The sequence below is a fragment of the Flaviramulus sp. genome, assembly GCF_982512915.1.
Map to the genome: position 1 here is coordinate 1 of NZ_CEWOCJ010000016.1, position 57,671 is coordinate 57,671.

General features: G+C 32.2%; 45 protein-coding genes and 2 tRNA genes (1 of these 47 running past the window's edge). 27 read left to right on the top strand and 20 right to left on the bottom strand.

All coding sequences use genetic code 11. From position 1 onward, the window contains the following. Window positions 1-295: 295 nt before the first annotated feature. Window positions 296-368, bottom strand: a tRNA-Phe gene (locus tag AC1XJX_RS10540). Between the two features lie 183 nt (window positions 369-551). On the opposite strand from AC1XJX_RS10540, the gene AC1XJX_RS10545 reads away from it, so the two are divergent. From AC1XJX_RS10545 to AC1XJX_RS10655, 23 genes are all read left to right on the top strand, one after another. Continuing rightward, entirely contained in the window at window positions 552-1,283 is a 732-nt protein-coding gene (locus AC1XJX_RS10545; protein WP_482003946.1) for a type III pantothenate kinase, read from the top strand. After that, window positions 1,280-2,590: a BamG family beta-barrel-assembly machinery protein gene (gene bamG / locus AC1XJX_RS10550; RefSeq protein WP_482003947.1), complete on the top strand. Its 1,311-nt coding sequence runs from the start codon at window positions 1,280-1,282 to the stop codon at window positions 2,588-2,590. The genes AC1XJX_RS10545 and bamG overlap by 4 nt, the downstream gene beginning before the upstream one ends. Before the next feature lie 18 nt (window positions 2,591-2,608). After that, window positions 2,609-3,991 carry a tetratricopeptide repeat protein gene (locus AC1XJX_RS10555; RefSeq protein ID WP_482003948.1) on the top strand — a complete coding sequence of 461 codons (1,383 nt, stop codon included), beginning with the start codon at window positions 2,609-2,611 and terminating at the stop codon, window positions 3,989-3,991. Further along, window positions 3,991-4,545 carry an LPS export ABC transporter periplasmic protein LptC gene (gene lptC / locus AC1XJX_RS10560; RefSeq protein WP_482003949.1) on the top strand — a complete coding sequence of 185 codons (555 nt, stop codon included), beginning with the start codon at window positions 3,991-3,993 and terminating at the stop codon, window positions 4,543-4,545. Before AC1XJX_RS10555 ends, lptC begins: the two co-directional genes overlap by 1 nt. A gap of 61 nt (window positions 4,546-4,606) precedes the next feature. Then, window positions 4,607-4,801, top strand: a complete 195-nt coding sequence (locus tag AC1XJX_RS10565) for a hypothetical protein (RefSeq protein ID WP_482003950.1) — start codon at window positions 4,607-4,609, stop codon at window positions 4,799-4,801. Beyond that, window positions 4,802-6,091, top strand: coding sequence for a hemolysin family protein (locus AC1XJX_RS10570; protein WP_482003951.1), 1,290 nt, complete (start codon window positions 4,802-4,804; stop codon window positions 6,089-6,091). Window positions 6,092-6,218: 127 nt separating this feature from the next. Further along, on the top strand, window positions 6,219-8,348 hold the full coding sequence (locus AC1XJX_RS10575) for a peptidylprolyl isomerase (protein ID WP_482003952.1): 2,130 nt from the start codon (window positions 6,219-6,221) through the stop codon (window positions 8,346-8,348). A 143-nt stretch (window positions 8,349-8,491) separates the two neighbouring features. Further along, the gene (trxB, locus tag AC1XJX_RS10580) at window positions 8,492-9,472 is read left to right on the top strand and encodes a thioredoxin-disulfide reductase (RefSeq protein ID WP_482003953.1); all 981 of its coding nucleotides are present in this window, start codon (window positions 8,492-8,494) and stop codon (window positions 9,470-9,472) included. Between the two features lie 100 nt (window positions 9,473-9,572). Further along, a tRNA-Pro gene (locus tag AC1XJX_RS10585) sits at window positions 9,573-9,646 on the top strand. Between the two features lie 217 nt (window positions 9,647-9,863). Then, complete coding sequence (locus AC1XJX_RS10590; RefSeq protein ID WP_482003954.1) at window positions 9,864-10,037, top strand: Arm DNA-binding domain-containing protein; 174 nt, start codon at window positions 9,864-9,866, stop codon at window positions 10,035-10,037. A 404-nt stretch (window positions 10,038-10,441) separates the two neighbouring features. After that, a complete protein-coding gene (locus AC1XJX_RS10595) occupies window positions 10,442-11,479 on the top strand; it encodes a polysaccharide lyase family 7 protein (RefSeq protein WP_482003955.1) in 1,038 nt (345 codons plus the stop codon). A gap of 24 nt (window positions 11,480-11,503) precedes the next feature. Then, a complete protein-coding gene (locus AC1XJX_RS10600) occupies window positions 11,504-13,264 on the top strand; it encodes a sodium:solute symporter family transporter (RefSeq protein WP_482003956.1) in 1,761 nt (586 codons plus the stop codon). Window position 13,265: 1 nt separating this feature from the next. Further along, window positions 13,266-14,483, top strand: coding sequence for a D-mannonate dehydratase ManD (manD, locus tag AC1XJX_RS10605; protein WP_482003957.1), 1,218 nt, complete (start codon window positions 13,266-13,268; stop codon window positions 14,481-14,483). Window positions 14,484-14,513: 30 nt separating this feature from the next. Then, the gene (locus AC1XJX_RS10610; protein WP_482003958.1) at window positions 14,514-15,653 is read left to right on the top strand and encodes a Gfo/Idh/MocA family protein; all 1,140 of its coding nucleotides are present in this window, start codon (window positions 14,514-14,516) and stop codon (window positions 15,651-15,653) included. Between the two features lie 169 nt (window positions 15,654-15,822). Further along, window positions 15,823-17,517, top strand: coding sequence for a sodium:solute symporter family transporter (locus AC1XJX_RS10615; RefSeq protein WP_482003959.1), 1,695 nt, complete (start codon window positions 15,823-15,825; stop codon window positions 17,515-17,517). Between the two features lie 450 nt (window positions 17,518-17,967). After that, window positions 17,968-18,360 (top strand): hypothetical protein, encoded by a 393-nt coding sequence (locus AC1XJX_RS10620; RefSeq protein ID WP_482003960.1) that lies wholly within the window; start codon window positions 17,968-17,970, stop codon window positions 18,358-18,360. Between the two features lie 114 nt (window positions 18,361-18,474). Next, on the top strand, window positions 18,475-20,358 hold the full coding sequence (gndA, locus tag AC1XJX_RS10625; protein ID WP_482003961.1) for an NADP-dependent phosphogluconate dehydrogenase: 1,884 nt from the start codon (window positions 18,475-18,477) through the stop codon (window positions 20,356-20,358). A gap of 46 nt (window positions 20,359-20,404) precedes the next feature. Further along, window positions 20,405-21,682, top strand: coding sequence for an Nramp family divalent metal transporter (locus AC1XJX_RS10630; RefSeq protein ID WP_482003962.1), 1,278 nt, complete (start codon window positions 20,405-20,407; stop codon window positions 21,680-21,682). Between the two features lie 137 nt (window positions 21,683-21,819). After that, window positions 21,820-22,908 (top strand): polysaccharide lyase family 7 protein, encoded by a 1,089-nt coding sequence (locus AC1XJX_RS10635; protein ID WP_482003992.1) that lies wholly within the window; start codon window positions 21,820-21,822, stop codon window positions 22,906-22,908. 651 nt (window positions 22,909-23,559) lie between these two features. Then, window positions 23,560-26,742 carry a SusC/RagA family TonB-linked outer membrane protein gene (locus AC1XJX_RS10640; RefSeq protein ID WP_482003963.1) on the top strand — a complete coding sequence of 1,061 codons (3,183 nt, stop codon included), beginning with the start codon at window positions 23,560-23,562 and terminating at the stop codon, window positions 26,740-26,742. Between the two features lie 10 nt (window positions 26,743-26,752). Then, on the top strand, window positions 26,753-28,075 hold the full coding sequence (locus AC1XJX_RS10645; protein WP_482003964.1) for a RagB/SusD family nutrient uptake outer membrane protein: 1,323 nt from the start codon (window positions 26,753-26,755) through the stop codon (window positions 28,073-28,075). Between the two features lie 182 nt (window positions 28,076-28,257). After that, the gene (locus AC1XJX_RS10650; protein WP_482003965.1) at window positions 28,258-28,974 is read left to right on the top strand and encodes a FadR/GntR family transcriptional regulator; all 717 of its coding nucleotides are present in this window, start codon (window positions 28,258-28,260) and stop codon (window positions 28,972-28,974) included. 208 nt (window positions 28,975-29,182) lie between these two features. Further along, on the top strand, window positions 29,183-29,953 hold the full coding sequence (locus AC1XJX_RS10655) for an SDR family NAD(P)-dependent oxidoreductase (RefSeq protein WP_482003966.1): 771 nt from the start codon (window positions 29,183-29,185) through the stop codon (window positions 29,951-29,953). Window positions 29,954-30,378: 425 nt separating this feature from the next. On the opposite strand, the gene AC1XJX_RS10660 is transcribed toward AC1XJX_RS10655, so the two are convergent. The 6 genes from AC1XJX_RS10660 to AC1XJX_RS10685 form a co-directional block, all read right to left on the bottom strand. Next, on the bottom strand, window positions 30,379-31,104 hold the full coding sequence (locus tag AC1XJX_RS10660; RefSeq protein ID WP_482003967.1) for a head GIN domain-containing protein: 726 nt from the start codon (window positions 31,102-31,104) through the stop codon (window positions 30,379-30,381). 28 nt (window positions 31,105-31,132) lie between these two features. After that, window positions 31,133-31,648, bottom strand: coding sequence for a nuclear transport factor 2 family protein (locus tag AC1XJX_RS10665; protein ID WP_482003968.1), 516 nt, complete (start codon window positions 31,646-31,648; stop codon window positions 31,133-31,135). 95 nt (window positions 31,649-31,743) lie between these two features. Further along, a complete protein-coding gene (locus AC1XJX_RS10670; RefSeq protein ID WP_482003969.1) occupies window positions 31,744-33,540 on the bottom strand; it encodes a PspC domain-containing protein in 1,797 nt (598 codons plus the stop codon). Beyond that, the gene (locus tag AC1XJX_RS10675; protein ID WP_482003970.1) at window positions 33,537-33,878 is read right to left on the bottom strand and encodes a PadR family transcriptional regulator; all 342 of its coding nucleotides are present in this window, start codon (window positions 33,876-33,878) and stop codon (window positions 33,537-33,539) included. The genes AC1XJX_RS10670 and AC1XJX_RS10675 overlap by 4 nt, the downstream gene beginning before the upstream one ends. Before the next feature lie 181 nt (window positions 33,879-34,059). Beyond that, window positions 34,060-34,506 carry a DUF4870 domain-containing protein gene (locus AC1XJX_RS10680; RefSeq protein WP_482003971.1) on the bottom strand — a complete coding sequence of 149 codons (447 nt, stop codon included), beginning with the start codon at window positions 34,504-34,506 and terminating at the stop codon, window positions 34,060-34,062. Window positions 34,507-34,727: 221 nt separating this feature from the next. Further along, window positions 34,728-35,810 (bottom strand): serine hydrolase domain-containing protein, encoded by a 1,083-nt coding sequence (locus AC1XJX_RS10685; RefSeq protein WP_482003972.1) that lies wholly within the window; start codon window positions 35,808-35,810, stop codon window positions 34,728-34,730. Between the two features lie 115 nt (window positions 35,811-35,925). Between AC1XJX_RS10685 and rimO the strand changes: the two genes are divergently transcribed. After that, a complete protein-coding gene (rimO, locus tag AC1XJX_RS10690) occupies window positions 35,926-37,230 on the top strand; it encodes a 30S ribosomal protein S12 methylthiotransferase RimO (RefSeq protein WP_482003973.1) in 1,305 nt (434 codons plus the stop codon). Window positions 37,231-37,244: 14 nt separating this feature from the next. Next, window positions 37,245-37,925, top strand: coding sequence for a peptidoglycan DD-metalloendopeptidase family protein (locus AC1XJX_RS10695; RefSeq protein ID WP_482003974.1), 681 nt, complete (start codon window positions 37,245-37,247; stop codon window positions 37,923-37,925). A 123-nt stretch (window positions 37,926-38,048) separates the two neighbouring features. Here the strand turns inward: AC1XJX_RS10695 and AC1XJX_RS10700 are convergent, their stop codons facing one another. The 13 genes from AC1XJX_RS10700 to AC1XJX_RS10760 all read right to left on the bottom strand — a co-directional run bounded on the left by AC1XJX_RS10700 (window position 38,049) and on the right by AC1XJX_RS10760 (window position 55,483). Next, window positions 38,049-38,798 carry a hypothetical protein gene (locus AC1XJX_RS10700; RefSeq protein ID WP_482003975.1) on the bottom strand — a complete coding sequence of 250 codons (750 nt, stop codon included), beginning with the start codon at window positions 38,796-38,798 and terminating at the stop codon, window positions 38,049-38,051. A gap of 105 nt (window positions 38,799-38,903) precedes the next feature. Then, window positions 38,904-39,587 carry an N-formylglutamate amidohydrolase gene (locus AC1XJX_RS10705; RefSeq protein ID WP_482003976.1) on the bottom strand — a complete coding sequence of 228 codons (684 nt, stop codon included), beginning with the start codon at window positions 39,585-39,587 and terminating at the stop codon, window positions 38,904-38,906. Beyond that, on the bottom strand, window positions 39,584-40,810 hold the full coding sequence (locus tag AC1XJX_RS10710; protein WP_482003977.1) for a glutamate-cysteine ligase family protein: 1,227 nt from the start codon (window positions 40,808-40,810) through the stop codon (window positions 39,584-39,586). The genes AC1XJX_RS10705 and AC1XJX_RS10710 overlap by 4 nt, the downstream gene beginning before the upstream one ends. A 1-nt stretch (window position 40,811) precedes the next feature. Next, window positions 40,812-42,257 carry a RimK family protein gene (locus AC1XJX_RS10715; RefSeq protein WP_482003978.1) on the bottom strand — a complete coding sequence of 482 codons (1,446 nt, stop codon included), beginning with the start codon at window positions 42,255-42,257 and terminating at the stop codon, window positions 40,812-40,814. Between the two features lie 83 nt (window positions 42,258-42,340). Further along, on the bottom strand, window positions 42,341-43,684 hold the full coding sequence (locus tag AC1XJX_RS10720; RefSeq protein ID WP_482003979.1) for a GntP family permease: 1,344 nt from the start codon (window positions 43,682-43,684) through the stop codon (window positions 42,341-42,343). A 5-nt stretch (window positions 43,685-43,689) separates the two neighbouring features. Further along, a complete protein-coding gene (gene gndA / locus AC1XJX_RS10725; protein ID WP_482003980.1) occupies window positions 43,690-45,084 on the bottom strand; it encodes an NADP-dependent phosphogluconate dehydrogenase in 1,395 nt (464 codons plus the stop codon). After that, entirely contained in the window at window positions 45,077-45,562 is a 486-nt protein-coding gene (locus AC1XJX_RS10730) for a gluconokinase (protein WP_482003981.1), read from the bottom strand. The genes gndA (AC1XJX_RS10725) and AC1XJX_RS10730 overlap by 8 nt, the downstream gene beginning before the upstream one ends. A gap of 49 nt (window positions 45,563-45,611) precedes the next feature. Continuing rightward, on the bottom strand, window positions 45,612-48,101 hold the full coding sequence (locus AC1XJX_RS10735; protein ID WP_482003982.1) for a M14 family metallopeptidase: 2,490 nt from the start codon (window positions 48,099-48,101) through the stop codon (window positions 45,612-45,614). A gap of 124 nt (window positions 48,102-48,225) precedes the next feature. Then, entirely contained in the window at window positions 48,226-51,579 is a 3,354-nt protein-coding gene (secA, locus tag AC1XJX_RS10740) for a preprotein translocase subunit SecA (protein WP_482003983.1), read from the bottom strand. 157 nt (window positions 51,580-51,736) lie between these two features. Beyond that, window positions 51,737-51,958 (bottom strand): DUF2795 domain-containing protein, encoded by a 222-nt coding sequence (locus AC1XJX_RS10745; protein WP_482003984.1) that lies wholly within the window; start codon window positions 51,956-51,958, stop codon window positions 51,737-51,739. Window positions 51,959-52,195: 237 nt separating this feature from the next. After that, entirely contained in the window at window positions 52,196-52,768 is a 573-nt protein-coding gene (locus tag AC1XJX_RS10750) for a cob(I)yrinic acid a,c-diamide adenosyltransferase (protein ID WP_482003985.1), read from the bottom strand. 70 nt (window positions 52,769-52,838) lie between these two features. Next, entirely contained in the window at window positions 52,839-53,612 is a 774-nt protein-coding gene (locus AC1XJX_RS10755) for an O-methyltransferase (RefSeq protein WP_482003986.1), read from the bottom strand. Between the two features lie 8 nt (window positions 53,613-53,620). Beyond that, a complete protein-coding gene (locus AC1XJX_RS10760; RefSeq protein ID WP_482003987.1) occupies window positions 53,621-55,483 on the bottom strand; it encodes an ABC-F family ATP-binding cassette domain-containing protein in 1,863 nt (620 codons plus the stop codon). A gap of 140 nt (window positions 55,484-55,623) precedes the next feature. Between AC1XJX_RS10760 and AC1XJX_RS10765 the strand changes: the two genes are divergently transcribed. Beyond that, on the top strand, window positions 55,624-56,421 hold the full coding sequence (locus AC1XJX_RS10765; RefSeq protein ID WP_482003988.1) for a polysaccharide biosynthesis/export family protein: 798 nt from the start codon (window positions 55,624-55,626) through the stop codon (window positions 56,419-56,421). A 12-nt stretch (window positions 56,422-56,433) separates the two neighbouring features. Next, window positions 56,434-57,671, top strand: partial view of an exopolysaccharide transport family protein gene (locus AC1XJX_RS10770; RefSeq protein WP_482003989.1) — the 5' end (the start) only. It continues 1,273 nt past the right edge of the window; the window shows 1,238 of its 2,511 coding nt (coding positions 1-1,238); it begins with the start codon at window positions 56,434-56,436; the stop codon falls past the right edge of the window.

Below are 57,671 nucleotides of genomic sequence, written 5' to 3' on the forward strand. Positions count from 1 at the left end.
TTTTTTGCTTATTAGTGAAATATTAAGGTTTTTGATAAGTTAAGCTTTTTTGAATTATTCTTTATCTTTTAAAATCTAAACATAAGTATAGGAATAGTACTATATTTATAGTTTCTATTTATGCTTTTATATTTCTGAAACGTTTAGTGATATTTCAATTTTTCTTTAACTTCAAAATTTTTTTTATGAATCATAATTTGTAATAAATAAAATTTTGTAGGATGAATTATCTTCTTGATTTTAAGAAAAATAGTAAAAAAAAATCCCGTAAACAATTAAGTTTCGGGATTTTTTGTGGTACCTCCAGGAATCGAACCAGGGACACAAGGATTTTCAGTCCTTTGCTCTACCAACTGAGCTAAGGTACCTCGCTAAAGAGTTTGCAAATATATATTCATTTTTGCTATTCGCCAAAATAAAATTGGAAAAAATAGTATTTCTTTTTTATTTAATTTGAAAGGGCTTGTATGTGCTTATAAATTAACAAAATATGTTAAATAGGAATATACTTTATATATGGTTTTATAAATTTACATACATTATTTAGATTTATGAACTTAATTATAGACGTTGGAAATTCTTTTGTAAAGATGGCTCTTTTTGAAGAAGATAAGCTTATATTAAAGGAAGTTATATGTGTTAAAGAGATTGTTAAATTTACATTAAAAATAAAAAACAATTATCCGTTAATTAAAAATGGGATAGTTTCATCTGTAGGCAAACTCAAAAAAGAAGATATTGTTACAATAAGCAAATGTTTCTATTTATTTGTTTTAGATTCTCAAACTAATTTACCATTTATAAATTTGTATACTACTCCAAAGACTTTAGGAGTTGATAGAATGGCTTTAGTTTGTGGTTCTATCAAAAAATTCCCAAATCAAAATGTACTAGTTATAGATGCTGGTACTTGTGTAACTTATGACTTTGTAAACTCTAAAAATGAATATTTAGGTGGAGCCATATCTCTGGGTATACAAATGCGTTATAAGTCATTACATACTTTTACTGCAAAATTACCGTTTTTAGAATTGAAAATACCCCTAGATATTATAGGTAAATCTACTCAGGAATCTATACATTCTGGTGTTGTTTTTGGTATTTTAAATGAAATTGATGGAGTTATAGAAACTTATAAACTTAAATATCCAGATTTAACAGTTATTTTAACAGGTGGGGATGCGAAATTCTTGTCTAAACAATTAAAAAGTAGCATATTTGCCCATCCTAATTTTCTTTTAGAAGGATTGAACTATATTTTACAATTTAACACAAACGAATGATAAAAAAACTTGTATTAGTTTTTATTGCATTAATTGCAATTCAGAGTTATGGGCAAGAAGGTACTGCTTCTCCTTACTCATTTTACGGCATTGGAAGCTTGAAATTTAAAGGTACAGTAGAAAATAGAAGCATGGGAGGTTTAAGTATTTATACAGACAGTATTCATGTAAACCTACGAAACCCTGCTTCTTATGCTGGGGATAATTTAGCTATTTGGGGAAACGAAAGTAGGCCAGTTAAATTTGCTGTAGGAGGAAGTTATAATAGTTCTAGTTTAGAAAGTAATTCTGAGAGCGATAGAGCAAATTCAACTACGTTTGATTATTTAGCTTTATCTTTTCCTGTTGGAAAATTTGGATTTGGATTTGGAATATTACCGTTCACCTCAGTTGGCTATAAATTAGAAGGCCTAAATACTGAAGGTGATATTGAAAATAGATTTAGGGGTGAAGGTGGACTAAACAAAGTTTTTTTTGGTTTAGGTTATCAAATATCCAAAGGCTTTAGTGTTGGTTTAGATATTCATTACAATTTCGGTAATGTTCAAAATAGTACTATAGAATATCAATATGATAATGGTATTCCAACTCAATATCAATCTCGTGAAAGTAATAGATCTGATTTAAGTGGATTAAACTTAAATTTAGGTTTTTCCTACAAAACGATTTTAAATAAAAATCTTGAATTAACTTCTGGAATTACTTACAGTCCGCAAAGTAGTTTAACATCAATAAATGAAAGAACTTTTTCAACTATAACTATAAGTTCTAGAACTGGTGAAGAATTTGAATTTAATTCAATTGAGGCAGATTTGGAAGCAAACGGATTATCAGTGACTGATTTAATAATACCTTCCAAATTATCATTTGGAGCTGGTATTGGCAAACCTAGAAGTTGGTTTATTGGTGCAGAATACACAACTCTCAAAACAAGTAATTTTTCAAATGACTTGTATAGTAATTCAGCCACTAGATATGAAGATGGTTCAACTATTTCTTTAGGAGGTTTTTATATTCCAGACTATAGCTCATTTACAAGTTTTTTTAAAAGAGCTGTTTATAGAGCAGGGATTCGTTTTGAAAAAACTGGTTTAAATTTAAATAATCAATCAATTGATGAGTTTGGCATATCTTTTGGTTTAGGATTACCAGTTGGAGACACTAGATTGCTGTCAAATGTAAATTTAGGCTTTGAAATTGGAAAAAGAGGCACTAAAAGTGCTAATTTAATACAAGAGAATTTTATTAATTTTCAAATAAGTTTATCTTTGAACGATAGATGGTTCCAAAAAAGAAAATATGACTAACAGCATAAATTTATTAACATGAAAACGAAGATTACATTATTATTTACATTATTATTTATTGGGTTAAACTTAGGCTTTGCACAACAAGATGAAGAGTGCATGACTAAACTCTCAATATTCCATGAGTATGTTAAGGCAAAAAATTACGATGCTGCATATGAGCCATGGATGGATGTAAGAAAAAAATGTCCAAAATTTAATAATGCCATATATGTAGATGGTGAGAAAATTTTAGAGCACAAAATTGATAATTCAACGGGAGAGGAAAAAGAGGCTTTTGTAAATGATTTGATAAAATTATGGCAAGAGAGAGGTGAACATTTTGCTAGTAAAACTCCAAAAGGAGAATATGCTGCTCAAGCTTGTCAGTTATTGTATGATAATAAATACATTATGCACAAAAGTACTGAAGAACTTTATGCTTGCTTTGATGAAGCATATCAGTTAGATAAAGCAACATTTACAAATCCTAAAAGCCTTTACACTTACTTTTCTTTAATGGTTGATTTGTATGATGCTAAGAAAAAAACGGCTAGTGAGTTATTTAATAAATATGATGATGTAGTAGAAAAGGTTGAAGATGAAGTAAAAAATTACTCTGAAAATTTAAACCAACTGATTGAAAAAGAAGAGGCTGGTACAGCCTTATCAAAGAAGGAAAGTCAATACAAAAGACAATACGAAAGTTATTTAAAAGCTTATGACCAAATATCTGATGGTATTGATAAAAAATTGGGAGATAGAGCTAATTGTGAAAACTTAATTCCGCTTTACGAAAAAGATTTTGAAGAAAACAAAACCAATTCACTTTGGTTGCAAAGAGCAGCTGGAAAAATGTCAGAGAAAGAATGTACTGATGATCCATTGTTCTTTAAATTAGTAAATGCTTATCATGAATTAAGTCCATCGGCTAACTCAGCATATTACTTAGGGATATTAAAAGATAAAGAAGGAAAATCAAATGAAGCTATAGAATTTTATAAACAAGCTATTTCATTAGAAACAGATAATTTCAAAAAATCTAAACTTAACAATAGAATTGGATTGAAATTAAAATCTAAAGGTAGTTATGGACAAGCAAGAACCTTCTTTAGAGAAGCAATTAGATTAAACCCTTCTAATGGTCGTCCTTACTTATCAATAGCTGCAATGTATGCCGCAAGCGCTAATGATTGTGGAGATACAACATTTAATAAAAGAGCTGTTTACTGGTTAGCGGCTGATGAAGCTAAAAAGGCAGCCCGTGTAGATCCAACTTTATCAAGTGCAGCAGGACAATCTGTAGCAAATTATTTAGCTAAAGCGCCTCAAAAATCAGAAATTTTCAGCTGTGGTTGTTCAGGTCAAGTTATAAATATTGGTTGTTGGATTGGAGCTTCTGTTACAGTGCCACAGATTTAATGAAAAAAAATAATATATACTATTTGGTAAACATAGTCACAATAATTATTGTGACTATGTTTTTTTCATGTAATAATAACTTTAAAGAAGTACAGAAAATAGGGATATCTGAAAATGAACCAATCGGTATTGATTATAATATCAATTTAAAATATACAGATTCTGGTAGAGTGACCGCTAATTTAATAAGTGCTAAAACTTTGGATTATTCAAATAGAAATTTTCCATTTAGGGAATTCACAGAAGGTGTCATACTTTATATATATGATAGTGACAACAAAAAAAGTACTATTGTTGCTGATTATGCTATAATTTATACACAAACTGATTTGATTGATTTACAAAACAATGTTTTAATTACAACTCACGATAACCAAGTTTTAAAAACTGAGCAGTTGTTTTATGATCAAAAAAAGGAGTGGTTATATACCAATAAACCTGTATCTTTTAAAACAGACCAAGATATTATTGATGGTAATGGTTTTGACTCTAATTCTAAATTTACAAATGCTGAAGTACTCGAGGTTACAGGAATAATTACTCTTGAAGATTAATCTAAAATTATCTTTATCAAATTTAATTATCTTTACATTTAAAAAAATTAATAAATCACAGATGAAATATTATAAGATTTTTCAATATGCTTATTTAGTCTTTGCTGCATTATTTATTTTCGACGGTTTTTCTAAATTTAATGATGGAACAAATGCATCCTATATTTCCTTATCACTAGCAGCTTTAGCTGTCTTTATGTTTTTCTTCAGAAGAAAATTTAGCAAAAAATTTGAAGATAGAAACAATTCTAAATAGATGGGCATTTATGTAATTATCATAGTTGTATGCCTAGTTCTATCTGCCTTTTTTTCTGGGATGGAGATTGCTTATGTTTCATCAAATAAAATCCATATTGAAATAGAAAAAAAACAAGATGGGATTTTAGCTAAAGTATTAAGTATGTTAACTGCAAAACCATCAAAATTTATTGCAACTATGCTTATTGGTAACAATATAGCATTAGTAGTTTATGGTTTTTTTATGGGTGATTTATTGGTAAATTGGTTTCAATCAATGTTACCATCTTCTAATGAAATTTTAAATTACTTATTAATCGATTTAAGTTTATTAACTCAAACGATTTTATCTACCTTATTGATATTAATAACTGCCGAATTTTTACCCAAAGTATTTTTTCAAATATATTCTAACACCTTGATAAAAGCTTTAGCAATACCAGCTTATTTTTTTTATATTTTATTTACATGGGTTTCTAATTTTGTTATTTGGATTTCAGATTTTGTTCTTAAACATTTGTTTAAAACTGAAGGGGATCAAATTCAATTGGCTTTCACTAAAGTAGAATTAGGTAATTATATTAGCGAGCAAATGGAATCTGTTGAAGCGAATGATGATGTTGATACCGAGATTCAAATTTTTCAAAATGCTCTCGAATTTTCTGAAGTAAAAGCTCGAGAAGTTATGGTTCCAAGAACTGAAATTATCGCGGTTGAAATTAATAATTCTATAAAATCTTTAAATGCTCTTTTTACAGAAACTGGTTGTACTAAAATTTTAGTTTATAAAGAAACTATAGACGATATATTAGGATATGTACATTCATTTGAATTGTTTAAAAAACCAGAGAGTATAAAAGCTATGATGCTTCCTGTAGAGTATGTTCCTGAGACAGTACTTGTAAAAGACGTTTTAAGTGTGCTTACAAAAAAAAGAAAGAGTATAGCTGTAATATTAGATGAATATGGAGGTACATCTGGAATTATGACAGTTGAAGATATTATAGAAGAATTGTTTGGTGAAATTGAAGACGAGCACGATTCTGTCGATTTAATTGAAGAAAAACTGGATGATACAACTTTTAAGTTTTCAGCAAGATTGGAAGTCGATTATGTAAATGAAGCTTTTAAAATAAATCTTCCAGAAAGTGAAAATTATGAAACCCTTGGAGGACTTATTGTTCATTACACAGAAGAGATTCCAAGTAAACATGAAATTGTTAAAATTGATAACTTTCAATTCACTATTTTAGAAGTATCAAATACTAAAATTGATATGGTCGAACTTAAAGTTTTATTAGAAGATTAAAATACCTATAACTTCTTTTATTATTGAAGAGAAAATGGTATTTTCGCGCACGATATTTTTCATCAAAAAATAATAGATACCAACTTAACAAATAACCCCGATAGGGTTTATAAAAAATAATTTACAAATGGCAGTTTTAAATAAGATAAGACAACGTTCACTATTCTTAATATTAATCATCGCATTAGCATTATTCTCATTCGTTTTGGCAGATTTGTTTAAAAACAGTGATGCGTTAACAGCTAAATCTCAAAATATTGTAGCAACCATAAATGGTAAAGACTTATCTCGTGAAGATTTCTTGCAAAAAGTAGAGGTGGCTCAAAGACAAATGGGACCAAATGCAACCAATACTCAAGTTATGAATAGAGTTTGGGATCAAGAAGTTAGACAGGCAGTAATGGAAACTCAATATGAGGAATTATCAATTTCAGTAGAAAAAGATCAAATGAGAGATCTTTTAAAAACGGCTTTAGCTACGAGTCCTGAGTTTTTAAATGAAGCAGGTATTTTTGATGAAAACAAACTTAATGAGTATATAGCTAACTTAAAAGAAACATCTACAGTTGGTTATGAGAGTTGGATTAATTATGAGAAACAAGTTGCTTCAAATGCATTACAACAAAATTACTTTAATTTAGTGAAGGCAGGTTTAACAGGCACATTAGCAGAAGGTGAATTAGATCATAAATTAGAAGGGAATAAAGTCGATATTAAGTATGTTCAAGTTGCCTATTCTTCAATTCCAGATAGTACAGTAACAGTTTCTAAATCTGATATTTCAAATTATATTAAATCAAATAAAAAGAAGTATGAAGTTGATGCTTCTAGAGATATTAGGTTTGTTGAGTTTAAAGAAGTAGCCTCAATTGAAGACGAAAATAATATAAAAGCAGAATTAGAAACTTACGTTAATGGAAGATTTGTTGATCAAACTGGCAGAAAAGATACTATCGTTGCTTTTTCGCAAGTTAAAAATAATGAAGAGTATATAAATGCTATTGCTTCCTCCGATATTAAGTTTAATAATCGTTATGTTTTTAAATCTGGATTACCAATACCTTTTGCAGATAGTATTTATAAATTAAATGAAGGAGAGGTTTTTGGACCATACAAAGACAACGGATATTTTAAAATCTCTAAAGTAATAGCTGTAAAACAAATCCCGGATTCAGCTAAAGTAAGACACATTTTATTGCCTTTTATAGGTGCACAAAGTGCTGGTCCAGACGTTACTCAAACAGAAGCCGAAGCAAAAAAAACAGCTGATAGTTTATTAACAATATTAAAATCAAATAAATCTAAATTCACAGAATTTGTAACTGCGTTCTCATCAGATCAAGGAAGTGTTGCTAATGAAGGTCGTTACGATTGGCATCCTTATAACACGATGGTTCCAGAATTCAATGATTTTGAATTTGAAGGCAAAGTAGGTGATTTAGATGTTGTTAAAACTGTTTTTGGATTTCATATTATAGAAATTGAAGGACAAAAAGATAAAAACAAAGCAGTTCAAGTTGGTACAATTGCAAGAGTTATAGAGCCATCTGAAACTACAAGTGATAAAGTCTTTAGAGATGCCTCTAACTTTGAGATAAATGCTAGTAAAAGTGATTTTGATGCATTAGCACAAGAATCTAATTATGTAGTTAGACCTGTAAATGGTATTAAAGTTTTAGATGAATCTATTCCCGGTGTTGGAAATCAAAGACCAATTGTACGTTGGGCTTTTGAAGAAGAAACTAATGTTGGAGATTTAAAACGTTTTAATGTATTAGGGGGTTATGTTATAGCTCAATTAGTGGCTAAACATGAAGAAGGATTAATGTCTGTTGAAGATGCTACTGCTTCAGTTTTGCCAATTATAAGAAACGAGAAAAAAGCTAAAATTATAAGAGATAGAGTTTCGGTATCAACTTTAGAAGATTTAGCTGCTGCTGAAAGTACGTCTGTTAAGACAGCAACAGGTATCAACATGAAAAATCCAACCATTTCAGGTGCTGGGAGAGAACCTATAATAGTTGGTTCAGCTTTTGGTTTAAATGAAGGAGAAACTTCAAAATTAATTGATGGTACTAATGGTGTATATATGTTGCTAGTTACTAAAGTTATTCCTGCTGTAGCTTTAGATAATTATCAAGCTGCCGCCAATAGAGTAGAACAGCAAAAAGCAAGTGCAGTTAATACTAAGTTATATAATGCGCTTAAAGATGCTGCGAAAATTGAAGATAATAGAGCCAAAACACAAGTTCAATAAAACTACTTAATTATTTAAGAAGCCTCGTTTAGCGAGGCTTTTTTTATTGTTTTTGGTTATTATTTAATAAAAACTGTTGATAACTTAACTGTAAGTTTTCTGTCAAAAATCCTACTTTTGTTAAGATTAAAAGAGAATAGATTATGTCTGAAATTATTGAAAAAGTAAAATGTTTAATAATAGGTTCTGGTCCTGCAGGTTACACTGCAGCTATTTATGCGGCAAGAGCAAATATGAAACCTGTTTTATATCAAGGAATGCAACCAGGGGGACAATTAACAACAACTAATGAGGTTGAAAATTTCCCAGGTTATCCAGATGGTGTTACTGGGCCAGAAATGATGGTGCAATTGCAAAAACAAGCACAACGTTTTGAAGCTGATATTCGTGATGGTTGGGTAACAAAGGTTGATTTTTCTGGAGACATTCATAAAGTATGGGTTAATGAAATTAAAGAAATTCATTGTAACACTATTATTATTTCAACAGGTGCATCCGCCAAATATCTAGGATTAGAATCTGAGCAAAAATATTTAAGTTTAGGAGGAGGTGTTTCTGCATGTGCGGTTTGTGATGGATTCTTTTATAGAAATCAAGAAGTAGTAATAGTTGGAGCAGGAGATTCAGCTTGTGAAGAAGCACATTATTTATCTAAACTTTGTAAAAAGGTTACTATGTTAGTAAGAAGAGATGAATTTAGAGCTTCTAAAATTATGGCAGACAGAGTTAAAAAAACAGAAAACATAGAAATTTTATTTAATACTGAAACAGATGAAGTATTAGGTGATGGACAAGTAGTCACAGGAGTTAGGGCTATTAATAATTTAACCAAAGTTAAACACGAAATACCAGTAACAGGATTTTTTGTCGCTATTGGTCATAAACCTAATACTGATATTTTTAAAGGCTTTTTAGAATTAGACGAAACGGGTTATATAATTAACAAACCTGGAACCTCAAAAACCAACATTGAAGGTGTTTTTGTTTCTGGTGATGCAGCAGATCATGTCTATAGACAAGCTATTACAGCTGCTGGAACAGGGTGTATGGCAGCTTTAGATGCAGAGCGTTATTTAGCGGCAAAAGATTCCACTTTTGAGGTGTCAACTTCAACATATAATTGAAAAACAATAAAATATCAAAAGAGTCAAAGCTATTTCCTTTGGCTCTTTTTATTTTGTAATATTTATGAAAAATGTTTTCTTTGAAAATTATTTTTCAAATCGGGATGTGGCGCAGTCCGGTAGCGTACACGGCTGGGGGCCGTGTGGTCGCAGGTTCAAATCCTGTCATCCCGACGAACCTAGTTTCAGGATATATCAAAACACTGTTAATTGTATGATTATCAGTGTTTTTCATTTTATATGATATCAAATAAATTCATATAAAATCATCTAAAAGGTGTACTATTCGGTGAGTCATTTCTTTATAGAATTGTCGTAAATTTAAAGAGCTTTTTAAAAACAATTTGACTTTTGTTTTATAAATAAAATTGTTTAACTAAAAACTCGTAAAATGAAGACTAGCAGTACATTTTCAGTCATTCTATTCACAAGAAAATCATCAGCTAGGATAGATAAATTATCAATTTATACTCGTATAACTGTTAACGGAAAACGTTCAGAAATTAGTTTAAAAAGAAGTGTTCTGGTGAACGATTGGGATAATAATAAAGGTAGATGTAGGTGAAATACAACAAAAATAAGATTTTTAAATGCTTATTTGGATGAAGTGTATAATCAATTGCTTGATTGCCACAAACAATTATTTGAAGAGGGCAAAATGGTATCTGCTAATGCAATTAAAAGACGATATTTAGGCGAGGATGATAATCATAAAACATTAAAAGAACTTATAACGTATCATAATACCAATATGATCAGTCCACTTTTTGCTGACGATATACATTTTATACGAAAGCATATTAACCAAAAGGCGCTCAACTAGGTTTTACTTTCCACACTTAATTGTTGTAATTTAAAAGCACGTTTTCATTTGAAGTATAATAATTTCTTAATAAGAACTATTATAATTATATTTGGTGCACCAGTTTGGTACACCAAGTATTAATTTTATTATAAAACATAATTAAAATGAATATAACAGCCGTTAAATTATTAAAACCTATTTTAATTTTAGGTCTTGTATTATCACTAAATAGTTGCTTAAATGCACCTAAAAAGTCTAACAATAACAATGAGCAAACAACAATTTATCCAAGCAAGGTAATTCCTTTTATGGATGAATGGCGAATTCTTTGTGGAGACGGTACAAGAAATGACAGTTTAGTAAATTTTGAACATAAAAATTTCTTCTATGTTGCAAATGATGGAAAAACAAATTGGGTGGTTTATAAAACACCTAATTCTGGTATTACTTCCAGAACGTCAAGTAATACAAGAACGGAATTAGGACAAATAGAACATTGGATACCAGAAACTGGTGGGAAATTAACAGGTACTTTAAAAGTTATGAATGTATCAACAACAGGGGATGCAAGTGTTTCCTCATCATTTTCGGTGGTAGTTGGGCAAATTCATAGTGATGAAGGCCATGAAAATGAACCTTTAAAAATATTTTACAAGAAATTCCCTGGGCATGAAAAAGGATCTGTTTTTTGGAATTATGAAATAAATACAAATGGAGATGACAATTCTGGAAGGTTTGATTTTTCAACAGCCGTTTGGGGTTATGATTTTTCAGTAGTTGGACCAGATGCAATTACAGCTCCCGATGAGCCAAAAGATGGTATTGCCTTAGGTGAAGTATTTAGTTATGAAATAAATGTTCATAAAGGCATCATGTATCTCACTTTTACTAGTAAAAATCATGAAACCATAAAATTTACAAAAAGCTTAGTGCAATCTGATTTTTCAAAAAAGTCAGACATTCCACAACAGGTTATAAATGTGTATTCCTCAAGACGAGCCGTAAGTGTAGAGAGAGATACTGCGTATGCTGGTGAAATAAATTATTTCAAACAGGGAGCTTATAATCAAGCTAACGGGAAATCTACAAAATCAGAAATTTATGGTGGCGATATAGATAAACAGTACGCGAATGGAAGCTATGCAGAAGTATGGTTTAAAGAAGCAAATGTAGGTTCAAGTACTGCACCAAATGAAGAGTAATTTTTATGAAACTCAAGATTTAAAATGATATCTAATTATGATTATTTAGTGGTCATCGCATATTTCATTTTAATGATTGTGGTTGGAATAGTGTTCAAAAGAATGAACAAAAATACCAGTGACTATTTTCGAGGTGGTGGTAGTATGTTGTGGTGGTTAGTAGGGGCGACAACCTTTATGTCATTCATTAGTGCGGTTACATATACAGGAGCAGCAGGAAAGGCATACGAAACAGGTACATTTGTTTTTGTTGTATATATGGCAAATGGTGTTGGTTTTTTTATTAGCTACCTCTATTTTTCAAAACGATTTCGACAGACTAGGGTAGTTACGGCAATTGAAGTAGTTCGAGAACGTTTTGGTAAGGCCAATGAACAGTTCTTTACTTGGATGGTGGTTCCTTTTGGAGTAATTCATGGAGGAGTATGGTTGTATAGTTTAGGAATCATTGTTTCCACAGTATTTGGCGTCAGTATGGAAATGACCGTGTTATCCGTAGGCATTACGGTTTTGGTCATATCGCTGTTAGGTGGCTCGTGGGCTGTGGTTGCAAGTGATTTTATGCAATTGATGATTATGGTGCCAGTTGCCATTGTAATGGCATTTTTATCCCTGCGAGAATTGGGTGGTGTTGGTAGTTTTATTGAGCAGTTGCCCACTTCGCAATACAACTGGTCAGAATTGGCCGATAGCAAAGTCGTTTGGCTTTGGTTTATCGCATCGTTCTGTAAACAATTTTTTTCAGTTAATAATACGAATGATGGGTATCGGTTTTTGGCTGTCAAGGATTCAGACCAGGCACGAAAAGCTTCTTTAATGGCATCAATTCTGTTTTTTACGGTGACCATCATTTGGTTCATTCCCCCGATGGCGGCATCAATTCTATTTCCAGATTTATCCGCAGTAGAATCGCTAAAACCTTTGGGTGAAAAAGCGGTTGATGGCATCTATTTGGCCATGGGTATTGAACTGCTTCCGGTAGGTATGATCGGCGTGATGATATGTGCCATATTTGCGGCCACCATGTCTTCCATGGATAGTACCCTAAACCGAAACGCAGGCATTTTTGTCCGGAACTTCTACAAGCCCATCCTTAGAAAATCCGCTGATGAAAAAGAGTTGTTTCGCGTTTCGCTCATTACAACGGTGGTACTTGGTGCTTTTGTTATACTTTTTGCAATTTTCTTTAGCGAATTGGAAGGAATAAATCTTTTCGATATCAATATGCGACTTGGCGCAATGATTTCACTCCCTTTTATGATTCCACTAACCTGGGGAATCATTTTTCAGGACACCCCTCGATGGGCCGGATGGTCGACGGTACTTTTGGGGATGCTGATTTCGTATATCATTCAAACGCACATAGGTCCTGAAGCATTATTGCAGTTTATCGGGGTCGATACGCCGTGGTCAAGCCGCGAATTGATCGATGTGATGTTCTTTTCCAATGTGTTTGCCGTAATCGTTTTTTGTAGTGCATGGTTCTTGGGTTCACGACTATTTAGAAATACTTCTCCAGAAATTTATCATGAACAGGTCGAACAGTTTTTCGTCAAAATCAATACACCCATAGACTTTGAAAAAGAAAATGGTCACAAGGGTAACGATGCACAACAGTTTAAGATTTTAGGCAATATGTGTCTAGTTTATGGTACTTTTCTAACAGCGTTGGTATTAATCCCCAACGACCTAACGGGAAGACTTTGTTTTGTCTTCATAGGGGGAATAATGCTTACCGTTGGATTTATTTTAAGAAGAAATACAAAAAGAGTAAAATTGGTATAGGATGAAAATAAAAGATATAAAAGTTTTTGTTTGTCGACCGGGACGCAATTTCGTCACTGTTAAGATTACCACGGAAGATGGCACTTATGGACTTGGAGATGCAACTTTGAACGGAAGAGAATTAGCTGTAGTTGCGTATTTAGAAGAACACGTAATTCCTTGTCTTATCGGTAGAGATGCTCATCAAATTGAAGATATATGGCAGTATCTTTATAAAGGGGCTTATTGGCAAAATGGTGCCGTGAGTATTGCTGCAATCGGAGCTATAGATATGGCCCTTTGGGATATTAAAGGGAAGCTTACCAATATGCCTGTTTACCAACTTTTAGGCGGAAAAAGTAGAAAAGGTGTTAAAGTTTACGGTCATGCCAATGGCGAAACTATTGAAGAAGTTCTAAAAAACTTGGATGCTTTTATTGAAGAAGGCTATAAAGCAGTCCGTTTACAAGCTACCATACCAAATACCAAGGGTTCGTACGGTACTATGGAAGGTAAAAAGAACTATTATGAGTTACAGGGCAATCGACCTTTACCGCCAGAACAAGAATGGTCAACAAATAAATACTTGAATTTTATTCCCGAACTCTTTAAACAGGCGCGAGAAAAGTATGGTTATGAAATAGAACTTTGTCACGATGTACATAGTCGATTGACACCAATAGAGGCATCTCGCTTGTGCAAAATTTTAGAACCGTATAATCTACTTTTTATCGAGGATGCAGTAACTACTGAAAATCCTGAAGGATATAAAATTATTCGAGAGCATACCGACACTCCATTGGCTACAGGTGAAAAATTCAATACGATTTGGGATGCCAAAGAGATGATTCAACACCAATGGATAGACTATGTGCGAACTGCTATGTCTCACGGTGGCGGACTAACTCCCCTAAAAAAATTAGCTGACTTCGCTGCATTATTTCATGTGCGTACGGCGCCACATGGAGCACCCGACCTTTCGCCTATTAGTTTTATGGGGCATATGCATTTCAATCTTTGGGCACCTAATTTTGGAATTCAAGAATTTGTTGGCTTTGGCACCCCTGAAATAAACCAGGTGTTTAAGTATAAAGTTGAGTTAAAAGAGGGCTTACTTTATATGGATGACAAACCCGGTTGGGGCATTGAGTTCGATGAAGAAGCAGCAAAGAAATACCCTTATAAGCGTTCTTATCTTCCTGTTAACAGATTGGAAGATGGTACCTTATGGAATTGGTAAAGTGTAGAAATTAGAAGAAAGATTAAATTGATGGATAAAAAATTAAAAGTGCTAATATCAGGAACCGGCTTCGCTGGTCAAGGTCATACAGATGCTTTTCGTGCTGTAGACGTTGAGGTTGTTGGCATTGTAGGAAGAACGCCAAACGTTGTAAAAGAACTGGCGGAGAAAATGAATATTCCTTATTCAGGTACAGATTGGCAACAGGCATTGAAGGAATGTCAACCGGATATAGTTTCTATCGCAACTCCTGGTGGTGCACACTATGAATCGATTAAACAAGCTATCGAGTTTGGATGTCATGTTTACAGCGATAAGCCGTTGACAGATGGAGGAGCGTCGGCTTTGGAATTATACGAACTTGCCAAAGAAAAGGAAGTAAAAACAGCATTTGCTTCTAGCTTCCGTTATATGCCATGTGTCATTCATGCTAAACAATTGGTAGCAAATGGTGTAATTGGGGAACCTGTAGAAGCGGAGTTTATATCGCACTTTAATCTAGAACGTGATATCCCATTCGGATGGTCGCATAGGAAGGAAGATGGTGGTGGTCGTTTGAACAATAACTTTACCCATATGATGTCCATTGCAACATCAGTAATCGGTGAAAAAATCTTATCAATAATTGGTGAAGTGCGAGACGATTTGGGAAAGGCTCCTATTGTTGAAGGTGTACATAATTTTAAGACACGAAGAGAGCATATTCCTAAAGATCTTAACGACCCCTCGCTTAAATGGGGAGAAAGCAATGTTGAATGGACTTATACCGTAATGGCACAACTGGAAAGTTCAATGGCATCTAAACCAGTTTCTATACTATTCAAACATGGAGGCCTCAATCCCAGGTTTAATGAAGACCATATTGTGTTTTATGGTACTAAGGGGGCTATATATATTAAAGGTCATTATGGCATGGGGCCGTTATATGTTTGGGGTAAAAATAAAACTTGGCTTGAGTTACCTTTACCTCAGGACATTGTTGAGGATCAACCAAAAGTAGCTGGTGATACGGAACGAAACTGGCAATACTTGGCTCGGGAATTTGTAAAAGATATTAAAGGAGAAAGTTTTGCTCCTTATCAATCCTTTAAAGAAGGTAGCCTGTACCAGCAACTCATTGATTTAATCAGAAAGAATGACAACTGGACTGATGTTCGTCATTTGCAGTAAACTACCATGGGGGAAAGCCCCGAGAAATTTGAAAGAGAAGAAAACTTTTGATTTTGAGGCAAGCCTCGCAACATTATTAATCTCGATTATCGAGTAAAAACACAAAACTATGTTTTACGACTATATCGTAATTGCGATCTATTTTGTTTTAATCCTAACAATAGGTGTAGTGTTTTCACGAATGGCAAGTAAATCTACCAGTGATTATTTTCGTGGTGGTGGAAGAATGTTATGGTGGATGGTGGGTTCAACTGCTTTTATGGCACAATTTTCAGCAGTTACGTTCACAGGAGCAGCAGGTAAAGCCTTCAATGATGGTTTTGCCATTTGTGCTGTATATATTGGCAATACTTTTGCTTTTTATTGTGGATATTTGTTTTTCGCTCATCGATTTAGACAAATGCGTGTAGATACACCAACTGAAGGAATAAAAAGGCGATTCGGTTCTCAAAATGAGCTGTTTTTTTCCTGGATGTTAATTGTGTTTTCCTTCATAAATGCAGGTGTTTGGTTAAACGCTTTAGGAGTTTTTACTAGTGCTGTTTTTGATGCGGATATTTTTGTAACCATCATAGGAATTGGTTTGACAGTAGTTTTTGTATCAGTACTTTCAGGAGCCTGGGGTGTTGTTGCATCAGACTTTGTACAAACTTTGGTAGTGGCAGTTGTTTCAGTAGCTACAGCTATAGTGGCATTGATAATGGTTGATGGTCCAGTTAACTTGGTTAAAAATTTTCCTGGAGGTTTTCTCATAGGCCCTAATATGAACTACCCTTTAATATTATTTGGAACTTTCATCTTCTTTCTACCAAAACAGATTATAACCATGATGAATCTTCATGATTCATTTCGATTTCTTGGTGCAAAAGACACCATTAACGCCCGTAAAGCAGCTTTATTAGCCATGATTCTAATGGGAGTGGGAACTATTATTTGGTTTATACCTCCGTGGGCAGCTGCTACTTTATACCCGGATGCCGCAGCAGACTATTCGCAACTAGGCAACAAGGCAACAGATGCGGTATATTTAGTGTTTGCTCGTAATGCTATGCCTATAGGGACTGTCGGGTTACTAATGGCTGGCCTTTTTGCTGCTTCTATGTCTTCAATGGACTCGGCACTTAATAAAAACGCCGGAATTTTTGTTCGAAGTATCTATCAACCTTTTCTCGTTAAAAGAAATAGATATAGAAGCGATAAAAAATTGTTACGAATCAGTCAATTAGTGAGCTTAATTAGTGGAATGGGAGTTATTGCTGTTGCGTTTTATTTCGCAACGCTTAAAGAACTCAGTTTATATGAACTTATGATGCGAGTTTCAACTATGGTACAGCTGCCAATGATGGTGCCGCTAGTAGTTGGTATAGTTGTGAAAAAGACACCTAAATGGGCGCCTTGGGTAACTATTGCGCTAGGATTAGGAGTTTCTTGGATGGTTGATAGTGTTATTACTCCAGATGTTTTTGTTTCATGGTTCGGTGTTGATTCTCTTACTAGTCGTGAAATTGTTGATATGAATATAATTTTAACTATTGCTGGTCATGTGTTTATCACAGGAGGATTTTTCTGGGCAACTTCTTTATTCTATAATGAAGCCAAGGACGAACACAAACTCGAAACTGATCGCTTTTTCGAAGATCTTGTAACACCTGTTATTGCAGATGATAAACAAGAGGAAGTTGACAAGCAACAAAGAAATAAATTGGGTAATATGGTAATGACTATGAGTATAGGTATTTTACTTATGGTTCTAATTCCTAACCCATTTTGGGGAAGAGTTATGTTTGTGATTTGTGCATTGCTTATTGCTGGAATTGGCTATTTGTTAAAACGAAGTGCTAAAAATAAAATCCCTTCAACCTAATATTAGCATATTATTATGTATAAAAAATTGGTGTTATTACTTCTGCTTATATTCGTGCTAGGTTCTTGCAAAGAAGAAATAGTTCAACTTAAGCACGGTATAGATGAATCTGCAGGTGGTGGGTCTGCATACATTATTACAACACCTTTAGCGACATATTATCTTGAAAAGGAAGGCGGCGGCTTGTCGAGTATGATTGACAATGATGGTGTTGATTGGATAGGCTTTCACAATAAAGAAGGGTCAGGTCATAAAGGTGAATACCGAGGGTTTCCGAATGCTATTCACCGTCAGGACGGCAGTTACTTTCACCCTATGAACGCGGGAACCGACCTTTCAAGCTCAGAAGTAGATATTGAGACTGAACAACATGTTCGTATTACTTTTTCTACCAAAAATAAAAAATGGCAGGGGCAATGGGACTTTTATCCTCACCGCTGTGACTTTACAATGAATAAAATTAGCCAAGGGTATAAATATTGGGTGCAATATGAAGGTGTGCCAGGTGGAAAAATGGATAGTACAGATTTTTGGTTTACATCAGGCGATAAAAAAAGGCATCCAATTGTAGAATCTCATGACGGTGATTTACCTGCTCCAGAATGGATGGTATTCGGAGATAAGAATTCGCCTCGTGTCTTGTATATGCTGCATCATGAAGATGATGATTTCCCAGATGATTATGTTTATAGACCTTATATGACAGTATTAGGTTTTGGTAGAGAAAACGGTTCAGAAAAAACTGAAAAGTGGTTAAATACTGTTCAAACATTTTCTATTGGCTTTGTTGAATCGACTGAGTATTCGACCATTGACAAGGCAATTAGGCGGGTACTTAAATAGATTGGTTAGTTAGTGTTATTTTGAGACTTTATATCTAAATAATGACATATTATGGTATAATATTAAAAGTATATAAAGTCAAATAAATTAAATAATTAGTATCATTTTTAGACAATGAAAAATAGAGTTATATTCATAATGGGAGTTTCTGGTTGCGGAAAGAGCACCATTGGTCAATTGTTATCTCAGCAATTAAAAATTCCATTTTTTGATGGTGATGATTTTCATCCGAAATCTAATGTGGACAAAATGAGCCAAGGTATTCCACTTAATGATGACGACCGTTATGGGTGGTTGGTTATGCTTAATCAATTAGCTAAAAAGGGGTTGCAAAATAACAGTTGTGTTATTGTATGTTCTGCATTAAAGGAATCTTATAGAGATATTCTAAGTACAGATATTCAAAATCAAGTTAAATGGATTCATTTAGTAGGGAGTTTTGATCAAATTTTAGAACGAATAAATAAGAGAGCAAATCATTTTATGCCTCCAGATTTACTGCAATCGCAGTTTAATACTTTAGAAGCGCCGGAGAATGCTCTTGAAGTGAATATTGGTTTAAAACCAGAAGACATTGTTGAAAAAATTATAGAAGAATTAAAAATGAAATCAGAATTCGGATTATTTGGCTTAGGTGTTATGGGAAAGAGTTTAAGTAGAAACTTAGCTCAAAAAGGATTTAATATTTCCATATTTAACAGAGAGGTAAAAGGAACAGAGGAAGACATTGCTTTAAATTTCAAGAAGAGCCATAAAGAACTTGAAACGGCACAAGCATTTTCTAATATTAAAGCCTTTGTGAATTCGTTGCAAACACCAAGAAGAATCATGCTCATGGTAAATGCAGGTAAGATTACAGACATGGTTATAGAAGATTTGATTCCTTTTTTATCAGATGGCGATGTGTTGATTGATGGTGGTAATTCAAATTATTTGGATACTAAAACTCGCTACGATTATCTAAAAGCAAAAAACATCCATTTTATTGGTGTTGGCGTTTCAGGAGGTGAAGAAGGAGCGCTTAAAGGCCCTTCTATTATGCCGGGCGGAAATAAAGAAATTTACAATTTGGTAAAACCTTATTTAGAAAAAATTGCAGCTAAAGATGCTAATAATAAACCTTGCTGCACCTATGTAGGAGAAGAAGGTAGTGGGCACTTTGTAAAGATGGTGCACAATGGCATTGAATATGTAGAAATGCAATTATTGGCTGAGGTATATACCATTTTTAAGATGATGGAAAAAACTCCAGATGTTATTGCAGACATATTAGAATCGTGGAAACCCATTGCCAATAGTTATTTAATGGAAATTACTATTGATATTCTAATAAAGAAAGATGGCGATGATTGGCTGGTAAATAAAATAGTGGATAAAGCAGGGAACAAAGGAACTGGAAATTGGACCACTATTGCCACCGCACAATTAGGTGCACCTAGCACCTTAATAGCTTCCGCATTATTTGCTCGTTTTACATCCTTTTATAAAGAAGAAAGAATTCAAGCAAGCAAAAATTTTAGCAAAGAATCATCGGGTTTGAATTTAAACAATGAGGATGTTTTAAATGCCTATCAGTTTGCTAGAATAATAAATCATTATCAAGGTCTTAAATTAATTTCTGAAGCCGGTAAAGCTTACGGATGGCATTTAAATTTAAGTGAAATTGCAAGGATTTGGACTAACGGCTGTATTATTAGGTCTGATTTTATGGTAGAATTGATTTCCGTATTAAAAGAAGATGACAATATTTTAAAGCATCAAACAATAATTAATCAAGTTAAGTCTTTAAAACCATCAATTAAAAAAATAGTTGCAGGTTGTGTTTTAAATGAATTAGCAATTCCATGTTTAAGCGATTCTGTTAACTTTTTTAATGCCTATACAACGGCAAATTCATCAGCCAACATCATTCAAGCGCAACGTGATTATTTTGGTGCACATACTTACCAACGTACCGATGATTCTTCGGGTAAGTTTCATCATACCAACTGGAATTAACCAATCTAGATTTAACTAATTTACAAAGACAACTAAACTAAATATTATGTCAGAATCAAAAGAAAAGAAATCAATACTTAAAAAAATAATAGCCATAGTTTTAGGTTTTGGCCCGGGTATTTTTGCTATTGGATATACTATTGGTACAGGTAGTGTAACATCTATGATTGTTGCAGGAAGTCAGTTTAATATGCAATTATTATGGGTATTATTATTAAGCTGTCTTTTCTCAGGAATTTTAATGTTTGTTTATGGTAATTATGCATTAATTACAGGCGAAACAGCGCTTTATGGTTTTAAAAAACATTTAAAGTACGGTAAAGCGTTAGCCATTTTAATCATAATTGGAATTACGTTTGGGCAATGGAATTCCTTAATGGGTATTTTAGGTATTTCTTCCAATATCATTTATGAAATATTAGCAGTTAATTTTGATGGATTAAGTGGTGCTAAATATGAAACTGTTTTAATAACAGCTATTATAATAATGGTTGTTTTTTACTTATTAATGTTGGTTGGTAAATATACTTTTTTTGAGAAAGTCCTAGTCATATTTGTAACATTAATGGGGCTTTCATTTGTGTTATCGTTGTGTTTTGTGCAGCCACTTTCTATAGATGTTGTTAAAGGATTATTACCATCTATTCCAGATGTGCCGGACGGTAAAATGTTGGTTGCTGCATTTGTTGGTACCACTATGGCAGCGGCAACGTTTCTATCACGCCCATTATTTGTAAAAGGTAAAGGTTGGACAATCAAAAATTTAGACCAGCAAAAGAAAGATTCAATAACAGCTGCCATATTAATATTTGTTATTAGTGGAACTATAATGGCTGTTGCTGCAGGTGCTTTATTTTATGAAGGTAAAGTTGTTACACAGGTATTAGATATGGCAAATACTTTAGAACCAGTTGCAGGTAAATGGGCAGTTACAATTTTCTTTTTTGGAGCTTTAAGTGCAGGTTTATCTTCTATTTTTCCGTGTTTGTTGATAGCGCCATTATTGGTAGCCGATTATCAATCTGGGGAATTAGATACCAATTCAAAACAATTTAGAATCATCACTTTTGTAGCCTGTTTAGTAGCTTTAATTGGGCCAGCATTTGGTGGAAACCCAATAGAAATACAGATTTTATCTCAAGTTTTTAATGTCTTTATTTTACCTCTTGTAGTGTTAGGTATCATTTTAATGATAAATAATAAAAAAATTATGAAAGATTACAAAACCAGTATTTGGGTGAATGTTGGATTATTTGCGGCCTTATTTTTCTCTTGTGTAGTTTCTTACACTGGAGTTTTAGGCATAATGACAAAATATTTTTAATATTTAGTTAATATAAATAAAGTAATTATATACAAACTGGAATTCAATATATAGGCTTTCAAAAAAGTTAAAAAAATGATGAAGGCATATTTTAAATAATTAATATGAACACAAAAATGAAACTTAATAACTTAGGAATGAATAAAATAAATTTTAAATCAATTGTACTGCTTTTAGTTCTTAGTTTTTTCATTACGCTAAATAGCTGTAAAAATGAAACTAAAGAATCAAACAAAAAAGAATTAGAAGAAACCGTCTACGCAAGTGATATTATTCCATTTTTTGATCATTGGAAATTAATTTTAGGTGATGGTTCAAATGCTGGTATTGCAAATAATTTTGAGAACAAAGATTTCTTTTATACCGCAAATGATGGTAATAGCGATTGGATCGTTTTTAAGGCTCCTAATGGTGGAGACACTCATGGAACTTCAAATAATACAAGAACTGAATTAGCGCAAATAAAAAAATGGTATCCAAAAACTGCTGATGATAAATTGACAGCGACACTTAAAGTAATGAATGTGTCAGCTACTGGTGATGCTCGGGTAGCTGCTTCGTACGCAGTTGTGGTAGGTCAAATTCATAGTGCAGATAAACATGAAAACGAACCGCTTAAAATATTTTACAAAAAATTTCCTGGTCATACCAAAGGTTCAGTTTTTTGGCATTATGAAATCAATACAGCAGGCGATGACAATTCTGGAAGATGGGATTATTCCTCGGCTGTTTGGGGTAATGACTTTTCTGTTGTTGGAACTGAAGTAAACACCTATCCCAAAGAACCTGAAGACGGTATTGCATTAGGTGAAGAATTTAGTTATGAAATCGAAGTTAAGGATGGTATTATGAGCTTAAAATTTACTAGCAAAGGTCATGAAGCCAAAACGTTTACAAAAAACTTAATCGAATCAGAATACACAACATCTACAGATATACCGGAACAAACGCAAAAATTATTTGTACCAATTGGTCAAGACGGAGTAGAACGAACAAATGCTTACGCTGGGGAAGGTTGTTTTTTTAAACTTGGTGCTTACAATCAAACCAATGGAAAGTCTCCAGAAATAAATAAAAACTGGTGCTCAGGTGCTGAAACGCATGGAGGTGATATAAAAAAACAATATGAAGACGGAAACTATGCTGAAGTGTGGTTTAAAGCCGCAAGTATATCTGTAAGTACTGATGCCGTGTCCAATGAGGGCTATTTTACCAAAAATGATTAAAGCAATTATTCTGAAATAGCTTTTGAATGAACTACGGATTCTTCATTAAAAGTGAATAAATAAACCACTTAAATTAAGTTATTATAAAACAAAAGAGATATTAATCTTTGTGCGCTTTATTAGTTGTAATTTCTTTTTGGTTAAAAATTAAAACTGACACAGGTGTTTCCGCTTTTGGAGTAGTCACATTAAATGGACAAGAATTAGTTATCGTTTCTTATTTATAAGAATATGTTATTTCATGCATTATGAATTGATATTTTTTTTTAATATTTCAACGCTCAGAATTTTATCTTTTCAATAAAAAGTCTTTTTTAAAGGATATCCAATCAAGTTTCTTTCTTTCTAATAATATATCATACTAAAAAAAAAGATAGTTATAATAAGTTTTTGATTTGTTATGTAAAAAGATCTTTTCCATCAATATAATTTATTTCTTTCATAAGCTAACGTAAAAAATTTTTGTTATAACATTTTTTTAACATATATTTGGTGTACCAATCTGGATAACCAATCTGGAATACCAATAAAAAAACTAATTAAACTAAATATTTATGATTTTAAACTACTTATCTAGCAACTAATTATTAACTCCTCGAAAACAAGATGTTTTCAAAATAAATTAAAGCAATTAACTAAATAAAATGACAAATGAATTTAAAAACTAAACTAACTTTAGTGCTATTATTGATATTTAATATATCATTATTTGCACAAGATGGATATCAATTATCCGGTACGGTATCAGATGAGGCTAATGTGCCTATACCTGGTGTCAACGTAATTATTGCTAATACCTCAACAGGTACGGCAACAGATTTCGATGGAAATTTCCAAATCAATGTAAAAAGTGGAGATGTACTTAAATTTTCATTTTTAGGTTATGTTTCTAAATCTGTTACAATAACTGGTCAAACAACACTTGATGTTGTTTTGGTAGAAGATGCAGCCAAACTTGACGAAGTTGTAGTAGTTGGTTATGGTACGCGTAAAAAATCACACTTAACTGGAGCCATAGCTCAAATTGGTGGTGGAGAAGTAGCAGCTATACAAGCGGCTCGTGTTGACGATGCATTAGCAGGTAAGTTGCCAGGTGTTTTAATTCAAAATCAAAGTGGAGAGCCTGGAGCAGATCCAAAAATTCAAATTAGAGCAGCTTCATCACTTTCGGGTGATTCAAGTCCACTAATTGTTGTTGATGGTTACCCTATTTCAGGAAGTTTAGCTACAGTTAATCCAAACGATATAGAAAGCTTAGAAGTATTAAAAGATGCAGCTTCCGCCGCTATTTATGGTTCTAGAGGAGCAAATGGTGTTATTTTGGTAACCACTAAAAAAGGAAAATCAGGTAAGGTTTCATTTAGCTATAATGCCTACACAAGTACTTCTAGTAAATATATTAAAGATATTGAAATGCTTAAAACTGCTGGAGAATGGGCAGCGGAGTTACAGACAGATGCTTATGATCTTTCTGAGATTAACCCAGGTTTATTAAATTATAGACTAGATGCCTATGCAAATGCTCCAGATGTAGTGAGTATGGAAGATTTTCTTTTCCGAAATGGTAATACGCAGAGTCATGATTTTAGTGTGGCTGGAGGTAGTGATGATGTAAAAATCTTTGCTTCAATTGGTTATTTAAGTACCGATGGTATTGCAATTAAGCAAGATTTTGAAAGATATAATGCACGTTTGAATGTTGATGCAAATTTGAATGACAAGTTTAAGGCTGGATTGAGTTTGAATGCTAACTATAGTCTTCAGAATAGTATCCCTCATGATTTGAGAGACCTTTTGAGAGCATACAGCATAAGTCCTATTTATCATACTCAAGCCTCAATTGATTTTGTTCAGCAATTGGATGCAAACAGACAAGCATTATTTAATTCAGGATTTACAGGAAATAATATTGGTAGAACATTTGACCGAGATTATAGAGGTAATGGTCTCGACCCAACAAGTATATACGATTTACAACCAGGTGATGTTGTTCACGATTGGCAATATGGTAGAAATCAAAATGGTATTGGTGGAACCGGAGATGCTGGTGTAGCATCTAAAATTGACAATGCAGAATTATGGCAAAAAACATATTTTGGCAATATGAACTCTTATTTACAATATAGCATCATAGATGGGTTAGATATAAAAACCGTTTTTGGAGCAGATATGAGAGATACTCAAGATTACTATTATCAAGGTGTTTTGGCAGATGGTCAACAACGTTCTAATCAATCCGATTTAAATATATCAAATATAAAGGTATCTACTGTACTAAGTGAAACCACTTTAAATTATGCAAAAGTATTTGCTGATAAACATGATGTATCTGCTGTAGTTGGAATGGAATTTCAAAATACTTATATAAAGGGACTTCAATCAAGTGGAACAAATGTACCATTTGGATTGCCTATAAACTATAATCAATTTAGTCCTGCTGATGTAATATCTCAAGAGATAGATGAAACTCAATCAAGACGAAGTGTTTTTGGTAGAGTAAACTATGCTTTTGATGATAAATATTTGATATCCTTGTCAGTTAGAAGAGATGGTGATTCTCGTTTCGGGGCTAATCAGAGATATGCAACATTTCCAGCACTTTCGGTAGGTTGGAATGTACATAAAGAATCGTTTTTAGCAGACAGTGATGCATTGAGTTTATTAAAACTAAGGTTTAGTACAGGTTCTTTAGGAACAACTTCTTTCTTAGGGTCTTATCAAGCATTAAGTATTTTAGGTACAACACCAACTGCTTTCGGTAATGGATTTCTTATTCCGCAAGATGTAGCAAATCCAGACTTAACTTGGCAAACTAATACAGAGACAAACTTTGGTGCAGATTTTGGTATAAAAAATAACCGTTTTAGATTAAGTGTAGACTATTACACATCTGATATTGAAGATATGTTAATTAATCAAAGTGTTCCTGAGGTTATTGGTACACCTTCAATAATACTTAATCGTGGTAATATTACGAGTTCTGGTTTAGAATTAGAATTAAACGCAAACATTATACAAAAGGATGATTTTTCTTGGAGTATGAGTGCCAACTTATCTACAGTTAATCAAGAAATTACTAGCTTAGGTGCTCTTGATGAACTTCCTCGTACAGTTTACGGTGGACCGAGTGGTAGAGGTCCGGAATTTAGAAATTATGTAGGTGGAGAACTTGGTGAAATGTGGGGTTATGCAGTTACTGGAGAGGTTGAAACAATCCACATAGCAGATCCATCAAGAAATATTGGATTTGGCAGTTCAGAATGGTATGTTGTAGATCAAAACGGTGATGGTCAAATTACTTATGAAGGTGATTATGTGAAGCTAGGGTCAGCTACTCCAGATTTTTATTGGGGAATGTCAAGTAATATGAATTATAAGAATTTTGATTTCTCGTTCCAGTTTCAAGGGTCTCAAGGTGCCGAAGTTTACAATATCGATCCAATTTATTGGAAATCACAATTTGGAGGTAGGTTAAGATCTAGTTTTGATGCTAATGATGATGGTATAGCCGATGCTACTGGAAGGTTTTACGAAGAAACTAGAAATGCACATGGTTCAGGTATTCAAGACGCATCTTATATAGCTTTAAGAAACTTAACTTTAGGTTATACCCTTAAGCCAGAATGGGTTAGTAAAGCAGGTATTGGCTCTCTGAGGGTTTATTTAGCAGCTACCAATTTGTTGTATATCATGGGAGACAATTATACTTCATTTAACCCTGAAGGTGTAGAGACTACAAATGGAGGTTATTTAGGACCTACAACTTACGGTTACCAAGAAGGTGCAAGCCCGATTGTTAGAAGTTTTACGTTCGGTTTAAATGTTAATTTTTAATTAAGAAATAATGAAAAATATATTTATAGTATTAGTATCTATGTTGCTGATAACAGCGTGTGATAACGATTTGGATCAATCACCACCAAAAGAGATTGAAGCTAGTAATTTGTCGGATTTTACAGGTGTTTTAAATGCAGCATATCAATACCAAACTGGTACCCCAACACCTTTAGCAGTAATGGGCGATTTTAGGGCTGACAATATGCTTATGGATGAAGAACCATACCCAGCTTTTGATAGATTTAATTCAGATTTAGCAGGTGGAGATTTAGTAGAGCAATTTTTTCGTCCGTTTTATAGTAATTTGTACAAATCTATATTAAGTGCAAATAATATAATTAATAATTCAGATGATGCTACTGAAGTCGCAGAAGCACAATTTTTAAGAGCACTGTCTTACTTTAAACTTGTTATGGTTTTTGGTGATGTGCCAGTAAATTTAGTTGCTGCACCTAGCACAGAAGATTTGTCTATTTTTACCAAACAACCAGCTGCTGATGTTTACAATAACATAATAATTCCAGACTTGCAAGCGGCAATAGCAGGTTTAGATAATTCTGGATTAGCAAGTAGACGTGCAACTAAAATTGCAGCTCAAGGATTTCTTGGAAAAGTTTACATGCACAGGGGTAATTTTCCTAATGCTGTAACACAACTAGGTGCCGTTGTTAGCGGAGCCGCAGCGGCTGGAGTTAGTTTAGAAAGTGACTTTGCTAATGTTGTGAATGATGGAAGTTCAGAAATTATTTTTTCAACCCAAATGTCAACTTCTATTCCAGATGAATATGACCCAGCAACTGAATTTGTAGGATGGTTTGTTGGAAATGACACAAAATCTCGTACGCCTTTAGATCCAAGATTAACGGCTGCTTTTGATGCTAGTTCAGCCATGGGTGGAGGTACAGATTTAAGGAAAGCGTTGACTATTGACGTGGTAAATATTAGAGGTGTAAAATATACTGGAGGTCTTGAACAAGACTGGATAGAAATGAGATTATCGGATGTTATTCTGTTGTATGCTGAAGCATTGAATGAAACTAGTGCTCCAGCAGCCACAGTACTTCCTTTATTAGATCCTATAAGAACTAGAGCTGGTTTAAATAGCTTAAGTGGTACAATAAGTTCACAAGCTGAGATTAGAACAGCGATTGCTAATGAAAGACGAGTAGAATTGGCTTTAGAAGGTCATAGATGGTTTGATTTAGTAAGAACAGGAACCGTTGATGCTGAAATGGGACAAACAATTAACCCTAATTATTATGTGTTTCCAATTCCAAACTCAGAAATTCTAGCATCTAATGGGGTGATTACTCAAAATCCTGGTTACTAAAATTTAATAAGAATAGTAATAAATTTAGAGTTAGTTTTGTTTTTTAGGTTAACCGACTTGAGTACTATAGTCGGTTAACCTTTTTTAATTTTATATTATTACTAAAGTTTGTTTTTTAAGTGATTTAATTTTAATAATTTCGTGAACCAATCTGGTGCGCCAATTAAATTTTGCTTATTTATATGAATTTAGATATTCTCTCAAAAAATGAAAGTCAAGAAATTACCAGCCGAGTTAAAAAACTAATCTCTCAAATAAGCGAATTAATAAGTCAAAAACATTTACAACCAGGAGATAAATTACCGGCAGAACGCATACTAGCAGAAAAGTTTAATGTAAGTAGAAGAAGTGTTAGAGTAGCAATTCTAAAACTAGAATCTTATGGTATTTTAATATCTAAGCCACAAAGCGGAACATTTGTCGCAAACATAGGAACTGTTGCTATGCATGGAATGGTTGAAGATATATTGAGTCTTGGAATGCCTAATTTCAAATCTTTGGTTGAAACAAGAATTTTATTAGAATTGAAAGCTGTAAGATTAGCAGCATTAAGACGAACCGAAGAAGATTTAGTTAGGATTAAAAAAGCATTAGATGCTCATGAGACTAAATTATTATCAGGTAAAGATGCCGTGCAAGAAGATTTGTTATTTCACTTAGCAATTGCTAAAGCTAGTGGTAACGTGACTATGAATCAGATTATGATTGGTATTACACCTCAAATCATTGTCGATTTCAAAAAGTACCATACTGATTATGATAGATTAGATGAATTAAGAATAAAAGAACACGCAGATATTTTTAAAGCCATTAAAGATGAAAATCCGCAATTAGCAAAAAGTAAAATGAAAGAGCATTTTAAATTGTTGTACGAGTATTGCGGTGATATTAAACAATAAAAATTTTAATTTGTCAGTATTTAATTTCATAGTTTTAGTATGAAATCATGCAAATTAGAATAGACAAGATGATAATTCTCAAATTAAAATAATCTGAACCCAATTAGTATAAAATAATACGAAATTTCAATAAATAATAGTCGGTACACCTATGTATAAAGGTTATACGCTAATAGTATGCGACCATTGAAAAAAATAGATATATACCATGAAAAATAATAATAAATTAATAGGAAAAAACATTCTCATTACAGCAGGTGCGCAAGGTATTGGTGAATCAATTACCCGCCATTTTATTGACAATGGAGCCAACGTGGCAATACATTATTTTTCTAGTGCCGATACTGCGAACCAATTAGTAGATTACGCTACAAGCAAAGGACAAAAAGCAGTTGCAATAAGTGGAGACCTAACAAAGGAAGCTGATGCAAATGTAATGGTCAAAAAAACAGTAGAAACTTTGGGTAGTCTGGATATACTAATAAACAATGCAGGTTCACTTGTTGCTCGTAAAATGCTTAGCGAAATGGAAGCCGAGTTTTGGCACAAAGTAATGGATATTAACCTAACATCCATGATGTATGTGACAAGAGCGGCAGCTCCTTATCTCGCAGAAAATGACAACAGCAGTATAGTTAATTTGGCTTCACTTGCTGGTCGTAAAGGCGGTCATCCTGGGTCATTGGTTTATTCTACCAGTAAAGGTGCCATACTAACATTTACAAGAGCACTCTCTACAGAATTGGGAGCACAAGGTACTCGTGTTAATGCCGTTGCTCCAGGTTTAATCCTAGGAACTTCATTTCACAATACACATACTACTAAAGAATCAGCAGCTGCAACAACCGCTGGGATTCCAATACAACGAGCAGGTAATGCAAATGATGTTGCTAGAGCTGTATTATATCTAGCTTCAGAATATGATGGCTTTATTACTGGTGCTACCCTTGACATCAATGGCGGTGTTTACAATATGTAATTATTCTTTAAATTGTTTGCTATTAAGCGATATAATATTAAACATTTAGTGCTATTTATCTTCTTGTGTTTAATTTCACTTATTATCCTAAGATGAATTTATTCTAAAAAACTTCGGTAATAGTAACAACAATTATCGAAGCGCTTGACCGTTCAGGCCATTTTTAGCAAATTGTAACGGCTAATGAATAACAAGGTGAGTTGAGCGTTAGCAAAGAAATAAACTTGGTAATATGGCAATTGCTATAAGTCCAGGAATCTTGCTTTTACTTTAATTCTGAACTGCTTTTGGGCTGAATTATTTTTGTTGTTTTTTAGTAATTATTTCTGGTATTATTTTTTTTTAAATGAAGTGAGAAAAACAAAACGATTTCAAACTAATATAAAACATAATAAGTTTACCTTTAATTTAATTAATAGTTTGTTTTATTGTTGTCTAATACTTCCAGATACGCCATCACTTTTATTTATCTTTTCTGGATTTCCGTAATACTTTATTTCCCCACCACTAGTTGCGTTTGCAGTTAATTCTTTATAGGTGTTTATTGTGATGTTTGCTCCACTTGTTGCTCTAACATCACTGGATTCTGATATTAAATCTGCAGCTTTTATATCACTACCACTTGTTGCTTGTGCAATTAATTTTGTCGTTTTTCCTGATAATGTTATATCACTTCCGCTAGTCGAACTGCAATCTACAAAAGAGGTGTTTATATCTAATGTCATATCACTTCCGCTAGTTGATTTCAAAGTTAAAGATTTAGTAGTAATAGTATTTGTGGCATACAAATCACTTCCGCTTGTAGTTATTATACTTGAAATGTTTTTAAAAATTATATGAACTTTTTTTGCTGAAGCGTACCCGATATTTTCTTTTGTGTGAATTCTTAAAACACCATCTTCTATGTCAGTCATTATTAATTCTTGTATGTTTTCATCTGCCTCAACAGTAATACTTTCAGTACTTCCTTGTGTTATATACACATCTAAACCTTCAGTGGCTTTAATAGCCGAAAATTGTTTAGTAGCTCTATCTACTGTAATAACTTCGCCATTGCCTCTCACACCATGATTTAGGTTAAGATCAAAATTACATGAAAACAAGGTTAAGGTTAATACAGCTGTTATAACAATTTTAATTAGTGTTGTCATAATTATTTTTTTTGATTGATTTAAAGGTTTAATTTAGTTTAGGCATTTGATGATCAAAACTCAGAACTCTTTTAAGTTTCCACCGGTTATCTTCAATAAGCCACAAACTTGAGAATTTTGCATAACTACCAGCTGTTTCACTCCCTTCAAAAGTTTCAAAAAATCTGTGTTTTCCGTTTTGTATAGCTCCGTAAAGTTTGCCATTATCATAAAGAGGATAAACTTCTAAACTACCTTTTATTAGTTCTCTTCTGGCTTTATATGGGTTTGTTTTTCCACATAAACCATTATTCATAGATTCAATAAAGCTTTCTTTAGAATTTGTTAAACCAGAAATATCATGATAAAACTCAAAATCTTCAGAAATTAAATTGTCTAAGTGTTCTGTTTTACATTCATTAAAGGCTTCATCAAACAGCAAACTATCTTTTACTTTAAGGGCTCTAAATAATTCTGAATCCTCATTTATTTGAGCTAGTAATGGATTTGTTACTCCAAAACAAATAATTAAAAATAGTATTATTTTATTTTTAAACTGATACATTTTTTGATTGATTTAATTATTGGTTCAAATATCCATATTCTAGTTATTGATGAGTAACTTAAATACCTGAACTGTTATTTGTTTATGATGAATTGTTAATTATCTGTTTTAATTTCAATACCATTCGAGTCAATATTAACCTTCACATCCTCAGATTCAGCTTTAATACCTTGGTTATCAATTTTTAAGTTACCATCTTCAGATTTAATTTCTATACCTTTACTGTTTATTTTTAAGCCTTCAGTTTTTATATCAACTTTAAAATCTTCTTCAGGACAATCCAAACATTCCGATTCATCAAAAAGGATTTTCATAAAATGGTTTGTATTTTCATTTGAAACAATGTTGCCATAATAATTTTGATAGGTTAAGTAAGATTTTGCACTATTATTGAAATATACTATAGAGTTTTCAGGTAAATATAAGATGATGTTTATTTGTTGATTACTAAACTTATTTTCGGTACTAGTTGTTAAATAAGAGTTTAGTAATAAAGTGTTTTCTCTAAAATCAAAGTTATAATTTATGTTTTTTGCACGTTCAATTGCTGCTTCGTAACTTCTTCCATCGGCACTTTTTTCAATAGCTATTTTAGCTAGAGAATCAGTAGTGGATTTTACAATAATATCAATATCTGATGCATATATTATTTTAGTACCGTTTTCATCATGTGCAAGTTTAAAACCATTATGTCTGTAAAAGTTTTGACTAAAATTATCGTTACTAACCATTTTTACCATTAAAGTATCAGAAGCTCTTATTGGTAATTCTGTTTTTACAATATGTTTTTCATCAAAAGCATGTTCGCTAGCTTGTCTTATTCCCACTACGATTAATGAAATTATTGAGATTAACCATAACCCTAATAGGGTGAATTTTGCAATATTACCAATAGATTTTAAGTTGTTAATTAGAATTTTTAATCCTAAATAGAACAAGAAAAAGAATGGAATACCAAGTGCAAAAAATGTTAAAAGAGATACAAGCCATATTGGCGTATTGCCAGCATTAACTATATCTAACAAGTCTAATCCTGGGATATGAATAATATCTACAACACCCACTGATAGTAGCCCTATAATTAATCCTAACAAAGTAGATGCTCCTACTATTATCAGTATTATTCCTACAAACTTCGCAAATACTTTAAAGAAAAACATAATAACATCAGCTATGGTATCAAAAAAGGTTTTTGATGATGATTTTATGGTATTGCTTTGTTTCTTAAAATCCACATTTTTTGCAGCATTTGATACAGAATCCGTTACATTTTTAGCAACGTTACTAACGGTTTCTGATACATTTTCAAAACCATCTTTAATCTTTTTTTCTATGTTGCTAATGTTAACAGGTTCTCCTGTCATCATTATTTTTTCGGCAGTAGTTTTAGCTTCAGGTACTAAAATCCAAAGTAAGATGTATAGTAAAATACCTGTTCCAGCTCCAAAAATTAATAAAACCCAAGCTAAACGAATCCATAAAGCATCAACACCAAAATAATGTGCTAATCCAGATGAAACACCACCAACGTATGAGTTGTCCGTATCTCTAAATAATTTTCTAGACGATTGTGTTGATGTTGATTTTTTTGAATAAGACGTATAAGTTTCATCTTCAAAAATTTCGTCATCAACCAAATAATCTTCAGGTTGACCCATTATAGATATTACTTCATCTACTTCTTTAATTCGTATAACTTGTTTATGGTTTTGTACGCGCTCTGTAAAAAGTTCTGCTATACGCGCTTCTATATCTGCAATAATTTCAGATTGACCTTGAGAGTCAGTGAATGAACGTTTTATAGCCTCAAGATAGCGTTGCAATTTTAGGTAAGCATCTTCATCAATATGAAAAAATATACCTGCTAAATTTATGTTGACTGTTTTATTCATTGTTTTGTTGTTTTTTGGCTTGTTACTATGGTTACTGCGTTGTGTAATTCACTCCAAGTGGTGTTTAATTCTTTTAAAAACAGTTTTCCTGTCTCCGTTAAACCGTAATATTTTCTTGGCGGTCCAGAGGTCGATTCTTCCCATCTGTAATTTAAAAGTCCAGCATTTTTAAGTCGTGTAAGTAGCGGATAAATAGTTCCCTCTACTACAAGCAACTTCGCGTCTTTTAGGGTGTCTAAAATTTCTGCTACATAGGCATCTTCATCTTTTAAGACGGATAATATGCAGAACTCTAATACCCCTTTACGCATTTGTGCTTTTGTGTTTTCTATCTTCATGTTCTAAAGCGTTTTAATTTTGTGAAACTGTTCATTTTTTGATTGATTTGATTATTGATGAAATTTTATTTTTTTTGGGTGTTACCCTTTCGGGTCGGGCTTTTCGCTATATCTTTTTTTCGTCCCTCAAAAAAGGATGCAGCAGCAATCCCTAACGCAACCTGTGCTACTTTTTAAGTTGTCATTTTAGAAAATTGATAGTAAATGGATACTTGTAAACCTCGCCATCTCTCGCTTTTAAACTCGCTATAACTATAAAAACTAGCTCAAGAATAAATGCCATAACAGCCAAAACTCCTAAAAAGCCACCTATATATAATAAAGGTGATGGTTTGCCAATATTAATATGAACATCATTAAAACCATTAAAATCAATAAAATCAAAACCATTTAATATTTTAAAAATGAAAAACGGGATGGTTAAAGTTCCTAAAATGATGGCATAAAGCATAATGCTTATCTGGAAATTGATGATTTGTTTACCGTTTGCATCTATAAATTCTGATTTATCTTTATTGGCTATCCATAAAATAACCGGACCAATAAAGTTTCCAAAAGGTATTATAAACCTACTAAAAGTTGATAAATGAATAAAAGTTGCAATGTTTTTTTGATGATTGTTTAGCATAATTTTGAACCGTATAATAATATCCTATACAAATATATGTCTAAAAGAAGGTATTATGTTACACATAGTACTTAAAATTAACATAATTTTAACATTTATAATTTATTTACTCATAAATATTAATCTAAAATCAATAAGGAAGTATGCTTTTAAATGTAAGTATTAGTTTTCCAAATCTTTAAAGTAAATTAAAAAACAAGCCTAGTTTCAGTAAATTAGGATTAGTTTATAAAAGCATTAATTTTTCCCCATAAATCGTTATCAAAACTAGAAAGTGCGAAGTTCTCACCATCGCCTGTATCTCCCATTCTAATAATAACCAATTTTTTACTAGGTACTACATATAATTTTTGATCATCTTTACCTAAAGCGGCATACATGTCATTAGGCGCATTTGGTATTAATTTACCATCAAACTGAAATTGACTTTGTGGTAAACGGTAAGAAGATTTTCCGTTAAGCCACCATAAGTACCCATAAGATTGATTTATGTTTTGGGAGGTATTTGTAGCGTCATTCAAAAAGCTTTCTGGTACAATTTGTGTATTTTCCCACTTACCTTTTGCGAAAATCATCAGTCCAAAACGCGCCATACTTCTAGTGTCACTTCTATAAACGCTTAATCCACCCAAAGAAAACCATGTGCTAGGAAATCCGGACATACCAATTTTATCTCTAAGCTTAGTGTTGAAATAGTTATTCCAAGTTTGGTTACTAGCCTCCGCAATCACATCTTGCATTTTTACATATACATTATGGTACGCCCAACGGGTTCCTGCATCAGATACATATTGAAGATTTGCTGGAGATACATCATCACCTAAAGTGTCGTCTAATCCAGAATTCATCGATAGTAAATTTTTACATGTAATTAAGTCCTCTTTTTCTAACGAGGCACTTGTCCAACCTGTACCTAAATAGTCTGATACTTTATTATTAAGATGTATTAAACCTTCTTCTTGTGCAATGCCAGACATAGCTGTAGTTAGAGTTTTTCCAGCACTTGCCCAGTACCAAGGTAGATTATTAGCATGCCCGTTCATGTAACTTTCGGTTCCTTCAACAATTTTACCATTATAAAGGATTATAAAACTTTTAGTATTTTTTTCTTCAAGAAAATCTAACAGTGGTTGCAATTGGTTTTCATTCCATCCAAGTTCAGATGGTAAAACGGTTTCCCAAGTATCAGAATTTATGGGCGGAAAATAGATAGTATCAGAAATAGGTTCTATTATCGGTTCATTTGATGAACAATTAAAAAGCACTAATACCACAGAAATTGCAATGTAGATTTTAGATTTCATAACTTAGGTTTTCATATTGAGACACAAAAATATAGTAAAGGTTTAATAAAGTCGATCATTTCAAACTCAAAATACTGAATCATTATGTATCTTTGCGCCCTGATTTATATATATTATGCGCACAAAAACTCTTAAAAAGAATAAGATAAATGTTGTAACACTTGGTTGTAGTAAAAATGTTTACGATAGCGAGGTATTGATGGGACAATTGAAAGCCAGTGGTAAAGATGTGGTGCATGAAGAAGAAGGTAATATTGTAGTTATTAATACTTGCGGTTTTATTAATAATGCTAAAGAAGAAAGTGTTAATACTATTCTAGAATATGTGCAAAAAAAGGAAGATGGCGAAGTTGATAAAGTTTTTGTTACAGGCTGTTTAAGTGAACGTTATAAACCAGACTTATTAAAAGAAATCCCTAACGTAGATGAGTATTTTGGTACAACAGAATTACCCGGATTATTAAAAGCTTTAGGTGCCGATTATAAACATGAGCTCATAGGTGAGCGATTAACTACTACACCAAAAAATTATGCATATTTAAAAATTGCTGAAGGGTGCGATAGGCCTTGTTCTTTTTGTGCGATTCCTATCATGAGAGGTAAACACAGAAGCACACCTATTGAGGAACTTGTTACAGAAGCTGAAAAACTAGCCGCTAAAGGTGTAAAAGAATTGGTTTTAATTGCACAAGATTTAACTTATTACGGACTCGATTTATACAAAAAACGAAATCTCGCAGAATTACTTGAAGCTTTAGTTAAAGTAGAAGGTGTTGAGTGGATACGTTTACATTATGCGTTTCCAACAGGATTCCCATTGGATGTTTTAGATGTTATGAAACGCGAACCTAAAATTTGTAATTATTTAGATATTCCATTACAACATATTTCGGATGATCTTTTAAAAAGCATGCGTCGTGGAACTAATAAAGAGAAAACTACTAATTTAATTTATAAATTTAGAGAACTTGTGCCTGAAATGACTATCAGAACCACTTTAATTGTTGGTTATCCTGGTGAAACAGAAGCACATTTTCAAGAGTTAAAAGCTTGGGTTAAAGCGATGCGTTTTGAGCGTCTAGGTTGTTTTACCTATTCTCATGAAGAAAATACGCATGCCTATAATTTAGAAGATGATGTACCTGAAGATGTTAAATTAGAAAGAGCAAATCAAATCATGGAAATTCAATCCCAAATCTCATGGGAATTGAATCAACAAAAAATAGGGAAAGAGTTTAAAGTGGTAATTGATAGAAAAGAAGGTAACTATTTTGTTGGAAGAACAGAGTTTGATTCTCCAGATGTTGATAACGAAGTACTTATTGATGCCACTAAAACCTATTTAAAAACTGGCGAGTTTGCTAAAGTTAAAATAATTGAAGCAGAAGATTTTGATTTATATGCCGATGTTGTAAATTAAAAAATTGGAATGTGATGAGTTTTTTAGATTTTTTAAATAACATCAGTTCCAAACCACTTCGGGTTATAAATGACGCTATTAATAATTCTGATTATGTCCCTTTAGATTTGTCTGAAAACAATTTAGAACTTAATGAAATTGATGTCTTTTCATCCTTTAAATTAGAAAATTATATTACCAATCATATCAAAAATAATAACGGACTTGTTGCTTTTGGAGGTTATTTAGAGACTAGAAATATTTACCGTAGAAGTAACCATTTTAATAATCAAAATCAAGATACCGAGCGTAATATTCATTTAGGAATAGATATTTGGTGGGATGCAGAAACTCCAATTTTTACGCCGCTAGATGCTACCTTACATAGTTTTAAAAATAATACTAATTTTGGAGATTACGGTCCAACAATTATTTTGAAACATCACATTGAGAATCATTTTTTTTATACACTATATGGGCATTTAAGTTTAATGTCTTTAGAAGGATTAGAAATTGGGAAATCTTTTAAAAAAGGAGATCAAATAGCTACTTTGGGTGATGCTAAAATAAATGGAGATTATCCTCCGCACTTACATTTTCAACTTATAAAAGATATTCAAGATTATATTGGAGATTATCCAGGGGTTTGTAGTAAATCTGATTTAGAATTTTATAAAAGTAATTCCCCAGATCCTAATTTGTTATTGAAATTGTAAATTAATAGGGTTCGTTTAACGGTCAAGCATAAACGCAGTTGCCAGCTTTTGCTGGCAATTGCCGTTTTATGCAATGTTATGGACAGATTTCTTTTTTCTCCAATCCATCAAGTAGTATCAATTTCATTTGTTGTCTTTAAAATATAATTCAATTTCCTCAAGTAATTTATCAGGTTCCAAAGTATTGTCATTGATGATACCCAAAATATCCAATCCTTTTTCATCTATTAAATATTCCACAATAATTCTATCTCTTAGATATATTCTGGGAGTCATTGATTTAAATTCCGTTTCAACCCAAAAGTCGGAAGTGCTTTCGTATTCTTGAAATAGTTTCGACAGTTCATAATTCATATCATTTCTTACTCGACGATACGAAACATACTCCGAATAACCCTCATTTATCCAACTTGGTGTTTTCATAAATCCAAGAATTGAATGGTCTTTATACATTTGACTGTGTACACCTTCGTGGCTAATTATTTGTACTAAATTTAACCATTCAAAGTCACTTTTCCCTTTCTTTAAAATATTTTCTTTGAAATTTGGTATCCCAATGTAAATGTGTTTGTTGAATTTTGATGAAGCAATATTTTTCATTCCAAACAGTCCTATTAACCTCTCGTACAACGTGCCTTTCACAAAATACAGTTCCAACTCTAAACCTTCTTGATAAAATTGACTTTCTTTTAAATTCATTTGAACTGAATCTAATATATTTTTCACATCTTCATTAAAATTTATTTCATCATTGCTATAAATAATAAATGAGCCATATTCGATTTTCTTTCCAATAAACAGTTCTGGGAATTGCACAATAATAATTACTGATAACAATAAAATTATTAGGAGTATAAGTGATTTCTTAATCAAATTAATTTTTTGTTTTTTTTTATTTGTCCATAACGTCAGGACATGAAATCGTTTTAATGATTCATATTCGATGTTAAACGAATTTAGTTGAAATTTTTTACAAAATCAAGACTTAGTATTTTTCAAAGCCAAAAAAAGAACTGTTTTTATTTCGGGATTCATCAGATTATTCTCAGTATATTTTTGATTCACCTCAATCTCAATGCCCATATAATTAGATTTAAACTGTTTACGTAAATAGGTGGTAAAACCATCTGCTTTTCCTAAATATGGGTAGTTGTAGCGTACATTTAAATGGTTTTTTAAACCATTAAGTTTACTTTTTAATTTTTTACAAAATACTTTTTCTTTGTCTCTTTTAGAATCATAAAGCAAACCAATATCGCAGTTCCTTTTTTTATTATTTAAAATAGGAGTAAAGGAGTGAACAGAAATATGTAAAACTTCTTCTCCGTTTTCAATCCAATTATTAATGGTGTTTTCTACCTGATTTCGATAGCATAAATAATAAGATGTAATTAATGCTTCTTTGTCTTTTTTAGAAATATTTTTCGTGAATTCTGAGAATAAATTTTTATGATGTAAAGACCTATTGAGTTCAATAAGTAATCGGGTAGTTTCAGAATATTTCGAATAATCAGCAAGTGGTTTTAAAATTTTAAAAATATCTAAGGCACCTATATCAAAGCCTCGATGGGAGTTTAAAGCAGTTTCATTTGAAATGAAAAGTGGTTTGAAAATTTCAGGAATAATGTTGCCACCATGCTCGCATGTTAATATGAGTTTCATGAGATAAACATTTTGTTTTCTTCTAAACAATTTGCTAATTGAGCATAAACTTTTTTAATGTTATTTTCAGAAAAATCATCCGCTATAGCGTTTAATATTCTAGTAGAAAGTGTTCCATTTGTTATAATAGTTTCAATAGCTTGATAATGGGTTTCATTAATGTCGTTTTTAACATAACCATAAAGTGTTTTCCATATTTCTTGAACAGTTAATATTTTATTGATTCTGAAAAGATTCAAATATTCTAAGTTTTTAACAATGTAGTTTTCTCCGTCTTTAATACAGGGATTTAAAATATTATAAAGCGCTTCTTTTGTAAATGTTTTTTGTGATTTTAAAGGCTCTAATTTTTCAGAAACTAAAAGTTTTAAAACTTCAATAATTAAAACACAAATGGCAATATCTGCCTTTGGGCATTCTTGTATATCTACCAATCTAATTTCAATAGCATTTCTATCAAAACGAGCAATTGCACCTCGAGAGTTTAAAAAATAATGATCTAAAATATGTTCTGTATCATGTGGTTTTATGGCTTTATTTATTGGCTCAAATATTTGAGTTTGATACCTTTTTTTTGAAAACACTTGCTCAGGAATAACCAATCCTGTCATTTCAGGAATTTCTTTTTGATTGGTTTTGTAATACTCTAATCTGGTGTCTTTAAAGCCTGTATTTTTACCTTCTAAAATTGGTGAGCTTGCACATAAACCAGGAATTAAAGGTAAAATTAAACGAATCGCAGCATGTAATTTTTCAAACTCGTTATCATCATAAAATGGTAAATTTATATGAGTGCTTTGAACATTGCTCCAACCATGACCCTTACAATTAAATATTCTATTATATAAAGCATAAACCTCACTATAACTGTGCTTCCAAAGTTGCGTATCTGTTAAAGGATTCATTAACGGATGTGCCGCTGTTGGCAATAAATATGTGTTTAATGACTTTAATAAAGAATTTATTTCGATAATATTTTTATGAAATGCCTCTGAAAGATTATCTAAGTCTGCAGTAGGACCATTTGTTTTTAATTCAATAACATGGGCCACTAACTCATTACTCCATGCGATAGCGCCATTTTCAATATCCGAGGTTAATTCACCGTTTTTTAAGGTAAGTAGAGTGTCAGCCACTGGGGCTACTTTAAAATTTTGATTATTAACAAGCATGTATTCTAGTTCGATGCCAAAAACCTCAAATAGATGATATTTTTTACCCATTTTAATCGAGTCTGTTTTTTAATGCTGTTAAAACTTTTGTGTATACCAAATCACCATAAAAACCATCTTCAACTCCAAAATCAATATTGGGATTGTCGTTAATTTCTATTACCATAGGTATGTTATTCACTACTTTTATATCAATACCCAATAGGCCATCTCCAATAAGTTTAGCAGATTTTAAAGCCATTTTTAGTACCTTTCTAGGCACATCCTCTATTGGTAAACAGTCTGCCTCACCATCTTGATCATTTTTATTTTCTGCTTTCCAGTTATAAATTTGCCAATGTCCTTTAGCCATATAATATTTACAGGCAAAAAAGGCTTCTCCATCTATAATACCTATGCGCCAATCATAATCTGACGGACAAAACTCTTGAGCTATGATGAGATCGGATTCTTTTAGCATGCTGCTTGCTAAATCGTAAAATTCCTCTGAAGTTTTAGCTTTTTTAACGCCAAAAGAAAATGTGGAATCTGGCGCTTTTAATACACATGGTAAACCAGTGAATGCTATAACTTCTTTTAGATTTTCTTTGTGAACAATAATAGTTTTAGGTGTATTTATGTTGGCATTTTGTAACGCCTCTGCCATATAAACTTTATTGCAGCATTTTAAAATAGCATCAGGGTAATCTACAATCGCAATGCCTTCTTGTTGTGCTTTTCTGGCAAAGGCATAGGCTTCATTGTTAACTTCGGTGCTTTGTCTAATTAATAAAGCATCAAAAGAAGATAAACGCGATAAATCTTTAGGCTCTATGATTTCAGCATAAATATTCATTTTTTCGGCAATTTCAATAAATTTTTTTAATGCTTTTGGATTGCTTGGTGGCGCAGGATCGTTTGGGTTTACTAATATGGCTAAATCAAAATCACTTTGAGTAAGTTTAGGTGTGTCGTAACGCTTTTTTGCAAAATACTCATTAGCAAATTGATGCACACTTTCTAGGTGCTCTAAAGGAATCTCTGATTCTGAAATTACTTTTATACTTTGAATGTTCCATTTAGTGCTAAAATTAAATTTAACACGTAAAAAAGGTACTTGAAAATGCTTATAAAAAAGAGTACTAACTTCTTTATATTTTTGAGCCACATTTTGACCAAAATAAATGCTTAAAATAAATTCTTGAGATTTGATATTTTTTAAACTTTTTTGAATGATATCATCAAATTCATCGGATACAATTCTGACTAATTTTAGAGTTTTTAAATCAACTATATTCCTTACAGTTGGAATTGCTAAATGTCCTCTAGCTTCTGCCAGAAGTGAAACATAATAACCTTTAGATTGATAATTATAATCTTTACAAAGGTTAAATATTCTTGCTTTTTTTAAAAGTGAAAACTTTGGGTTTGTTAGGTAATCTTGTGAGGAAATTACATTAATATTCTCAATCGAAAAATTCCATTTTTCTGGTTGATTGACAATAATATATTTTTGCATTATACGAGCATGATGCCTTTTAAGTTTTAAACAAAATTAGTGTTTTTTTGTGTTGAAAATATTTTTTCAACCTAATTTAATAATCAAAAAAATAAAGATAAAATATAAACAGAACAGAAACCCACTAAGGCTAAAATTGTAGTCATTGTAGTCCAACTTTTAAATGTTTGTTTTTCGGTAAGTCCTAAATATTTGCTCACTAGCCAAAAGCCACTATCATTAACATGAGACATGATGGAAGCTCCAGAGGCTATGGCAATTACTATGAGGGCTTTGTTTATATCAGAAATGCTATCTAAAAGTAAAGGCGCTGTTATTCCAGCAGCGGTAATCATAGCAACAGTTGCTGATCCTTGTAAAATTCTCACCAATACAGCTGCTAAAAAAGCAAACAGTAAAATGCTTATACCTTTATCTGCAAAATAATTGGCTAACATCTCACCAGTTTTTGTGTTTACTAGCATTTGTTTAAAAACACCACCTGCACCAGTTAATAAAATGATGATCCCTGCTGGAGCCATGGATGCAGTTGTTATTTTTAATAAAACATCTTTTGTGGTTTTTCTTCTAATTCCTAAAACATACCAAGCTACTATATTTGCTAGAATTAAAGCTGTAAATGGATGTCCTATCATTTTCAACCAAGACTTAACAGTTTCTGAGATTTTAAAACTTTCTAATAATGGACTGTTTAATAAGGTATTACCGACTATTAGTATTATAGGAATACCAATAATAAACAATATTAATCCAACACTAGGGTAATTTCCAGAGTCAATAGATTCTGTATTTTTTAATGGAGCTTCAATATGTATTTTTCCTGAAATGTATTTTGCAAATAGTGGTCCGCTTACAATAGCCGTAGGAATACCAACTATAAAACCAAACAAAATAACCCATCCTAAGTCTGCCTTTAAAATATCAGCTACTGCTACAGGTCCTGGTGTTGGTGGAATAAAAGCATGCGTTATGGCTAACCCTGCTAGTAATGGCATACCATAAAGTAAAAGTGATTTTTTTGTTTTACGTTGTAAGGAATAAATTAGTGGGACTAATATGATGAATGCCACATCAAAAAATACAGGAATAGCAACAAAAAAACCTGTAAGCATTAAAGCCCAAGAAGCACGTTTTTCACCAAACTTATCTAATAAATAATTTGCCAATGCCTCAGCACCTCCAGAGTGTTCTAAAACAGCACCAAACATAGCGCCAAGGCCAACTACCATTGCAACAAATCCTAATGTATTTCCCATACCTTCTTGCATGGTAGATATTATAATTTCAGGTGGCATTCCAGCAATAATCCCAACAAAAATACTAGCAATTAATAAAGCAATAAACGCTTGTATTTTTAATTTGAGTATGAGTATAAGTAATATGGCTATACCAAAAAAAACAGCAGTAATGAGTGTAAAGTCGATCATGATTTTTACCAGTTTGTATGAAAATATTGTGACGGATTTTCATCAATTTTTTGGTAAGTGTGTGCTCCAAAAAAATCGCGTTGTGCTTGTATCAAATTAGCAGGAAGCCTCTTTGTGGTCATGGAAACCCAATAATTATAAGCTGCATAAAACGCATCTAAAGATATTCTATTATCGATTCCAGATTTAAGAAGTTTTGAAACCGCATTTTCTGAAATTTTTAAAGTTTCGAAAATTGAAGTATCATCAATTAATTCAGGATTATTTTTAAATATTTCAGAAACATCATTCATAAGGTTTGATCTAATGATACAGCCGTTAGTCCAAATTCTTGATAGCTCAGAAAGATTAATGTCCCAGTTTTGTTCTGAAGAACAAACTGAAATTATCTCAAATCCTTGTTGGTGATTTATAATTCTTGCAAAGCGATAAGCTTTTTCTAAAATCTTTGTTCTTGGAATTTCAAACGTAGCTTTTTCACGTGAAATACGTACTGAAAGCTTTTTTCTTTTTTCTTTAAAAGCGGAAAGGTAGCGGGCAAAAACTGCTGAAGTCATTATGGTAGCAGGTATACCAATATCTAATGCTAATTTACTAGACCAACTTCCGGTGCCTTTATTTCCTGCTTTATCTAAAATGGTGTCAATAATATAGTTTCCTGCTTCTTTTTTGATTAGAATTTTAGATGTGATTTCAAGTAAATAGCTAGATAAATCACTTTTATTCCAACTAGAAAATATTGCAGAAATGGATTCGTTTGTCATTGAAATAGACATCATTGCATACATTTCAGCTAATAGTTGCATTTCGGCATATTCAATACCATTATGAATCATTTTAACAAAATGACCAGCACCATCTTTCCCTACAAACGTACAGCAAGGTTTGTTGTTAGCATCTTTTGCGGCTATAGTTTCTAGAACTGGAGCTACTAATTTATAACTAGAATTATTCCCTCCTGGCATCATTGATGGGCCTTTTCTGACACCTTCTTCGCCTCCTGAAATACCACACCCAATGAATTGTATATTCTTTTTTTGAAGTGCATCATATCTTTTTTTTGTGTCTAAAAAATATGAATTTCCACCATCAATAATAATATCTTCACTATCTAGAAAATCGGTAAGTTGATTAATAACATAATCAACAACACTTCCAGCCTTTACCATCATCAAGATTTTTCTTGGCTTTTCAAGTGAAGCTACAAATTTTTCAATCGAATGATATCCTAAAATATTTTTAAAGCTTGAATTCTCATTTAAAAAATTGGTTACAAAATTAGCTTCATCACCCTCATTTCTATTGTATACTGAAACTTTGAAGCCTTTTTCAGCAATATTTAAGCTGAGGTTTTTTCCCATGACACCTAAACCAATAACTCCAAATTCAGATTTACGCATTTAAATTTAATTTTGAAGTAATAATTGAAACGATTTCTTTTGCGGGTTTTTCAACTGAAATATGCAAACCGTATTGAGGAATTTCTAGGGCTTCAAATTGAGATTTTAATAAGGCAGCCTTCATAAAATGAGAATTTCTTTTTTCTAGTCGATCAGTTATAATTTCAAATGAACCATATAAATATACCCAGTTTATTTTGTCAACTTTAGAACTTAAAATTTCCCTATGTTTTTCACTCAAAGCAGAGCAAGCTAAAATAGCGCCGCCTTCAGATTGCCATTCTTTAATATAATTTGATAAAGATTTTAACCAAGGTAATCTGTCTGTGTCATTTAAAGCCTTATTGTTTTTCATTTTTTCAATATTGATTTCTGAATGAAATTCATCAGCATCATAAAAGGGTAAGTTTAGTTTCTTTGATAATAATTTACCAATAGTCGTTTTTCCACAGCCACTTATACCCATTATTATAATCATTATTGACTAATTTAGTAGCATTTGAATTGGTATAAAATAAGATGAATTCCTACAACTCAAAATCATTATTATTAACTAAGAAGATGGCGTTAACCAAGAATAGTTTTCCGTTTTCCCAAAAACTTCTGTACATGACATCATCAACCATATAAATTATACTTCCATTACCTAAGCGCTCTTCTCCAAAAACCAATGTATTTTTTAGTTCTTTTAAAGCTTCACTTCCAGCAAATCCAGATGCTTTTATTGGATTGTTATTTAAATAAGAAATATTATAATTATTACCATCTAATAACTTATAAGCACTACTTCCTAATTTAAAAGTAAAATAGGTTTCTGAGTATCCAAATGCCATAGGATGCGTAGCATCAACTTTAGTTTTGAAAATAGCTCCTGATATTTGTGATTTAATTGATTCACGCTCTCTATCAGCATATGAAATTAGATTTGCTGAATCTTTTTCTTTTTCATCTACTACTTTGGCAGTTTTTAATTGAAACCCTTTTTTGTTTGCAAATGCTCTTATGGCATTACCAATAGCTATAACTTTACCCCCTTTTTTAACCCACTCTTGAATTTTTTCTAAACTTTTTTCATTTAAAATCGAATAGTAGCCATTAGGCAGTATGAGTACACTGTATTTATTTAAATCTAAATAACTGAAATTTTCGGTGTTAATAGAGGTTACTGGATAATGTAGCTGTTCTTCGAAAAAATGCCACAATGCACCATAGCTTCCAGAAGATGTGCCTTCGCCAGATAGCATGGCTATTTTTTGTTTATTAACTAGCTTAATATCTGGTGAACCAAAATCTGGTCCGGTTGTTGAAAAACCAGATTGAATGGGGTTTAATAAACGATTAAATTTATTGGCAGTATCAGATATTAACTTGTCAAAATCAACAATTTTTTTATTATCACCTCTAACTATAATTAAAGAACCTCTATCAAATGATTTACCTTCTGTTTTTAAAGGTTTTTCAGTAAAACGAACTTTTATATTTTGTTTTAATAAGTCTGCCAAAAATTCTGCATCTTTTAAATGGTTCCATTTCACTATATAACCAGTAGCTGTTTTGCTTATTTCGTTATTTAAGCGAGGTTCTTTAGCTTTGCTTGAGGGTACTAACTTTTCACTAGCTATAGTTTTTAAACCATAAGCATAAGGAATGCTCCACGCGGTATTATCATAGGTAACAGAATCGGCTAACTTAGTTTGTGGTTCAAAAAGTGCTTTTACCATTTTCCCTTTAGGTTGATTAGTGCTTACTACAATATCTGAATTTGTAGTTTTCATAATTCCATTAGCCATGTTTGTATATTCATAGCCATTAATACTTCCTGATGATGGATTCCCGTATTTTATGTCGTGTTTATCTAAAAAACGTTTTAAAGCTTCAATTTTATCAGGGTTTCCTTGCATCACATAGCTCTTATATTTTAGGTTTGAATTATTAAAGAATTTTTTAAATTCACTATTAATTTTTTCAGCATTTTTTGAGGCCATTTCAATAGTAGATATACCTGTAGTAGTATGATGTGCTATTCTGTCAACTAAAGTCAATTCGTTGCCTTCATCATTTAAAACTCCTAATCCACCTCTCCCATGTCCTGCTTGTTCATAGGTCATTCCAATTGCTCCTAAGTATGTTGGATAGGTATCTCCATAACTTGGATAAAGTAAATCAAAACGTTCTCTGGTAAAATAAAGCCAACCTGCTTCATCAAAATATTTTGAATGATTTTTACCAATTTGAGTTTGAAAATCGCGCTGCCAATCTGAAATTATTTCATGAAAAGGTTCAGCTGCAGGGGCAAAATAATAAGGCTCATTAATGCCTTGTTCATGGAAATCTACATGAATATGTGGTAACCATTTATTATATATTTTTAAACGTGAAACTGTTTCTATTTGAGTGCCCCAAGCCCAATCTCTATTTAAATCAAATAAATAATGATTAGGTCTTCCTCCTGGCCAAGGTTCATTATGCTCACTTGATTGTGGATCAATATCATAAGGTTTGCTAGCGGTTTCATTAAACCAGTTTGCATAGCGATCGCGCCCATCTGGGTTAATACAAGGGTCCAATATTATTAATGTGTTACTTAACCAAGCCTGTTTTTCAGTTAAAACTCTATAAAGGGTATTCATGGAAGCTTCAGTACTAGAGGCTTCGTTACCATGTACATTATAACTTAGCCATACAATTGCCGTATTGTTATTGGCAGATTCACCATTTAAAATCCCCGTATTTTTTAAATTATTTTCTCTTATAGTTTCAAGATTTGCTATGTTTTCTTTTGAACTTATGTAAGCGACATAAAGAGGTCTTCTTTCATTAGTCTCACCATATTTTTCTAATTTGATTTGATCAGGCAGTTGTTCAGATACATATTTGAAATAATCTACTACTTGATGGTGTCTCGAAAATTGAGTACCTAAATCATATCCCAAAAATTCTGATGGGGATTTAATACTTTGCGAATGCATGCTTATAGAAGCAAAAAAAATAGTTATTAAAAATAAATGTAGTTTCATATAAAGTTTTTATTGATTAGCTAAGTTAATTAATTTATAAAACAATAAATAAAAAAAATCCCGATAGGTTTCTATTGGGATTTTTTTTATTTTCTATGTTGTTTGTAATAATATAAAATTCAATTTATTCCACCAAAACCCAATCACCTTTAGCTAATAATGGCTCAGCTTGTTTGTATTTTAAAGTTTTATTTTCACCATTTATCACATGTTTAATAGTAACATGATCGTTACGCCCAATTTTTGGTCGGTCTCTAACAATGGTTTCAATAACTTCTTGTTGACGTTGTGTGTTTCCAGCGGCTCTATTTTGAGCAGAACGTTCATCTAAATTTGGAATTTCGTCTTTTTGTATTTTCAGATTTTCTTTTCTTCGTACCTGTTTCGCTTCTTGAATTGTGTCTTGAGTTTCTTGTGGTAATTCTCCTTTAAATAAGAAAGAAATAACCTCTTTATTCACTTGATCAATCATAGATTTAAACAACTCAAAAGCCTCAAATTTATAAATTAATAAAGGGTCTTTTTGTTCATGAACAGCTAGTTGTACAGATTGTTTTAACTCATCCATTTTACGTAAATGCGTTTTCCACGCATCGTCAATAATAGCTAAAGTGATATTCTTTTCGAAATCTGTAACGAGTTGTTTTCCTTTGGTTTCATAAGCTTTTTCAAGATCTGTAACAACGTTTAAGCTTTTTACGCCGTCTGTAAAAGGAACAACAATACGTTTAAATTTATCACGTTGTGTTTCATAAACATTTTTAATAACAGGAAAAGCAATATCAGCATTACGTTCCATTTTTGCTCTGTAGTGATCAAACGTAGCTTTATATATTTTTGATGTAATTTCTTGAGCTGAAAGTTTTCCAAATTCATCTTCAGTAATTGGAGAGCTCATTGAGAAATAACGAATTAATTCGAACTCGAAATTTTTGTAATCGTTTGCTCCTTTATTAGTTTCACAAATACCTTCAGTAGTATCAAAAATCATATTAGCCAAATCGACACGTAAACGTTCTCCGTGTAAAGCATGACGACGACGTTTGTAAACTACCTCACGCTGAGCATTCATTACATCATCATATTCTAACAAACGCTTTCTGACTCCAAAGTTATTTTCTTCAACTTTTTTCTGAGCACGTTCAATAGATTTAGATATCATAGAATGTTGAATTACTTCACCTTCCTTTAATCCCATTCTATCCATCATTTTAGCGATGCGTTCACTACCAAATAAACGCATTAAATTATCTTCGAGGGATACGTAGAATTGCGAACTTCCAGGATCTCCCTGACGACCAGCACGACCACGTAACTGTCTGTCTACACGACGAGAGTCGTGACGCTCTGTACCTACGATGGCTAAACCGCCAGCTTTTTTAACTTCATCTGATAATTTAATGTCTGTACCACGACCTGCCATGTTGGTAGCTATGGTAACCTGTCCAGACTTACCCGCTTGATCAACAATTTCAGCTTCTTTTTTATGTTGTTTGGCATTTAAAACATTATGAGGTATCTTTCTGATACTTAACATTTTACCAAGTAACTCAGAAATTTCAACCGATGTTGTACCTATTAAAACGGGTCTGCCTGCTTCAGCTAGTTGTGTTACATCGTCAATAACTGCATTGTATTTTTCTCTTTTAGTTTTGTAAACTAAATCTTCTTTGTCTTGACGTGCAATGGGTCTGTTTGTTGGAATTTCTACAACATCTAATTTATAGATTTCCCAAAACTCACCAGCTTCTGTTACAGCAGTACCAGTCATACCAGAAAGTTTACGGTACATTCTAAAATAATTTTGAAGTGTTACTGTTGCAAAAGTTTGGGTAGCATCTTCAATTTTTACATTCTCTTTAGCTTCAATGGCTTGATGCAAACCGTCAGAATATCTTCGGCCTTCCATGATACGACCAGTTTGTTCATCAACTATCATTACTTTGTTTTCCATCACCACATATTGTGTGTCTTTTTCAAATAAAGCATAAGCTTTTAAAAGTTGATTTAGCGTATGGATACGTTCAGATTTTACTCCAAATTCTTTAAATAAATTTTCTTTAAGATTTGCTTCTTTTTCAGGTGATAAATTTTGCTCCTCGATTTTAGCAATTTCAATGCCTATTTCAGGTAGGATGAAAAAGTCAGGATTGTCTTTACCAGAGATATATTCTACACCTTTATCTGTAAGTTCTATTTGATTGTTTTTCTCTTCAATAACATAATATAATTCCTCGTCAACCTTAGGCATTTCGCGGTTGTTGTCTTGCATATAAAAGTTTTCAGTTTTTTGAAGTAATTGTTTTACACCCTCTTCACTTAAAAACTTAATTAATGCTTTATTTTTTGGCATACCACGATACACACGCAGTAATTGGAAACCACCTTCTTTGCTATCACCAGCAGTAATTAATTTTTTAGCTTCAGCTAAAACGCCAGTTAAATATTTACGCTGTACGGCTACAATATCATCAACTTTAGGTTTTAACTCGGTAAACTCGTGTCTGTCTCCTTGCGGGATGGGACCAGAAATGATTAAAGGCGTACGCGCATCATCCACTAAAACCGAATCTACTTCATCCACAATCGCATAATGATGAGGTCGTTGTACTAAATCATCAGGTGCATGTGACATGTTATCGCGCAAATAATCAAAACCAAATTCATTATTCGTTCCATAAGTAATGTCAGCATTGTATGCTTTTTTACGAGCAGCAGAGTTTGGTTGATGGTAATCAATACAATCCACACTCAAACCATGAAATTCAAAAATAGGTGCCATCCACGCGCTATCACGTTTTGCAAGATAATCGTTAACGGTAACTAAATGTACACCTTTACCAGCTAAAGCATTTAAATAAACAGGTAATGTAGCTACAAGCGTTTTACCTTCACCAGTTTGCATTTCGGCAATTTTACCCTGATGCATGGCAATACCACCAATAAGTTGTACATCATAGTGCACCATATCCCACGTAATTGGTTTTCCAGCAGCATCCCAAGAGTTTGCCCAAATAGCTTTATCGCCTTCTAATGCTATGTAATCTTTATCACCAGATAAACTTCTGTCAAATTCGTTAGCAGTAACAGTTATAGTTGTATTTTTTACAAATCGTTTTGCAGTTTCTTTAACCACAGCGAAGGCTTCTGGTAAAATATCGTTTAAAACATCTTCTGTAATTTTATAAGCATCATCTTTTAATTTATCAACTTGCTCATAGATATCTTCTCGTTTATCAATATCTTCCGTATTTTCAGCCTCTTCTAATAATTCAATCATTTGTGCATTTACAGAAGCATTCGCTTCAGCAATTTTAGCTTTAAACTCAGCAGTTTTAGCTCTAAGTTCATCGTGCGATAAAGCTTCTAAGCCTTTTTCAAATGTTTTAATTTTATCTACTAAGGGCGTAATGGCTTTTACATCTTGTTTAGATTTATCGCCAACAAATATTTTTAGTACAGAATTTAAAAAACTCATGTTTATATGTTTTATGGTTGCCCTATTTTTTATAATGAGCAACACGTGTTTGTGTATTATGTTTTTATTGTATCTAGAATAGCATTCAAAGATACATTTTAGAACAAAAAAAAAGCCTCAAATCGAGACTTTTTTAACTATTCTTTATGCAATATTATTAATATTCATCTTCATTCCAAAGATAATCTTCATCTGTTGGGTAATCCGACCAGATTTCCTCAATCGAATCATACGAATCACCTTCGTCTTCTATCGATTGTAAATTTTCAACAACCTCCAAAGGTGCTCCCGTTCTAATAGCGTAATCTATTAATTCGTCTTTTGATGCAGGCCATGGCGCATCGCTTAAATATGATGCTAATTCTAAAGTCCAATACATTTCTTGTGCGTTATTTTTTTTGCAAAAATAAATTTTTAGTTTAAACAAACAAGGAAAAAATGAAATATTTAATCATTAATTTTAAGAACGTATTCTTTTGTGTTTTAAACAGTTGAAATTTATTATAGCTTAGGTTAATATTTATGCAATTATTATTTGGGCGTTTCCTTTCAGGTCGGGCTTTTCGCGCTACACGGTAGCTCGCTTCAATCCCTAACGCGTAAATGTTTATAAAACCTACTTTTTCTCAGGAATCCACTTAATTTCATTTGCTTGCAATTCAACAGACAACTTTCGTGCCAACACAAAAAGATAGTCCGAAAGCCGATTTAAATACGTTAAAGCATGTGCTTCAAAAGGTTCTAAATCATTGAGTGCAGAAGCTAAACGTTCCGCTCTGCGGCATACACAACGCGCAATATGACAGAATGACACCGATTGATGACCGCCAGGTAACACAAAATGTGTCATAGGCGGTAAGGCTTCATTCATCAAATCCATTTCATTTTCTAGAAGTTCGATATCTGCAGCTGAAATTTTTTCAATATTCAAACGCTCCTTACCATTTTTTAAAACAGCCTTTTCAGGATCGGTAGCTAAAATAGCACCTACAATAAAGAGTTTGTTTTGAATATCAATAATGACATCTTTGTATTTCTGATTAATATCTTGGTCGCGAATTAAACCCATATGCGAGTTTAACTCATCAACGGTACCATAACTTTCTATTCGAATGTGGTGTTTAGGTACACGTGTGCCACCAAATAATGCTGTGGTGCCTTTATCTCCTGTTTTAGTGTAAATCTTCATACTGTAAATTTAAAAAACTTAAAATTAAAACTTAAATCTTTTTACTACGAATCGCATTCCAGATAAATAATTAAACTCGAACCTTAAAATGCTCTTTAGCTTGTTCTTTTCTAAAAAACACAAATCCCCAAAAAAAGGTATCAATGGTAACCATTACTTTAGGATGTTGTTTGATAGTTTCCCAAGCTTCTGTCATGCCTTTACTCCAATAAATGTCATCAAAAATAAATACAGAATCGTTGTGTGTGCTTTTTAAAAGTGTCTCAAAATAATTTAGTGTAGCTTCTTTTTGGTGATTTCCATCAAAAAAAATAAAGTCATAACTTTCTGTATTAAGCTTTTCAATTTCATTATTAAAATTGCCTGCTATGAGTTTGATGTTTTTTAAGTTGTATTTTTTTAATTTTTCAGATGTAAATTCAGAAATATTTTGGCAGCCTTCTACAGTAGTTATTTTAGATTTTGGATTTCCTAAACTTATTGCTTGTGTTGCAATACCTAGGGAAGTGCCTAATTCTAAAACAGTTTCAGGTTTAAAATAATTTGAAAGGCGGTATATAAGTTTAGCTCTTTTAATGGTAGTCCCAGCATTTTTTGCGATTCCAGAAATTGTTCTGGTTGCCTGTTTCATTATTTGGGAGCCTACGCCTAAATCTGTTATTTTTATTTTATCTTTATTTTTTAGAAGTGATTTTTTGTAATCTGTTATTGATAAATATGCTTGGTATTTTGTTTTATCATAAAAACATTTAGTAATCAAATCAAATACAAAAGGGGAATGCACACCATGCTGATTTGTAGATTTAATTAAGAATTTTACGTAACAAATTAACTGATACCACATAATCTTATTTAATCAATCAATTTTTCTTGTAATTCCATCCAGCGAAATTCTTTTGTTTCAATATCATTAATAATTTTTTGCAACGCATCTGAAAGTTTATTTATTTCTTCAGTTGATAAATCTGGATTGTTAAACTTAGCTTCCAACTCTTTTTTGTCAAAAGTTAAGGAATTGAGTTTGCTTTCAATATTTTTAAGTTCTTTCTCTTCATTAAAAGAAAGCTTGTTTATTGCTTTTTGTTTCCAAGATTTTGTGTCTTTTTTATCTTCAGAAGTATTTGAAATTACAGGTTGGCTATCTTCATAAACTCTGTAATCAGTATAATTACCTGGAAAATCTTCAATGACTCCATCTCCTTTAAAAACTAAAAGATGGTCTACTACTTTATCCATAAAATAGCGGTCGTGTGAGACTACTATGATACAACCAGGAAAATCTAATAAGAAACTTTCAAGTACATTAAGCGTTACAATATCCAGATCGTTTGTTGGCTCATCTAGAATTAAAAAATTAGGATTCTGAATTAAAACGGTGCACAAATATAAACGCTTACGCTCACCACCACTCAGTTTTTCAACAAAATCATATTGCTTTTTTCTGCTAAACAAAAAGCGTTCTAATAGTTGTTGAGCACTTATTTGACGTCCTTTTTTAAGTGGAATGTAATCACCAAATTCTCGAATAACATCAATAACTTTTTGTTCTGGTTTTATAGTGATTCCGTTTTGAGTATAATAGCCAAATTTAATAGTGTCTCCTTTTATAACTTTCCCAGAATCAGGTTTAGATGTTTCTGTAAGGATGTTTAAAAACGTAGTTTTTCCCGTGCCATTTTTTCCAATAATACCTACACGTTCACCTTTCTGAAACATATAATTAAAGCCATCTAATATGGTTTTTTCTTTAAAAGATTTAGATACTTTATGAAACTCTAAAATTTTACTACCTAAACGTTCCATATTAAGTTCTAACTGAACTTCATGGTCGTTTCTGCGTTGGTGCGCCCTATGTTTTATATCAGCAAAATCATCAATTCTAGATTTCGATTTAGTGGTTCTTGCTTTAGGTTGCCTGCGCATCCAATCAAGTTCCTTTTTAAAAAGTTGTTTGGCTTTACCAGTTTCAACAGCTTCTTGTTCAATACGTGCTTCGCGTTTTTCAAGATAATAAGAGTAGTTGCCTTTGTAGCTATAAAGTTGTCCCTCGTCAAGTTCTATAATTTCATTACAAACTCGTTCTAAAAAATAGCGGTCGTGAGTAACCATAAATAAGGTTATATTTTCTTTTGCAAAAAAGGCTTCTAACCATTCAATCATTTCTAAATCTAAATGGTTGGTTGGCTCATCTAAAATTAGTAAATCTGGTTTATTAATTAAGGCATTTGCTAGGGCTAAACGCTTTTTTTGTCCGCCAGAAAGGACACTTATTTTTTGGTTTAAATCTTCAAGTTTTAATTTGAAAAGTATTTGTTTGTAAAGTGTTTCAAAATCCCAAGCTTGATAACGCTCCATAGCTTCGAAAGCTTTTTGGTAAGCATCAGAATCATCTGGATTTAAAAGCGCTTTTTCATAATTAGAAATTACTTTTAAAATGGGGTTATCACTTGCAAATATGGTTTGCTCAATGGTTAGTTCCTTATCAAATTTAGGGTCTTGTGATAAAAAAGAAACCTTCACGTCTTTTCTGTAAATTACATTTCCAGAGTCTGCTTGGTCATCACCCGAAAGTATATTTAAAATGGACGTTTTTCCTGTGCCATTTTTGGCAACAAAAGCTATTTTTTGATCTTTATGGACGCTAAAAGATAAATTCTCAAAAAGGGTTAATTCTCCGTAAGATTTTGATATGTTTTCTACTGTTAAGTAATTCAAAGTATATTTTTTGTGCAAATAACGGATAAAAAACTAAAAATCCAGTGATATGTTTTATTGTTCAAGGTGAAAACTTATATTTGTAATGAAAGTATATTAATGCGTTTAAATGATTATAATTAAGCTATAAATGTTATTAAATGATTGAAAAAAAAATATTATTTGGTTGTTTAATTTTATTTGTTCTGTTTTCTTCATGTATAACCAATAAAGACTTGGTTTATCTTCAAGATAAAGAGGGGCATACTGATGAGGCTCTTATAGTTAATCAATTACCAAAACCTTATAGGGTTCAAGTAAACGATATATTGAGTATTAATGTTAAGGCTTTAGATGAAGAATTAGTAGGGATGTTTAACCCAGTTGGAGGTGCTAATGGTGGTGCTCAAAATCAAGCGGGAGGATTGTATTTTAGTGGATTTACAGTAGATTTACATGGTAATATTGAGTTTCCTATTTTAGGAAAAATTAATGTCTTAGGCTTTACAATTGCTGAAATTAAGGATAAAGTAGAAAGTGCGCTTTTAAAACAGTACTTTAAAGAAACTGCAGAGATTTTTGTCACAGTAAAATTGTCTGGATTACGATATACGGTTACTGGAGAAGCTGGTGCAGGTGTTTATACCTTATTACAAGATCGGGTTAATATTATTGAGGCTTTAGCAAATGCAGGTGATTTACCTACCACTGCTGACAGGAGAGATATCTTAATAATCAGACAATATCCAGACGGACAAAAAATCCATCATATTGATTTAACAGATATCAAAGCTATGCAATCGCCTTTTTATTTCATACAACCAAATGATATCATTTTAGTAAAACCTTTAAAACGTAAAGCTATTGGTGCAGGACAAACATGGCTTTCTAATTTAACAACAGTAGCTTCAATTATGTCTGTGTTAGTATCAATGTATTTTTTAACAAGAAACTTATAATACGCACAAAGTATGGAAGAGGAATTTGATGTTTCAGAATCAACATCAGTATCAGCATTTGATATCAAAGCTTTTATTATTAGAGTTTTAAGTTATTGGAAAATTTTTATCTTATTTATTGGGTTGGGCATATTTATAGTTTACCAGCAAAATATTAGGAAACAACAATCATACAGGTTAGGTACTCAAATTTCTATTGAAGAAGCTTCAAATCCTTTATTTACATCAACAACCAGTTTAACATTTAATTGGGGTGGTGTATCTGGTAAAGTACAAACAATTATCAATTCGTTAAGGTCACGTTCCATTCATGAGGAAGTTGTTGATAATTTAGAGTTTTATATAACTTATTTAAAGCAAGCTCGATTTAGAAAAGATGATGTATATGGTTATGTGCCTTTTAACGTTGTTTTAGAATCGAATACAAGTCAGTTGTTAAACATACCCATACGTATTACGTTTCTTGAAAATAATACATTTGAGATTTATATTAATTTTGAAACAAATACGGTTACAACTCAAAATTACGATGATAAAAGTAAGGCTTTTTTAGATGTGCCAACAGGAGAGTTTAAGCAACAGTTTGCTATTGGAGCACCTGTAAATCTACCTTATATTAATGGGGTTTTATCTATAAAAGAAGATAGAAAAGTGCTTCCTGGCGAAACGTTTTTTATAGAGTTTCTAGACTTTGATGCTGTAGTTGCATCATACAGAAGTAAATTAAGTATAGATAATCCAAAAAACTCCGCCATATTAAATCTCAATATGGTGGATGTTAATAAGGCTAAAATAGTTGACTATTTAAATGAAACGGTAGCTGTTTTAAGTAAAGATCAATTAGATAGAAAAAATCAATTTGTCACCAATACCATTAAATTTATTGATGAGCAATTAGATCGTGTAAAATCTCAATTAACTCTCAATGCAGATTCTTTAAATCGTTATAAGCAGAAGAATAGGATATTTAATTTGAATGATGAAAGCGCTGCAATAAACACGAAACTCATTTCTTTAGAATTAGAAAAAGATACCAACAACAAAAAACTAGCCTATTATGCAAGTTTAAAAAAGTATTTAGAAACTAGTGATAGCTTTACAGAAGTTCCTGCGCCTGCAGTTGTTGGTATTGAAGATGGTAATATCGTATCCAACATTGGTAAAATAAATAGTTTATCTGTTCAGAAATCAAAATATGGTTCTACAGTCCGAAAGGATGCTACTATTTTTGCAGATTTAGACAGACAGAT

What these genes read in the sequence shown, in the direction of transcription:
- lptC (WP_482003949.1), top strand. Translation starts at nt 3,991, where the DNA reads ATGAAAAAAAATAATATATACTATTTGGTAAACATAGTCACAATAATT.
- AC1XJX_RS10755 (WP_482003986.1), bottom strand. Translation starts at nt 53,612, where the DNA reads ATGTGGTATCAGTTAATTTGTTACGTAAAATTCTTAATTAAATCTACA.
- AC1XJX_RS10715 (WP_482003978.1), bottom strand. Translation starts at nt 42,257, where the DNA reads ATGCAAAAATATATTATTGTCAATCAACCAGAAAAATGGAATTTTTCG.
- trxB (WP_482003953.1), top strand. Translation starts at nt 8,492, where the DNA reads ATGTCTGAAATTATTGAAAAAGTAAAATGTTTAATAATAGGTTCTGGT.
- AC1XJX_RS10575 (WP_482003952.1), top strand. Translation starts at nt 6,219, where the DNA reads ATGGCAGTTTTAAATAAGATAAGACAACGTTCACTATTCTTAATATTA.
- AC1XJX_RS10655 (WP_482003966.1), top strand. Translation starts at nt 29,183, where the DNA reads ATGAAAAATAATAATAAATTAATAGGAAAAAACATTCTCATTACAGCA.
- AC1XJX_RS10590 (WP_482003954.1), top strand. Translation starts at nt 9,864, where the DNA reads ATGAAGACTAGCAGTACATTTTCAGTCATTCTATTCACAAGAAAATCA.
- gndA (WP_482003980.1), bottom strand. Translation starts at nt 45,084, where the DNA reads ATGCGTAAATCTGAATTTGGAGTTATTGGTTTAGGTGTCATGGGAAAA.
- AC1XJX_RS10555 (WP_482003948.1), top strand. Translation starts at nt 2,609, where the DNA reads ATGAAAACGAAGATTACATTATTATTTACATTATTATTTATTGGGTTA.
- AC1XJX_RS10630 (WP_482003962.1), top strand. Translation starts at nt 20,405, where the DNA reads ATGTCAGAATCAAAAGAAAAGAAATCAATACTTAAAAAAATAATAGCC.
- gndA (WP_482003961.1), top strand. Translation starts at nt 18,475, where the DNA reads ATGAAAAATAGAGTTATATTCATAATGGGAGTTTCTGGTTGCGGAAAG.
- rimO (WP_482003973.1), top strand. Translation starts at nt 35,926, where the DNA reads ATGCGCACAAAAACTCTTAAAAAGAATAAGATAAATGTTGTAACACTT.
- AC1XJX_RS10665 (WP_482003968.1), bottom strand. Translation starts at nt 31,648, where the DNA reads ATGTATCAGTTTAAAAATAAAATAATACTATTTTTAATTATTTGTTTT.
- AC1XJX_RS10660 (WP_482003967.1), bottom strand. Translation starts at nt 31,104, where the DNA reads ATGACAACACTAATTAAAATTGTTATAACAGCTGTATTAACCTTAACC.
- AC1XJX_RS10710 (WP_482003977.1), bottom strand. Translation starts at nt 40,810, where the DNA reads ATGGGTAAAAAATATCATCTATTTGAGGTTTTTGGCATCGAACTAGAA.
- AC1XJX_RS10620 (WP_482003960.1), top strand. Translation starts at nt 17,968, where the DNA reads ATGAATAAAATTAGCCAAGGGTATAAATATTGGGTGCAATATGAAGGT.
- AC1XJX_RS10595 (WP_482003955.1), top strand. Translation starts at nt 10,442, where the DNA reads ATGAATATAACAGCCGTTAAATTATTAAAACCTATTTTAATTTTAGGT.
- AC1XJX_RS10610 (WP_482003958.1), top strand. Translation starts at nt 14,514, where the DNA reads ATGGATAAAAAATTAAAAGTGCTAATATCAGGAACCGGCTTCGCTGGT.
- AC1XJX_RS10645 (WP_482003964.1), top strand. Translation starts at nt 26,753, where the DNA reads ATGAAAAATATATTTATAGTATTAGTATCTATGTTGCTGATAACAGCG.
- AC1XJX_RS10680 (WP_482003971.1), bottom strand. Translation starts at nt 34,506, where the DNA reads ATGCTAAACAATCATCAAAAAAACATTGCAACTTTTATTCATTTATCA.
- AC1XJX_RS10600 (WP_482003956.1), top strand. Translation starts at nt 11,504, where the DNA reads ATGATATCTAATTATGATTATTTAGTGGTCATCGCATATTTCATTTTA.
- AC1XJX_RS10695 (WP_482003974.1), top strand. Translation starts at nt 37,245, where the DNA reads ATGAGTTTTTTAGATTTTTTAAATAACATCAGTTCCAAACCACTTCGG.
- AC1XJX_RS10685 (WP_482003972.1), bottom strand. Translation starts at nt 35,810, where the DNA reads ATGAAATCTAAAATCTACATTGCAATTTCTGTGGTATTAGTGCTTTTT.
- AC1XJX_RS10545 (WP_482003946.1), top strand. Translation starts at nt 552, where the DNA reads ATGAACTTAATTATAGACGTTGGAAATTCTTTTGTAAAGATGGCTCTT.
- AC1XJX_RS10570 (WP_482003951.1), top strand. Translation starts at nt 4,802, where the DNA reads ATGGGCATTTATGTAATTATCATAGTTGTATGCCTAGTTCTATCTGCC.
- AC1XJX_RS10735 (WP_482003982.1), bottom strand. Translation starts at nt 48,101, where the DNA reads ATGAAACTACATTTATTTTTAATAACTATTTTTTTTGCTTCTATAAGC.
- secA (WP_482003983.1), bottom strand. Translation starts at nt 51,579, where the DNA reads ATGAGTTTTTTAAATTCTGTACTAAAAATATTTGTTGGCGATAAATCT.
- AC1XJX_RS10720 (WP_482003979.1), bottom strand. Translation starts at nt 43,684, where the DNA reads ATGATCGACTTTACACTCATTACTGCTGTTTTTTTTGGTATAGCCATA.
- AC1XJX_RS10670 (WP_482003969.1), bottom strand. Translation starts at nt 33,540, where the DNA reads ATGAATAAAACAGTCAACATAAATTTAGCAGGTATATTTTTTCATATT.
- AC1XJX_RS10765 (WP_482003988.1), top strand. Translation starts at nt 55,624, where the DNA reads ATGATTGAAAAAAAAATATTATTTGGTTGTTTAATTTTATTTGTTCTG.
- AC1XJX_RS10675 (WP_482003970.1), bottom strand. Translation starts at nt 33,878, where the DNA reads ATGAAGATAGAAAACACAAAAGCACAAATGCGTAAAGGGGTATTAGAG.
- AC1XJX_RS10640 (WP_482003963.1), top strand. Translation starts at nt 23,560, where the DNA reads ATGAATTTAAAAACTAAACTAACTTTAGTGCTATTATTGATATTTAAT.
- AC1XJX_RS10650 (WP_482003965.1), top strand. Translation starts at nt 28,258, where the DNA reads ATGAATTTAGATATTCTCTCAAAAAATGAAAGTCAAGAAATTACCAGC.
- AC1XJX_RS10705 (WP_482003976.1), bottom strand. Translation starts at nt 39,587, where the DNA reads ATGAAACTCATATTAACATGCGAGCATGGTGGCAACATTATTCCTGAA.
- AC1XJX_RS10750 (WP_482003985.1), bottom strand. Translation starts at nt 52,768, where the DNA reads ATGAAGATTTACACTAAAACAGGAGATAAAGGCACCACAGCATTATTT.
- AC1XJX_RS10565 (WP_482003950.1), top strand. Translation starts at nt 4,607, where the DNA reads ATGAAATATTATAAGATTTTTCAATATGCTTATTTAGTCTTTGCTGCA.
- AC1XJX_RS10730 (WP_482003981.1), bottom strand. Translation starts at nt 45,562, where the DNA reads ATGATTATAATAATGGGTATAAGTGGCTGTGGAAAAACGACTATTGGT.
- AC1XJX_RS10745 (WP_482003984.1), bottom strand. Translation starts at nt 51,958, where the DNA reads ATGTATTGGACTTTAGAATTAGCATCATATTTAAGCGATGCGCCATGG.
- manD (WP_482003957.1), top strand. Translation starts at nt 13,266, where the DNA reads ATGAAAATAAAAGATATAAAAGTTTTTGTTTGTCGACCGGGACGCAAT.
- bamG (WP_482003947.1), top strand. Translation starts at nt 1,280, where the DNA reads ATGATAAAAAAACTTGTATTAGTTTTTATTGCATTAATTGCAATTCAG.
- AC1XJX_RS10635 (WP_482003992.1), top strand. Translation starts at nt 21,820, where the DNA reads ATGAATAAAATAAATTTTAAATCAATTGTACTGCTTTTAGTTCTTAGT.